We start from the raw sequence: 56,565 nt of genomic DNA, 5'->3' as shown, positions 1-56,565 counted from the left end.
AGCTCGAACGCGGCCTCGCCACGCCCAGCCTCAGCTCGATCTACCGGATCGCGGAAGCACTGGACGTCACCCCGGGCACCTTCCTGCGCCCGCCGGAGCGACCGGGCGCGGTCAGCCACGAGAGCGACCCGCAGGTGATCCGCGTGACCGAGGCCACGGGGCAGACCGCCCAGGTGCTCATCCCCGGCGGTCGCAGCGCGCTGATGGAGGCCTACGAGCACCACTTCGAGCCCGGCCAGGGCGAGCGCGGCTGGTTCGAGCACCCCGGCGAGGACTTCCTCTACGTACTGGAGGGCGAGATCCTCCTCGAGCTCCAGGGCGAGGAACCACTGACCCTGCGCGCCGGCCAGAGCGCCCACCACCGGGGCGAAGTCCCGCACCGCTGCCGCCTGACGGGTCCGGCCGCCGCCCGCACCCTGCTGGTCATCTCGAACGCGTAGCGCTGCTCACCGGTGGTCGGGCACGTACCGGTAGCCGACGCGGCGCACGGTGGAGATGCGGTCCCGATAGGCGGGGCCGAGCTTGCGGCGCAGCCGGGCCACGTGGACGTCGACGGTGCGGCCGTCGCCAATGCGCCCGTAGCCCCAGATGTCCGAGATGAGGGCATCGCGCGAGTGAACCGTGTACGGGTGGGACACGAGGTGGGCCAGGAGGTCGAACTCCATGTAGGTGAGCTCCAGTTCGCGCCCGTCGACCACGACCAGCCGTCGCGCCGGATCGACCCGGATGCCGTCGTCGGACCGGACGGGATCGGGGTGGGGGTGCGGGTCGGGCCGGGTGGCCGGTGCCGGCCCGGGAGCCGGAAGCGCCCCGGGCTCCGGGAGCACGCCGTGCGCCTTCATCAACGCCACCGGGTCCACGTCGGCCGGCAGGAACACCAGGTATCCGACGCGGCCGCCGCCGATCCCACCGACGGGGACGCCCTGCGGGTGGTCGCCGACGAGCTGCAGGCGGGGGCCGGGGTCGCGGCGGTTGGCGGCTGCGGGAACTGCGGTGGTCATGATGGGCCCCTTCGGCTTCTCGGAGTGAGGTGCGGATGCCGGGTGTTCGGCCACGACGGGGCGGGGGGCTCCGTGACGGACACGACCGCGAAGGCCGGTGCGCCGCACGCCGAACGGACCCGGGCGGCCCAGGGGCCGGGGGCACGAGGAGAGCGTGGGGTACGGAGGGGAACGGCGGCCGGAACACCGGCACGCGACGAGGAAATGCCCTGCCCGAGACCTAAAGGGGTCGGCAGACGGCGCTGGCAACGCGACGGAAGTCAACGTGCCTGCGGCGTACGAGCAACGGCTGCGACGGGGACATGGGCACATCGTGAGGTGCGCGGCGGGCACGCGTCAACAGTTCCCTACTAATTACATAGGAAAAGATTCTCGGGGAACTCGCCGAGCGCAAGGACCCCTTGACGGAGGATCCTGCCGCCGCGCGAGGTCTCGAGTCGGACCGGCAGGCCCCCTCAGGCCTGCACCGTCTCTCATTTTGAGACCGCCCGGTCCACGATGCGGTCACACTCTTGCCGGATGGGCACTTCCGGGCAAGTATTCCTATCAATCCGATGGGAAAGGTGGGGATTTGGTGAAGTGCGGCCCATCAAGACGCTGACGCCGCCCACCCCGGCCCCGCGCGGTGCCCGGCTCCCGATGCCCTCGCGGACACGACCCGCGCGCATCCCCTTCGCACCGGTCTCGCACCCCTCGTGCGCACCCACAGCCTTCAGCAATCGGCCGACGCCGCCCAACTACGTTCCGGAGTAGTCGACATGACCGCCGCCATCCCCCATGGCACCGCTGTCCCACCATCCCTCGCGCCGTTCACCGGCATCCGGGCCTGTCAGTGACGCCGATGACGACGACCCCGAGCACCGCGGTCCGCCGATCCGCCGACGCGCAGCGCCGCGCGCTCCTGCGTACCGCCCGCGACGTGGCGGACGACCTCGCCGCGGACGCCATCACCCGCGACCAGGCGGGCAGGCCGCCGGTCGACGAGACGGCCCGGCTGCGCGAGGCCGGCCTGCTGGCAGCCCTCACCCCGCCCTCGTCGGGACGCGGGGCGGACTGGCGCACCGGATGCGCCGTCATCCGGGAGATCGCCGCGGCCGACAGTTCCATCGGCGCCGTACTCGCCCGGCACTACGTACACACCTGGAGCGGACGCTTCTACGCGGCCCGCCATCAGGCGACCGCCCTCGAAGAGGAGTCGGTGCGCGAGCAGTGGCTGTGGACCGGCGTGGTCCGCGCTCCCGCACCCGGCGACGGCTCCGACGCCGGCTCCGACGGACCGGACCTCACACTGAGCCCGCGCGGTACCGGCTACTTGCTGAACGGGTACCGGGCCGTGGACACGGCAGTGGCCGTAGCCGACCAGATCGTGGTGGACGCCGTCTGCGCCGCGACCGGTGACGTCCTGGTCGTGCGGATCCCACCCGGTGCGCGGGGCGTGTCCGTCGAACCCGCCCTCGACCGCCTCGGGCAGCGCGTCGCCGGCGCGGGCGAGCTCGTCCTCGACGGGGTCGCCGTCACGCCCGACCAGGTGCTGGGCCGCGGACCGCACGACGAGGAGTCGACCGCGCCCTTCACCGCCCTCGCCGAGCCGGCGCTCCGGCTCGCCCTGTGCCACGTCGGCCTCGGCATCGCCGAGGGCGCCCTCACCGAAGCGCGCGACCTCAGCAGGGGCGGCCGCGCGTACCGACTGGCCGGTGCGGACCCGGATCTCTTCCTGACGTACGGGGAACTCGCCTCCGCCGCCCAGACGGCCACCGCCGTGGTCGACCGGGCGACCGAGGTGATGGCGCAGGCCCTCGACTCGGGTGCGCAGCTGGACGCCGAGGAACCCGCGGGCGTCGCCGCCCTGGTCGCCACGGCCGAGACCGTGACCTCGAAGGCCGCCCTGCACATCACCGCCCGGGTGCTGGAGCTGGCCGACGCCCCCGGCCTGGACCGGTTCTGGCGCAACGCCCGCGTACTGACGGCCCACCGCCCGCTGGCGCACCGCCTGCGCTCCATCGGCGAGCACTACCTCAACGGCTCCCACCGCGCGGTGGCGGCGGCCTTCCACTGACGCGAGGTGGCCCGGGGCCGCGGATCCGCGGCCCCGGGCCACCTCGGGCAGGGTCCGCCCCTCGGCCGCCGGGCAGCGGGAGGCCGGTCCGGCACCTGGCGGCGCACCCGCGGCGAACGCCGACCGGGGCCGTACGGGATAATGGTCATATGCGGATCTCAGCCAGGGCGGACTACGCGGTACGTGCCGCACTGCAGCTTGCCGCGTCACAGGATGACGGGCCACTGAAGGCCGAAGCCATCGCCGACGCCCAGGACATCCCGCACAAGTTCCTCGAGGGCATCCTCAACGACATGCGCCGGGGCGGTCTCGTACTCAGCCAGCGCGGCGGCAACGGCGGCTACCGGCTGGCCAAGCCGGCCCAGTCGATCAGCATCGCGGACGTCATCCGCATAGTGGACGGACCGCTCGTCTCGGTGCGCGGGGTCCGCCCGCCGGACCTCTCCTACACCGGCCCCGCCGAGTCGCTGCTCCCCCTGTGGATCGCACTGCGGGCCAATGTGCGCGAGATCCTCGACGGCGTATCGCTCGCCGACGTCGCGTCGTCCGCCCTGCCCGCCGAGGTGTCGGCGCTGGCGCATGCTCCGGGCGCCTGGACCAACCCCTGATCTTCTGGTCTCCGGACCTCCTCCCCCACCTGCACTTTCTCACATCGCGAGATCACGGCGTCCAAAATATGGTCAGCCCCTTGGGCCGGATATCGCTGTCTGCCAATATGCCTACCAACCAGGTGGGAAAACTAGGAATGGGGTGAGGCGGCCGTGCGAACACTGCAGCGTGCGGGCCGGATGCTGCCCCTGACCTCCCGCCGGCACATCGACCTGGTCCGTACGTCCAGCGCCATCTGTCAGCCGGCCTGACACCTTCAGAGGGCCTGGCTCCACGCACTGAGTACCACCGTGCGCGGCGCCGGCCCCTTTCCCCATCGGGCAGACCGGCCCCTCGGCCGACCTCGTCACCCAGGCGCCGTCGAATGCCGCCGTCCGATGTACGGGCTCGACTTCCACCACGGGTCATCGACCACCCATCCGCTTCCCAGCCTGCGACCGCGATCCGGCCGCCGACCTCCGGGAGCAGGCACCGGGTGTCCCGATGGCGCCGCAGCACCACCCATCTCCGCACGTCCCCGAAGACCATCTCGTGAAAGGACACCTCCGTGTCTGCCGCAAGACCGCTCACCATCCTTCGTGCCGTCGCCGTCACCGCCGCCCTTCCCCTGCTGCTCACCGCTTGCGGCTACGGCTCCGAGGCCAAGAAGGAAGACGCCGCGAAGCCGAGCGTCGCCAGCGACAAGGCACTGTCGGCTTCGGAGGTCCGTATCGGTTACTTCCCGAACCTGACCCACGCCACCGCGCTGGTGGGTCTGCAGGAGGGGCTGATCCAGAAGGAGCTGGGCGGCACCACGGTCAAGCCGCAGACCTTCAACGCCGGACCCTCCGAGATCGAAGCCCTCAACGGCGGTTCTCTCGACATCGGGTTCATCGGCCCCTCCCCGTCGATCAACGGCTACGTCAAGTCCAAGGGCTCCAACCTGCGGATCATCTCCGGATCCGCCTCCGGCGGCGTCAAGCTCGTCGTCAACCCGGACAGGATCAAGACCCTGGACGACCTCAAGGGCAAGAAGATCGCCACCCCCCAGAAGGGCAACACGCAGGACGTCGCGTTCCTCAACTGGATCGCGGAGAAGGGCTGGAACGTCGACCCGGAGTCCGGCAAGGGCGACGTCTCCGTCGTGCGCACCGACAACAAGGTCACCCCCGACGCGTTCAAGCAGGGCTCCATCGACGGCGCCTGGGTGCCGGAGCCCACGGCCTCCAAGCTCGTCTCCGACGGCGGTTCCGTCCTCCTCGACGAGACCTCGCTGTGGCCCGACAAGAAGTTCGTGATCACGAACATCATCGTGTCGCAGAAGTTCCTCAAGGAACACGCGGACGTCGTCGAGGCCGTGCTCAAGGGCACCGTGAAGACCAACGAGTGGATCAACGCCAACCCCGACAAGGCCAAGGCCTCCGCCAACGCCAAGCTCGCCGCCGACAGCGGCAAGGCCCTCGACGCGAAGGTCATCGACCCCGCCTGGACCTCCATCCTGGTCACCGACGACCCGCTCGCCTCGACCCTGAAGACCGAGTCGGACTGGGCGGTCAAGGCCAAGCTCATCGAGCAGCCCCAACTCGCCGGGATCTACGACCTCACGCTCCTGAACAAGGTCCTCAAGGCCGCAGGCAAGCCCGAAGTCTCCGACGCCGGCCTCGGCACCAAGTAACCCCGCAGCCCCGTAACCGTCTCGAATCCCAGGAGGTGACGACCATGGCCACCACATTCGCCAAGGCTGCCGAAAGCGCCGTCGCGGAGCAGCACCACCACGCCGCCCGCATCGAGCACGTCTCGAAGTCCTTCTCCGGCCCGGCCGGATCGCAGCTCGTCCTGGACGACATCAGCCTCGATGTCGCTCCCGGCGAGTTCGTCACCATCCTGGGCGCCTCCGGCTGCGGAAAGTCCACCCTCCTCAACCTCGTCGCCGGACTCGACAAACCCACCACCGGATCGATCGAGACCCCCGGCGGCCGCCCCGCCCTGATGTTCCAGGAACACGCCCTGTTCCCCTGGCTCACCGCCGGCAAGAACATCGAACTCGCCCTGCGCCTGCGCGGAGTCGCCAAAGCCGACCGCAAGCCCGAAGCCGAACGCCTCCTGGAACTCGTCCGCCTCACCGGCTCCCACGGCAAACGCGTCCACGAACTGTCCGGCGGCATGCGCCAGCGCGTCGCCCTCGCCCGCGCCCTCGCCCAGGACAGCCGACTCCTCCTCATGGACGAGCCGTTCGCGGCACTCGACGCCATCACCCGCGACGTCCTGCACGGCGAACTCACCCGCATCTGGGCCGAGACCGGTCTCTCCGTCCTCTTCGTCACCCACAACGTCCGCGAAGCCGTCCGCCTCGCCCAGCGCGTCGTCCTCCTCTCCTCCCGGCCCGGCCGGATCGCCAAGGAATGGACCGTCGGCATCCCCCAGCCCCGCCGCATCGAAGACGCCGACGTCGCGGAACTGTCCCTCGAGATCACTGAACACCTGCGTGGGGAGATCCGCCGCCATGGCCAGCACTGACACCACGCCCCAGACCAGGGCTGACACCAAGGGCAGGGGCAAGACGGACGATCTCGCCGGCCTGGAAGCCGGCCTCGACGCCCTCGACGCCGTCCAGACCCACCGCACCCCGGTCCGCGAAGTCCTCGTCAAGAAGGTCCTCCCGCCGGTCCTCTCCGTCGGACTCGTCCTGGTGGTCTGGCAGATCCTCGTCACCGCGAAGGTCGTCGAGGAGACCAAACTGCCCGCGCTGTCCGCGGTGTGGGACAGCCTGACCGCGATGTGGCTCAAGGGCACCCTGCTCGAGGTCGTCTGGACCAGCGTCTCGCGCGGTCTGCTCGGCTTCCTCCTGGCCCTGGCCATCGGCACGCCCCTCGGACTGCTCGTCTCCCGCGTCAAGTTCGTCCGCGCCGCGATCGGCCCCATCCTCCAGGGCCTGCAATCCCTGCCCTCGGTCGCCTGGGTCCCCCCGGCCGTCCTCTGGTTCGGCCTCAACGACACCATGATGTACACCGTCATCCTGCTCGGCGCCGTCCCCTCCATCGCCAACGGACTCGTCTCCGGCGTCGACCAGATCCCCCCGCTCCACCTCCGCGCCGGCCGCACCCTCGGCGCCACCGGACTCCGCGGCGCCTGGCACATCGTCCTGCCCGCCGCACTCCCCGGCTACGTCGCCGGCCTCAAACAGGGCTGGGCCTTCTCCTGGCGCTCACTCATGGCCGCGGAACTCATCGCGTCCTCCCCGGACCTGGGCCTCGGCCTGGGCCTGCTGCTGGAGAACGCCCGCAACAACATCGACCTGCCGGGCGTGTTCCTCGCCATCATCCTGATCCTCGTCGTCGGCATCGCCATCGACCTGCTGATCTTCAGCCCCGTCGAGCGGTGGGTGCTGCGCACCCGCGGCCTCCTCGTCAAGAGCTGAACGAACAACGCACGGCACCGGCTCCGCAGCGGCATCGCCCGCCGCGGAGCCGGTGCTGCCGTTTCAGGCCGTGACCGGCAGGTCGACGGCCGGGAAGTCGACTTCAGTGCGGGCCACCGAGTTGAAGTAGTTCGTGAAAATGTTCAGGGCCACGGCGCCGATGATCTCGCCTATCTCCCCGTCCCCGTAGCCCGCGGCACGCACCGCCTCGATGTCGGAGTCCTCGACGAAGCCCCTGGCGCGCAGCACGGTGGGCGAAGAGCAGGGCGGCCGCGGCCTTGGGGTCCGACGCGTGGGCGTGGCCGCCGGCGGTGAGGTCCTCGGAGGAGACTCCTGCGCGGGCACCGAGCACGTGGTGGGCCGCGTAGCAGTACTCGCAGGAGTTCTCGGCCGCCGAGACGAGTGCGATCTATTCCCGGAGGGAGCCGGGCAGCAGCCCCTTGGACAGCGCTCCACTTCGCCGACCCCGCCGCGGCCCAGGAGCACATACGGCAGTCGCAGTTCAGGCAACCGCTGCACATCGTGCCGGAAGGCCTGTCGATCCGTGAGTTCGAGGTGCCCGGACCCCAGGAGGCACCGCCCGTACCGGTACGCGTGTACGCGCCCGCCCACCGCGACCAGGCGCGGCGGGCACTGCCGGCGGTGCTCTACTTCCACGGCGGCGGGTTCGTCACGGGCGACCTCGAAACGGGTCACGACGAATGCATGTGGACCGCCTCGGCCCTCGGCTGCGTGGTCGTGAACGTCAACTACCGACTGTCCCCGCAGCATCCCTATCCGCACGCCGTCATGGATGCGCACGCCGCCCTGTACTGGGCCTCGACAGAGGCGGAGCTCCTCGGTATCGACGACCGGCTGGAGACCGTCTCCGCCCACACGTACGTGGACACGCCCGTGCGCAACCGCATGCAGACGGCCTACAGCTTTCCACTACACGGGCAGCGACGCGGGCGGCCCCGACGTCTCCGCCTACGCCGCTCCGGCCCGGGCCGCGAACCTGCGCGGGCTTCCCCCGACCCACCTGTCGGTGTGCGAGTTCGACCCGGCCAGGGACGAAGGCATCGCCTACGTCCAGCGGCTGCTCCAGTCCGGGGTCGGATGCGAACTGCACCACTACCCCGGCACGTTCCACGGCTGCACGGCCATCCCCGGCACGGGGGTGACGCAGCGGATGCGCGAGGACCGCGTCCGGGCCCTGGGGCGCGCCCTGTTCGCCCCGTCGGCGCCGGCTCCGGACCGGGCACCGGTGCCGGCGCACCACACCCCGCCGCCCCTCGACGGCCGCACCCCGCTGACGGGCGTCCCCGATCACCACACCGCACCGCCCTCGCCCACCCGGGCCGCCGGGCGGCGCGCCTGCTGAGTCCTCAGGCCGCGAGGCGCCGTTCGAGGGGCGTGCGCAGGCTGGGGCGGATCCGGATGTCGCCGAGGAAGGCGGCCGTGCGTGCGGCCTCGGCGGTGACGGCCGCCCGGGCTTCGCGGGTGAGTCCGGCGGGTGCCAGGACGTGGGTCGCGATGTCGCCGTCGGGGCGCTGGGCCCAGCCCCCGACGATGCGGCCGTCCCACCAGACGGTGGGGCCGATGTTGCCGTTGGTGTCGAAGAGCTCGGGTACGAAGGCGGGGTCGAGGTACCAGTCACGGTCCCGCCAGCCCATGGCGGTGGGATCGAGGGACGGCAGGAGGGCGGCCCCGGGTGCGCTTTCGGCGGGCGGCTCCAGGTGCTCGGGCAGGGCGTGGCCGGGGCCGTGCGAGAGGTCGACCTCGACGGCGCCGGTGCGGGCGACGGCCTTGCGGGTGTCGGTGAGGGTCCAGCCGGTCCACCATGTGACGTCGGCGGTGCTGGAGGGGCCGAAGACCCGTAGGTAGTGGGTGGCGAGCTCGGCCCTGGCGTCGTCGGCGGGGAGTTGCGGATGGGGCTCGGCCGCGGTCCAGCGGAACTGGGACGAGGCCCAGGTGCCCAGCGGGCGGCCGCGCCGGATCCGGCTCTCGGCGGCCATCACGCCGAGCACGCGGCTGGTGATGCGGGGTGTGGCCGCGTAGGGCTTGCCCGGGAAGACGGAGATCTTGGTCTTGAGGTCGGGTACGGCGTCCGCGAGCTGGGCGGCGGTGGCCTCGCCGAGGTCGGCCAGGGCCGCGAGCACGGCCTTCTCGGTGGCGGCCAGCCAGGGCTCGCCGTGCCCGTGCTGCTCGCCCAGGACCTTGAGGAGGTTCTTGCGTTCGCGGGCCGCGACGGTCCGGGCGGTGGAGGCGTCGACGACGGGGGCCAGGTCATGGGGGACGACGAACATGGTGCGGCGCATGCACAGCATCCGCACCAGGCTCCGTTCCTCGTACAGGGCCCGCTCCAGTCGCGCCGGGGTCGGGGCGGCCGTGCGGGCGGCCACCGCCAGGTAGACGGTGGCCGGGTCCGTGGCGTGCAGGGCGAGCAGCGCCTCGGCGACCTGCTCGGGGGTGTCCGCGCGGGCCGCCGGGGTCAGCAGGTGGCCGGAGGCGACTCGGGTGCGCCGCTGCTCGTCGGTGATCTTCTGTCGCATTGTGCTCATGATGGGGTCGGCGGCCGGCTCAGGCGTTCAGGGCGCCGAGCCATTCGAGGAGGACCTTGTTGACCTCGTCGGGGCGTTCCTGCTGGATCCAGTGGCCGGCGCCGTCGAGGATGTGGGTGCCGTGCAGGTTGGGCATGGTGTGGGGGTAGGCGTCGATGGCCCGGCCGAGCATCTGCACGACGGCGTCCAGGCCGCCGCCGATGAACAGTGAGGGCACGGTCAGCGGGGCGCCGTGGATCTCGGCGAGGTCTTCCCAGTCGCGGTCCATGTTGCGGTAGCGGTTGAGGGCGCCGGTCAGGCCGGTGCGCTCGAACTCGCCCGCGTAGCGGTCCAGTACCTCGTCGGTGAGGAACTCGGGCCGGGCCGCGGGGAAGCGGTCGCGCATCGCGGTGCCGGGGGCGACGAACTGGGGCGGTGCCTGGTCGGGGCCGGGCTGGGTGTCCGCTGCCAGGGCGGCGAAGAAGCCGGCCAGCCAGCCCCGTACGTCCGGCTCGATCTCGGCCTCGGCGCGGCCGGGCTGCTGGAAGTAGGACATGTAGTGTTCGCCGAGCTCCGGGGGCGCCATGTGCGCGAACATCTCGCTCGGCCGCGGACCTCCCGCCGGGACGAAGGGGATGGAGAGGATCGCGGCCGCGCGGAACACCTCCGGGTGCAGGATCGCGGAGTTCGCGGCGATGGCCGATCCCCAGTCGTGCCCGACCACGATCGCGGACTTCTCCCCGAGCGCCTCGACGACGGCGAGGTTGTCGGCGACGAGTTCGGTCATCCGGTACGCGTCGATCGCGGCGGGCCTGGAGGAGCGGCCGTAGCCGCGGATGTCAATGGCGACCGCACGGTAGCCCGCGTCGGCCAGGACCGGCAGCTGGTGGCGCCAGGAGTACCAGGACTCCGGGAAGCCGTGCAGGAGCAGCACCAGCGGGCCGGAACCCTGCTCGACCAGGTGGATCCGGCCGGCCGGGCTTTCGACGGTGCGGTGGGCGGGCTCGCGGCGGGTCGGCTCGTCGGTGGGGCTCTTCTTCGACATGGGGATCTCTCCTGCGGGTCGTACGTGGGGGTCCGGACATGCGGTCGACGTCACCCTCGGGCGCTTCGCGCCCCGGTGCCGTGCGGCGGCCCCCAAATGGGGAATCCGGCGTTCCGTCCGGCTTACGACTACGACGGTAGGCAGACTTGCGGACAGATCCGGTCCGCATTGGGCAGCCTCCCGGAAAGACGTGTGCACCACCGACACCCGGGGCGCCGGAATGCGCCCCGGGTGTCGGTGGGACTACATGGAGTGGCCCGCCTCGTGGGACTCGGCCGGGTCGTGCGGGGTGTGGGCGGTGCCTGATTCCAGGGTGCCGCCCAGGTGGTCGTGGAGGGGTGTCAGGGCTTCCGGGGTGGCGGCGGTGACGACCCAGAGGTCTCCGACCAGGTAGGTGCCCCCGTAGGCACGGGACTCGGCGAGCCAGGTCTCACGGCCGGCGCCGGTGCTGAAGGTGGCCATCCGGTAGGCCTGCGGGCCCACCTCGCAGGCGCCTTCGCGCAGCTCCTCCGCCTCGACCACGACCTCGGCCCGGCAGCCCAGGGCGTCGGCGATCAGGTCCAGCGGGGCGGGGGCCGGGCCCGCGACGCGGGCGGGGGCCGGGGCCGGGGCCGGGGAGGAGGGTCCCGATCCTCCGCACCCCGCGCAGAGCAGGGAGGCGAGCAGTACGACGGCGCAGGGCAGCACGTGGCGGGCGCCGATGTGGGGCGGGTCGGGCAGCACGGCGGCCCCCTCAGGAAGCCGCCGGGATCTTCTTGCCCGCGTCGTCGACCGCGAACCAGAGTCCCTGCTTGCCATGGCCGTTGGTCTGGCCGGGCGCGGTGTCGCCCGTGAACAGGTAGACGGGCCAGCAGTCGATGGTCAGTTGTTCCGTTCCGTCGGGGCGTTTGACCGATCCGACGAGTCCGGCGGGGATATCGGAAACCTTCGCCTTGTCCACGGGCGCGGCGGGTTTCCAGGTGTTCAGGCAGGCGTCCAGGCAGCCGAATTTCATCGGCCAGGCGCTGTCCTTGTTGAATCGGTAGAGGGTGCGGCCCTGGGAATCGACCAGTAGTTTTCCGAGTTTCGCGTCGGCGTTCACGGAGAGGTCGGATCCCTTCTTTTCCGGTGCTTTTCCGTCCGACGCTTTTCCGTCCGGCGCCTTTCCTTCGGTCGTCTTGTCGGCCGCCGCCTTGTTGTCGATGGATTTCTTGCCGTTCGGGGCCAGTGCGTGCCAGGTGCCGCCCACCCCTTCGCCCTTCGCGTCGCCCGCCTTGGCGTCCTTCGCGTACCGGTACACGGGCCAGCCGGCGATCGTGAGCTGCCGGATGCCGTCGGGGCGTTCGACCGCACCGAGCAGGTTCGCGTCGATGCCCGCGGCGGCCTTCGCGTCCTGCGCCGGGACGGGCGGCCAGGTCGTGGCGCAGGCTCCCTCGCAGGCCGAACGGGACGGCTCGGCCGTGTCCTTGTCGAAGCGGTAGAGGGTCGCTCCCGCCTCGTCGGTGACCACGGATCCGATGTCCGCGACCTCCCGGACCGCCAGCTCGCCGGCCTGGGCCGAGGCCGCGGGGGCCGAGGCGGCCGCCGGGTCGGCGCCGGAGCCGTATCCGCTTCCGTAGCCGTCGCCGGCGGCCTTGTCCGCCGCGGCAGGCCGTACGGAATCCACGGTACGCAGGGTGCCGGAGCTCCCGCCGCTGCCGCATCCCGCCGTCAGCAGAAGCACCGCCACCATTGATCCCGTCGCGGTGGCCACATGAAGCCTGTTGCCCATGATCTCTCCTCAGGATTCGTCCGGCTTGTTTTCCCATGGCCATTCATAGGGCCACAAGGACCGCCCTCATTCGAAATCCGGGGAATTTATCAGATCGCGCCAAAGCGTGAACTCGGGCCGCAGGAAACCGTGCACAGCCCGTTCATTCCTGAATGCGCAGGGCGAGCGCCGGGCAACGGCGCACCGCGCGCAGCGCTTTGGGCCGCAGGCGTCCCGGGACCGGCATGACCCCCTGTGCGGGGTAGCCGTCCGCGTCCAGCCGGACCACATCGGGCAGCAGGTCCACGCACAGCCCGTGGCCCTTGCACAACGTCCAGTCCACGACGAGGCGTTCGGGGTTCTCGTCGGCCGGGAGCGGCAGCGCTCCCAGTACCCGGCGCCCGCAGCCGCTGCCCAGCGCGTGGTCGCGGAACTCGTCGGGGAAGACCGCCAGGGCCGAGGCCACGAAGGCGGACGTACCGTCCGGGTGGGAGCACGCGCCGCGTCCCAGCACGCCGCGCATCCGCGCCTGTACCGCTTCGAGGGCCGCTCCGCCCCCGCCGCGCACGAGCTCTTCCACCGCGTCGGCGAGCGACGGGAGCCCCCGGACGCACGGGCCGCACTGGCCCGCCGATTCGTCCGCCATCCAGCGGGTGACCCGGGCCACCTCGCCGGCCGGACAGGTGTCCTCGGGCAGCGGCAGCACCGCACCGGCTCCCAGCACCGCGTCGTACGCGGCCAGGGACCGCCGGGACAGGGCGGCCTCCCGCGCGGCCGCCGGGGCCAGCCATCGACCGTGGTAGCCGCCGACGAGCACGCCCTGCCCGGGAGCGGTCCCGCACAGGTCCAGGACGTACGCCAGGGAGGTCCCGAGCGGCACCTCTACGACGGTCGAGCCTGCGACGGTGAGCAGGGTCGTTCCGGGTTCCGCGGGCAGGCCGGCCGTCCGGTACTCCTGGGCGCCGATCCGTGCGGCGACGGCGAGGTGCGCGTAGGTCTCGGCGTTGGACAGCAGGGTGGGCAGGCCTCCGAGCCCCCGCTCCGCGGTGCGCACCTTCTGTCCCGACGGCAGGGCGGGCCCGCCGTCCAGACCCTTCACGAGGGCCGTCCCCTCGCCCGTGACGAAGCGTTCGGGCAGCCTGACGACGCGGACCCGGCGGCCGACCGGACCGCGTTCGGCCACGGCCGCTCCGAGGGACTGTTCCACGTCCTCCCGGGTCACGCCGACGACCACGTCCTCGGCTCCGAGGGCCGCGGCGGCCAGCAGGGCCCCGTCGAGCACCAGGTGCGGCACGTGCAGCAGCAGGGCGGCGTCCTTCAGACAACTCGGCTCCCCCTCCGAGGCGTTGACCACCACGGCGGCGCGCCCTTCGCGTCCGCGTGCGGACCGCATGACCGCCCGGAGCTTGCGGGCGAACGGGAAGCCCGCTCCCCCGCGCCCGGCCAGGCCGATGTCCTCGGCGAGCCCGACCAGGCCGTCCGGCGGGTACGGAGGCAGCGCGCCGTGCACGTCCAGGTGGCCGGCGCGGTCGATCCGGTCCGCGGCGTCGAGCCCCGCGAGCAGTCTGGGCTGCCCGACGCAGCCGAGGACCGGGCGCGTCACCGGGCTCATCGCCGCCCCCGCACGCCGTCGACCGGCTCACCGGGAAGGTCGGGGCCGGGGCCGGGGGCCTGTCGCTGTCCGGGCACGCCGGAGGCGAACACCTTGGGGCGCGACTGGCGGGTGAGGCGCGCGGTCAGCAGCTCCGCGGCCCATTCCGCGGGCCTGCGCACGAAAGGTGCCGGGTTGCGCGGCGGAGCCTGCCCCGGCACCCGGGGCGCCCCGGGTGCCGGGGCGGGCGGCCGGACGGGCGAGGCGCGAAGCTGCGTACGCGATTGTGTACGCAGCTTCGCGCGCAAGCGGATCACCAGCACCCCGGCGATGGCGACCAGGCACAGGGCGTACGCCACCGTCACCCAACCACTGGCGGGACGGCCGGACTTGAGACCGTGGACGAGCGAGGATCCCCAGGCCGGGTACGCACCCGCGTGCAGGGCCCGCCACCACAGCGAGCGGCCCCGGGTGGCGAAGGCGCTGCGGACGGCTCCGGAGACGGCCACCGCCACGAAGAGGTATCCGGCCAGGGTACCGAGCCCGATGAGCAGCGGCCGGTTCCCGTCCGCGAACGGCAGGACCACGGCCGCGGTGTCGACCCGGGACCGGGCGACCTTGATCCACACGTGCAGGCCCAGGAAGGCGAGTCCGGCGACGGCGAGGCCGCGGTGCGCCCCCTGGGCGGCCAGCCGGTGGGGGGAGCCGAGGAACTTGCGGTCGGTGGCCGCCAGGCCCCACAGGACGGTGCCGGTGAGCGAGACGAGCGAGAGGACGCCCGCCCCGTAGTCGAGGAAGTCCCACAGGTGGGTCAGGGCTCCCGCGCGCGCGGACACGACGAGTGCGGAGAGGGCTGCCAGGACCGCGGCGCCCATGGCGGCGGGGTGCGGCCCTCCGGCCGCGGACAGCAGGGGCGGGCGCCGGACCGCCCGGCGGCCTCCGGCCGGGGCCGCGCCCGGTTGGCGTCTGGCGCGGCGGGCCCGGTGGGAGCGTGGTGTTCGAGTCTGGAGCAAGGGCATGTGGTCTCCCAAACAGCCCGGGCCCGAGCACTTCCGCCGCACGCTCGGCGCCCGGGGTGGACGTCGCAACCGCTCCTCGGCGGGCGGGAGATGGGCCTTGCCCACCGGGCCGGCCGGGAGCGGGGGCCGGAGTGCAGAAGCATCCTGGAGCTTCGCAACCCCTCCACGGGATTTATCGAAACGTGATAATTTCTGGCCCTCGCACAGCCATCGCATCGAACATCCCCGGAAGATTCCCTTCCAGTGGTGCGGTTGCGACGGGGTTGACGCCTGGTTCGCCGCCGTACCTCCCCGACGGCGCTTGGGCCGAGGCCGCGGGACTGCAAGCGGTTGGCATGGTCCTGGAGGGAGTACGGGGCGCTCGGCTCCCCTGCCGACATGGCGTCGGCGGGGCGGGAGGAGACCCCGGCAGGTTTGCCACCCTCCCACGGGGCACGTCACACCCCGGCTTGAACGAGGTAACAATGTGCGAACTTCTGAACCGCATCTGGTCCCGACCACGGGGCGAATGGACCCGGGTCCTGCGCAAGGAACTGCCCACGCTGGCCGCGGGGATGGTGGAGGAGCTGCGGGAAACCCTCCCGGGATTCTCGGCGCTCGTCGAGGACGCCGACGCCGAACTGGTCAGACAGCGGCTGGAGGCGGCCCTGCTCACCGCCCTCGGTTACCGCGAGGCCGCCAGGGAGGAGCCGGGCGACCGGCACCCGGCGGACGACGAGCATCCGGACCACGAGCATCCTGAGCGGGAACAGGCGGAGCCGGTACGGGAGCGGTCCGCGCGCAAGCGCGGCCACGGCCCCGACGCCGGAGCCGCCCGCGCTCCCGCAACCGCTCCGCCCCACGAGCCCTACCCCGCAGTGCCGTTGCCACCCCTGAAGGCCGTGCCCTCGCAGCGGACGGGCTCGGTCCGCGAGCATGCCCGGCGCGAGCTCTTCGCCGTGCTCACGGGTGACATGCCCCTGTCGGATCTGGCGCTCGCCGACCTGGCGAGCGCGGCCGGCTGGCCGCTGCCCGCGGCCGTACGGGCCATCGTGCCCGCCTCCCCCGGCGAGACCCAGCAACTCGCCGCCCTCCTCGACGACTGCCTCGGCGGCATGGCCGGCGGGCAGCCGTGCCTGCTCGTACCGACCGAGGACCCGGAGGCGCGCACCGCGCTGGACTGCGCGCTGCGCGGCCGGTTCGCCGCCGTGGGCCACCCCGTCGCGCCGCGCGACAGCGCCTCCTCCCTGCGCTGGGCGGTACGGCTGCTGTCGCTGACCCCGACGCGGGCCGGTCTGGACGTCCGGGCCGTCTACGTGGACGACCACCTCTCCACCCTGCTGCTGCTCCAGGACGAGCCGCTGGCACACGCGCTCGCCGCACGCTGGCTGCGGCCTCTGGCGGACCTGACCCCGCGCCAGAGCGAGCGGCTCGAAGTGACCCTGCTGGCCTGGCTGGAGGGCGGCGGCGCGCCCGAGGCGGCCAAGGCCTTGAGCGTTCACCCCCAGACGGTCCGCTACCGCATGCGCCAGCTGGAGAAGCTCTTCGGTCCCGGCCTGCGGGACCCGCGCACCCGTTTCGAACTGGAGCTGGCCCTGCGCAGCCGCCGGCTGATGGCCCAGGTGCGGCTGCGGCCCTCCCGCGGCAGCCGCCGGGCCCGGGTGGTCGCCGCCGACTTCCGCCCGCCGCTGGGCGCCGGGCGCATCGCCCGCGTCAACGGCCTCTGATACCGACGCCGGCCCCGCACGAGGCGGTGCCGGTCCGAAGCGGGCTTCGGACCGGCACCGTTTCCCGGGCGGCGGGGGGCCAAGGGGGAGGCGGGCCGCCGCCCCGGGGGCCTTCTACTGGCAGGCACGCCCGCCGTTGATGCAGCGCACCGCGTTCGCCATCAGTGCGTCCGACATCACGTTGATGAAGTCCCCGTGGTCGGTCACCGGCTTGTGCAGCTGCTCGGGGAAGCTGTCCACCGCGAAGCGCGCGCCCGGGGGCACCGCGTAGACGATGCGCTGCACCAGCTGCGGGACCGCCTTGAAGCCGGATCCGCAGGAGCCGTCGGCGGCCGCGAAGGCCACGTGGGTGCGGTGGTTGGCGCTGTCGATGTTCTTGCCGTCCCAGCAGCTCTGGAAGGTGAACGTGCGCACCACGTCGGTGCCCTTGGGACAGATCGGGTACTTGTCCTTCAGCTGCCGGTCCTCGAAGCCGGTGCAGCTCCACGAGGCGTTGGCGTTGGCCGGCCCGTTGGTGAACGCCTTCGCGTCACCCGTGATGATCCGCAGGAAGCGCGGCATGGCCGTGACGCGGGAGGCAGGGCTCCCCTTGAAGGCGATCGTCACCTGCTTGGGCTGCAGGATCGTGCCCACATTGGCGTCCTTTCCGCCGCCGGGGGCGCCCGCGTCCTTCTCCGCCTTGCCGTCGCGCAGCCGCAGCACGGGCCAGTAGTACGTGGACTGGTCGCCGTTGGTGCAAGTGGTCCCCGACGCGGCCAGGCTGTTGTTCGTGGAGAAGGCGTCCGTGGTCTTGTTTCCCACGTAGTCGTGCATGTGGTGGGCGCCGTTGCCGACTCCGGGGGCGACGATAACGTTGTCGGGGTTGAGGTGCCGGTTCTCGTTGCGCCCGCACTGGACGGCGAACGACCCGGTGGAAGCGGTGGACTTGGGCTTGGGGGTGCGCACGTTCGGCTTCACGGAGCGGATGGCGACGAAGTCGCCGCGCGCCGGGCCGCCCTTCGCGGGCGAGCCGGAGCCCGAGCGGGCCGCCGGGCCCGCGAGCGCGTTCGTACCGTCCAGGCCCTCGTCGTCGTTCCCGGTCGGAGCCTCCCGCATCGTGCAGGCGCTCAGTTCCGCCAGCCCGTCGGGGCGGGCGGCGGTGCGTCCGATGGCATCGGACATCCGGCCGATCGTCGCGTCCCGCTGTCCCTTCAGCTCCCCGAGCAGCGCCCCGCCCTGCGCCTTGCCGGTGGCGAGCCGCTGGTAGGCGTCGGCGATCTGGGTGTCGAGCCCCGCGAGCTCCTTGTCGACCTCGGGCCGGGCCTGCTCGGGCACCTCGTTCAGCTGCTCGCCCACGTCGGGGCAGTCGATGGTGGCCATGACCGGCGCCGTACGCGCCTTGCCCTGGCCGGCGGAGGCGGCTTGAGCGGCGATCACCACTCCGCCCCCGCCCAGGGTGAGGGCGCAGACGAGGGCGAGGGCCTTGTACGAGGGCTTCAGGCGGCGTTTGTGCCCGGCGCGGCCCGCTGGGCCCGCATCGCCCGCACCGCCTTCACCACCGGTGCGGCTCGCTCGGTTCATTCGGTTCATTCGGTTCATTCGACTCATGCGATCACTTCACTTCCTCGAACGGGAGTCGGCGGAGGAGGCCGGAGCGGGAGCGGAGGTCGGGGCGGCGGGCACGGCGTCCGCGAGGCCGTCGAAGTCGACCAGCCCACTGGCCTCCAGGATCGAGATGTGGTCCAGGACCGTGGCGTTGGCGTCCGTGGCCAGCTCACGGACCATGGAGTTCCGTGTCTGCGCCCGCACTTGGGCGACGAGCGTGAACACCTTGCCGTGCGCCCGGCGCAGCAGCTGGATGAACAGCCGCTCGTACGCGGACCCCTGGGCGCGGTCCAACTGGTCGAGCCAGGCCTGCTGCTGATCGGACGGGCGGTCCGGCAGCGGCAGGCCGAGCGCCTGGCCGACCTCCCGGACCCGGCGGTCCAGCTCGGTGTGCCCCTCCACCAGGTGGTCCCCCGCCATGCGAACCGCCGGGCTGGTGCCGCGCTGTTCGGCCTGCCGCCCCGCGGGCAGCTCCCACAGCCCTGCGAGCCGGACCTTGCGGACGAAGTCGCGGTCCTGGGGGGTGAGCGGCCCGAAGGCCGTGCTCGTGATCCCGGCGCCGTCGTCGTCGGGGGCGGCGACGGGAGCCGCGGCCGCCTCGGCGACCCTGCCGCCGAAGCTCCGCACCGGAATCAACAGCGCGATCAGGGTGAGGGCCAGGGCTCCGATGACGATGCCCGTACCCATCACGTGTCGCGAAGCGACCGACATGCTGCCGACGGCCGACCGACGGATAGACGGCACTGTGCCTCCTTGCTGCGCGGACCGGGAGCGGTCCCGGTCCCTGGTCTCCCGGGACGCTAGCGCCCGTTGCGGCGCCCCTTCCCAAGCCCCATCACGAATGGACAAACATCCGGGCAACGCCCCGAAGGGCTGCTATGGGACCGGCCGTGCCACCGCAGTGCGCGTGTCGGCCAGTTGTCCGGATTACGGCTCGTTCGTGAGGCCCATGGCGGCTGGCACCACGGGATGATTCGGACGGGCGGCGGGTGCAGGAGGGTGGATCGCGGGACCAACCCCCTTGGAAGGAAAGGCTCTTCGTGCGAAAGAAACGACTGGCATCCTTACTGGCCACCGCCGCGCTCCTGGCGAGTTCCGTGCCCCTGATGGCCGCCGCTCAGGCAATCGCCGCTCCCGTTGCCGACGAGCCTTCGACCTCCGACGCGTACCAGCGCCAGCAGCCCGCGTGGCACCGCTGCAGCCCCGATCAGACGGCCTCGTACGAGTGCGCCACGATCAAGGTGCCGCTCGACTACCGGCGGCCCCGGGGGAAGCTGATCGACCTCGCCATATCCCGGGTCAGGAGCGAGAACCCCGCGAAGCGGCACGGGATCATGCTGCTCAACCCGGGCGGGCCCGGTGGCAGCGGGCTCGATCTCCCCCTGTACATCGGGGAGTCGATGCCCAAGGAGGTCCGCGAGCAGTACGACATGATCGGCTTCGATCCGCGCGGGGTCGGGGCCAGCACCCCGGTGACCTGCGGACTGACCGACGCGGAGCAGGAGTTCGACCGGGCCTACCGGCCCGAGACCTTCCCCTCCGATGTCGCGTGGGCCCGTACGGTCGCCGACAAGTGCCGGGAAAAGGCCGGATCGGTACTCCCGTACATCACCACTCGCAACACCGCGCGCGACATGGACACCATCCGTGCGGTGCTGGGCGAGCGGAAGATCTCGTACCTGGGGTACTCGTACGGGACCTACCTCGGCGCGGTGTACACGCAGATGTTCCCGAACCGCACCGACCGCTTCGTCCTCGACAGCGGGGTCGACCCCGACCGGATCTGGCGCGGAATGATCCAGGTCTGGGCCACGGAGGCCGAGCCCGCCTTCGCGCGCTGGACGCGCTGGGCGGCGGAGCGCTCGGGCGAGTACCACCTCGGCGACAGCCCGGCCAAGGTGTCCGAGACATTCTGGCAGCTGGTGGCGAGGGCCGACCGGGATCCGATCGTCTTCCAGGGGCAGAAGATCACCGGTGACGAGATCCGCCGCGCGCGCGGCCTGTTCTTCTACCCGGCGCAGGTCACTCCGCTGGTGGCGGCACTGAAGGACGCCGCCGACGGGAAGCCGGGCGGCCCCGCGGCCTTCGACATGAAGAAGGCCCTGGCGGGCGGATCCGCGACCGGTTCCGCGACCGCCGCCGGGGGCGCCGAGCCCGCTTCGGACAACGGGACCGCCGTGTTCTGGAGCGTGGTCTGCGGGGACACGGCCGACTGGCCGCGCGATCCCGAGCGGTACCGGCGCGACGCGGTCAAGGACAAGGCCGCGTACCCGCTCTACGGGGACTTCGCCTCGAACATCAAGCCCTGCGCCTTCTGGCAGCGGCCCCTGGAGGCGGCGACCCCGATGAGGACGAGGGCCTCGGTGGTGGCCGTGCAGAACGAGTGGGATTCGCAGACCCCGCTGGCCAGCGGCCTGGGCATGCACCGGGCGCTGAAGGGCTCGCGGATGATCCTGGCCCTGGGCGGGGAGGGCCACGGCGCCTACCTGGCCGATCCGACCTCGTGCGTCAATGCCCCGGTCAGCGAGTACCTCGTCACGGGCCGGCTCCCGGCCAAGGACCTGACCTGCCGGGCCGCGGGGAGCCCGGCAGAACTCGGACCGGGGTCGGGATCGGGTTCGGGCCCCGGTTCGGCGCCGGCCAAGCCGCTGCCGTTCCCGTCGGGCGGGCCCGGCCGCTTCTGAGCCCGGGCAGCCCCTCGGGCAGCGGCTCGGGCAGCCGCTGAGAGCCGCACCCGCGCACCACACCCGCCGACGGCACCTTCGTGCCGTCGGCGGGTTTTTTCGCGGGTTCCGTGGCCCAAGGACCGAAGAGCCGGTCCCTACGCGCGCGCCAGCAGCCCGGAGAGCAGGACTTCCAGCGTTTCGCGGAGCGTGACGCCGAAGTCGAGGCGCAGGACCGCGAGCGCGGGGTCGGCCTCGTAGGCGGCGAGCATGGCGGCCGAGGGGTGGGCGTGGGCCCACACGGCCCCGGTGACCATGATCGTGCCGGCGACGAACCGGAACGCGTCCGCGGTGCCCAGCTCCGGCAGGTGCGCGGCGACCCGTTCGGCCAGGGCTCCGGCGCTCGCGATGGCGGCCCGCTTGTACTGGGCGGCCACCTGCGGGGAGACGTTGCGCTCCAGCACGGCGGCCTGGGCGCTGATCAGGTCGCACAGGACCGGGCGGTCCACGAGCGCCTGGGCCAGACACGCCGCGAGGCGGTCGGGGCGCTCGGAGGGCGGGGCGGTGTCCACGGCCTCGGCAAGGGCGCCGTCGAGGTGGTCGACGAGTTCGCGCGACGCGCTGCCGAGGAGTTCGAGCAGGACGTCCTCGCGGGATTCGAAGTAGCGCAGCACGTTCGACTTGGCCAGGCCGACGCGGCGGCTGAGCTCGTTCAGGGTGACCTGGGCGACCGGCATTTCCGCGAGCATCGCGGCGGCCTCGTCGAGGATCGCCCGGCGGCGGGCGGCGCGCTGCTCCTCGCTGCGGGCGCGCTGGAAGTTCGTGGTCGTGGGCACACGGACAGCTTACAGAGTGCACAGACCGGCGGTCTGTTGTTATCAGACCGCCGGTCTGCTAGCTTCGGAAGAAGCGGACAGACCGCCGGTCTCTTATCCGCCGGCCGGTCGACCGGACAGCCGTCCGGACAGCCGTCCGACCAGTCACCACGCCAGTCACCACGTCTTCCTCCGAGGAGCACGCCATGTACGCCGTCCCCGACCAGTCCGGAAAGTTCGCCGTCGTCACCGGCGCCAACAGCGGCACCGGCAAGGAGGCCGCCCGCCGCCTCGCCGAGGCCGGCGCCCACGTCGTGCTCGCCGTCCGTACGCCCGCCAAGGGAGACCTGGCCCGCGCCGAGATCCTGGCCCGCCACCCCGGGGCCCGGGTGGAGGTGCGCCGGATCGACCTGGCCGACCTCGCCTCGGTCGAGGCGTTCGCCGACGGGATCATCGCCGACGGCACCCCGCTCGACCTCCTCGTCAACAACGCGGGAGTGATGGCCCCGCCGGCCCGGATGACCACCTCCGACGGGTTCGAGCTCCAGTTCGGCAGCAACTTCCTCGGCCCGCTGGCCCTGACCGTTCGGCTGCTGCCCGCGCTGCTCGCGGCCCCCGCCCCGCGCGTGACCACGATGAGCAGCGGCACGGCCAACTTCGGCCGGATCGACTTCGCCGACCTCCAGTGGGAGCGGCGGCGCTACAGCCCGATGCTCTCCTACGCGCAGTCGAAGCTGGCCGACCTGATGATGGCCCGCCACCTGGCCGCCCTGGCCGCCGAGCAGGACTGGCCGCTGCGCAGCACGGCCGCGCACCCCGGGTACACGAAGACCAACCTGCAGACCGCCGGAGCGAGCCTGCTCACCGGCCGGCCCTCCCGGACGCACCGGATGCTGGGCCGGGTCGACTTCCTACCGAAGCAGGAGGTCGGGCCGGGCACCGAGCCGCTGCTCGACGCCGCCACCAGCCCGGAGGCGACCGCCGGCGGCTACTACGGCCCGGGTGGCCGCTTCGGCCTGGTCGGCCCCAGCACGCAGGCCCGTATCACCCGTCGGGCCCTGGACCCGGCGGCCAACGCCCGCCTCTGGGCCGTGGCGGAGTCCCTCACGGGCGTCGGCCCGGCCGCGGCCGTCGGCGCGGCGCGCTGACGGAGGAGGCCCCCGACCCGGCGACCGGCCCCCTCGCGGCGCCGGGCCCGCTCCCCCGCAGCGGTGTCAGCAGCCCGGAGCCGGCGATCAGCAGGCACAGCGTCCCGGCGGCCAGGCTCACCGCCGGCACCCCGTGGCGGACGGCCAGCCACATGAGCAGCGCGGCCCCCACCGGCCCCGAGGCGTTGTGCACCGTCCAGAACGCGGAGGTGACCCGGCCCAGGAGGTGGCCGGGGGTCACTTCCTGGCGCAGGGTCATGGAGCAGACCGCGCCCACGGTCAGCCCGAACATGAAGAGGACGGCCGCCACCGCGATCACCGGCAGGCTGCGTCCGGTCCCGATCACCGCCAGGGCCACCCCGATCAGGGCGGTCGAGCCCAGCCAGCACGCTCCGAACCCGAGCGCCCGGCGCAGCGGCCCGGCGGCGAGGGCGGCCGCGACGACTCCGATGCCGCTCACGGCGATCACGTAGCCCACCGACTCCTCCCCGCGCCCCAGTTCCTCCGTGATCCGGAAGATCAGCAGGTCGGTGGAGCCCAGGGTGACGAAGGTCAGGAGGGTGAGCAGGACGGTCAGCGGACGCAGCAGGGCGTCGGCCCACAGGAAGCGGAAGCCGACGACGAACCCCTCGCGCAGCTTCGTGCCCTTCGGCTCCTCGACGGGCTCCGCCCCGCGTGCGGCGAACCGGACCCACCCCAGGCTCGCCGCCGAGACCAGGAAGGTGGCCCCGTCCAGGGCCAGCGCCCAGTCGGCGCCCACACCGGCGACCAGGGCTCCGGCGACCAGCGGCCCGGCCATGGTCCCGACGGCGAAGCTTCCCATCATCCGCCCGTTGGCGGCGGCCAGGTCGGCGGGGTCCACCAGGGCGGGCACGGCGGTCACGTACGCCACGTCGAAGAGCGCTTTGAGTACGGCGACCAGCGCGGTCAGCCCGTACAGCAGCCAGACCCCGGACCCGCCCAGCGCCCACAGCAGCGGTACGGAGCACAGCAGCACCCCCCGCGCGAGATCGCAGCCGATCATCAGCCGGCGGCGGTCCACCCGGTCCACCACATGGCCCGCGAAGGCGCCCGCCGCGATGGCGACGGCTCCGCCGAGCCCGGTCACCAGGCCCATCTGGAAGCCCGAGCCGGTGACATGGAGGACGAACAGCGGCAGCGCGACGTAGGAGACCGAACCGCCGAGCACCGACAGGCCCTGGCCGAGCCAGAAGACGGTGAAGTCCCTGTTCCCCCGCAGGGAGCTCATCCGAGCAGGGCGTAGACCGTGGAAGCCTTCGCGGCGGGCTCCGAAGCGCCCTCGGGGGTCATGGTGATGTCGGCGAAGGCCATCCGCTTGCCGAGTTTGGTGATCCGTACGTCGATCAGTACGTCGGCGCCGACCACCGGCCGCTGGAAGCTGGTGGACTGCTGGACGGTGGTCATCGGGCCGTACGCCCCGCGCGCGGCCGAGATCGCGATGACCGTGGCGGTGTCGGCGGCGGCCATCAGGGCCTGCCCGGAGAGGCCCCCGCCGTCCCGGGCCAGGGTGTCGGACCAGGGCAGCCGCAGCACGGCGTGCCGGTCCCCGGTCTCCTGGACGGTGAGGCCCAGAGCCAGTACCCAGGGGGCGAAATTGTCGGAGAGGATCTTGTCCGCGTCTGCCGGTGTCAACGTCACCGACTGATTGTGGCGGCCCGGTCCGGGCCGCCACAACACCCCGTCGGTCAGAGCGAGGCGGCCAGTTCCGTACCCTGGCGGATGGCCCGCTTGGCGTCGAGTTCGGCGGCCACGTCGGCGCCGCCGATCAGGTGCGCCTCGACCCCGGCCGCGCGCAGGGCCTCGTACAGGTCGCGGCGCGGCTCCTGGCCGGTGCACAGGACCACCGTGTCGGCGGGTACGAGGCGCTGCTCGCCGTCGACCGTGATGTGCAGGCCCTCGGCGTCGATGCGGTCGTACGTGGCCCCCGCGACCGAGACGACACCGCGGTGCTTGAGCTCCGCGCGGTGGATCCAGCCGGTGGTGGTGCCGAGGCCCGCCCCGACCTTGGTGGTCTTGCGCTGGAGCAGGTGCACCCGGCGCGGCGGGGCCGGGCGTTCGGGGGCGGCGAGACCGCCGGGGCCGGTGTACGCGGTGTCCACGCCCCAGTGGCGGAAGTAGACCTCGGGGTCCTGGGAGGCGCCTTCGCCGCTGTCGGTGAGGTACTCGGCCACGTCGAAGCCGATGCCGCCGGCGCCGAGGACGGCCACGCGCTCGCCGACGGGGGCTCCGTCGCGCAGGACGTCGAGGTAGCTGACGACGTTGGGTCCGTCGACGCCCTCGATGTCGGGGATGCGGGGGGTGACTCCGGTGGCGACGACGACCTCGTCGTAGCCGCGCAGGATCTCCACGTCGGCGCGGGTGTTGAGCTTGACCTCGACCGCGCGCTCGGCGAGCTGGGTGCCGAAGTAGCGGATGGTCTCCTCGAACTCCTCCTTGCCCGGGACGCGTCGGGCGATGTCGAGCTGGCCGCCGATGTGGGCGGAGGCCTCGTAGAGGGTGACGGCGTGGCCGCGCTCGGCGGCGGAGACCGCGCAGGCCAGACCGGCCGGACCGGCTCCGACGACGGCGACGCGCTTCTTCAACTGGGTCGCGGAGAGGGTCAGTTCGGTCTCGTGGCAGGCGCGCGGGTTGACCAGGCAGCTGGTGATCTTCCCGCTGAAGGTGTGGTCGAGGCAGGCCTGGTTGCAGCCGATGCAGGTATTGATGGTCTCGGAGCGGCCCGCGGCGGCCTTGGCGACGAAATCGGCGTCGGCGAGGAAGGGGCGGGCCAGCGAGACCAGGTCCGCGCGCCCGTCGGCGAGCAACTCCTCGGCGATCTCCGGGGTGTTGATGCGGTTGCTCGTGACGAGGGGGACGGACACCGCGCCCATCAAGCGCTTGGTGACCCAGGTGTAGGCGCCGCGCGGGACGGAGGTGGCGATGGTGGGGATGCGGGCCTCGTGCCAGCCGATGCCGGTGTTGATGATGGTGGCGCCCGCGGCCTCGACCTCCTTGGCGAGGTGGACCACCTCGTCGAGGGTGGAGCCGCCGGGGATCAGGTCCAGCATGGAGAGCCGGTAGATGAGGATGAAGTCCTCGCCCACGGCCGCGCGGGTGCGCCGGACGATCTCCAGCGGGAAGCGGACCCGGTTCTCGTACGCGCCGCCCCAGCGGTCGGTGCGCTTGTTGGTGGCGGCGGCGATGAACTCGTTGACCAGGTAGCCCTCGGAGCCCATGATCTCGACGCCGTCATATCCGGCGAGCTTGGCGAGGCGGGCGGCGCGGACGAAGTCCTCGACGGTGCGCTCGACGTCGGCGTCGGTCAGGGCGTTCGGGACGAAGGGGCTGATCGGGGCCTGGAGCGCGCTGGGTGCGACCAGGTCCTTGTGGTAGGCGTAGCGGCCGAAGTGGAGGATCTGCATCGCGATCTTCCCGCCCTCGGCGTGCACGGCCTCGGTGATCACCCGGTGCTCGGCGGCCTCCTCCTCGGTGGTGAGGCGGGCGCCGCCCTCGAAGGGGCGGCCGGCGTCGTTCGGGGCTATGCCGCCGGTGACGATCAGACCGGCTCCCCCGCGGGCGCGCTCGGCGTAGAAGGCGGCGAGGCGCTCGAAGCCGCGCTCGTGCTCTTCGAGGCCGGTGTGCATGGAGCCCATGATCACGCGGTTCGGCAGGGTGGTGAAGCCGAGGTCCAGGGGGCTCAGCAGGTGCGGGTACCGGCTCTGGGAACTCATGAGGGGGCGCCTCCTCGCGCGGGGGTGTTGAAGCTGTTCTAGCTGAGCGGGCGCTTATTTTGCAACTAGGTGCAAAACGGGTCGAGGGGCTCCGGCGGCCGTATCCGCCCGCATCCGCCCGCCACTCCCGGGACCAAAGGCCCTGCCCGCCGGGACTTGTGGCGGAGCTCACCACCCAAGAGATGGCAAAGGATTGGGGAATGCCCGCTTTTCCCGCCGCCGCGCTCCGTGCTGCCCTCGTCCTGACCGCCGTCACCACCACGGCCGCGCTGATCACCTCCTGCGGCGCCGCCGAGTCGGACACCGACCGCATCGGACGCAAGGGCGCCGCGCGCGCCGCCGGGGCCGCGGACGTGTCCGAGCCGCCTTCCCGGCCCCTCTCCAGCACCCCGACCCCGACCGCCGCCCCGGACCCGACCCGCTCCCCGGCTCCCGAGGCCCTGCTGCTCGAGAACCCGGCCAAGCGGGTCCGGCCGGTGGTGGCCCCGGCGGACGGTTCGACCGTGGGCATCGGCCAGCCCGTCTCGATCGTCTTCAAGAACCAGAAGGTGGACCCGGAGTTGCGGGCCGGCATCGAGGGCCGGGTGGAGATCAGGACCTCCTCCGGGGTCGTCGGCGCCTGGCACTGGGCGGAGAGCAACGGAGACACCCACCTCCACTTCCGCCCGAAGGAGTACTGGCCGGCGGGGACCGAGGTCTCCCTCGACGCCCGTCTCACGGGGGTGAAGCTGGACGCGCGCACCGCCGCGACCGGGGACCGGAAACTGACCTTCACGATCGGCTCCGCCCTGGTCAGCCGGGTGGACCTCGCCGCGCACACCCTCACGCTGGTCAAGGACGGCAAGCCGGTGCGGACGATCCCGGTCAGCGGCGGCGAGGACCGGTTCAAGACCCGCGAGGGCGTGAAGACGATCCTCAGCAAGGACGGCACGGTGCTGATGGACTCCCTCACCATCGGGATCCCGCGCACGAGCCCGGACGGGTTCTACGGCCGGTACGAATGGAGCATGCGCGAGACGATCAGCGGCGAGTACGTCCACGCGGCGCCCGACAACGCCGAGTCCTTCGGCAAGGCCAACGTCAGCCACGGCTGCATCGGCATGTCGGCCGCCGACGCGAAGTGGCTGTACGAGCAGAGCAGCGTCGGAGACGTCATCGAGGTGACGGGCACGACGGGCAAGCCGATGGACGAATTCGGCAACGGCTACGGCGACTGGAACCTGAGCTGGGACGACTGGCTGCGGGGCAGCGCCCTGGGCGCCTTCAAGGCCTGACCCCGCCGCCGGTACCGTCGCTCCGGTGACTGGACGGGACGCGGTGGCGGTGGGCGGCGACGGGGTGCGGATCGCGTACGAGGTCTCGGGGAGGGCCGACGGCATCCCGCCAGTGCTCCTGTTGCCCGCTCTGGGAGAGACCTCGGCGGACTGGTCCCGGGTCCGGGAGGAACTCAGCCGGGAGCGGCGGGTGTTCGCGCTCGATCTGCGCGGCCACGGCGCCAGTACGTGGCCGTCCGCGTACTCCCTCACTCTCATGCGGGACGACGTGCTGGGGTTCATGGACGCCCTCGGCCTGGACCGGGTGGACCTGGTCGGCCACTCGCTGGGCGGAATCGTCGCCCAGCTGGTCGCGCAGCACAGCCCGTGGCGGGTGGTACGCCTGGTGCTGGAGGACTCCCCTGCGCCGCTCCCCCGTGAGCCGGCCGCCCTGGTCCGTCCCGAGGGCGAGCTGCGCTTCGACTGGGCGATGGTGCTCGCCGTCAGACCCCAGCTCGACCGGCCCGACCCGCCCTGGGCGGCCGGCCTGGACCGGATCACGGCTCCGACCCTGGTAGTCGCGGGCGGCCCCACCAGCCACGTCCCCGAGGAGGCCGTCGCCGAGCTGGTCCGCCGCGTACCGGATGCCCGGCTGACCACAATCCCCGTGGGCCACTTGGTGCACGCCTGCTCCCCCGCCGAGTTCACGGCGGCCGTCTCGGCTTTCCTAGCGGAGCTCCCCGACGTCGAGGTCGCCCGGCGGTGGCTCGCCGAAGACGGAATCACCCAGACCGGCCCCGACACCTGGTACGACGCGGAGCCGCCCGCCGGGACCTTCACCCGGGACGAGCTGTGCGAAGGGCTCGGCTCGATGGCCTTCACCGACGAACGCCTCGACCTGGCGGGCCGGTTGCGGGTCGCACTGGGACTGCAGGACCTGCTCGGCTGGCACCCCCTGGTGACCGACCAGATCCACACGGCCCACCTGGGGCCGCACGGGCCGCTCCCGCGGGAACCGCTGTGGGACGGCTATCGGCACCGACTGGAGGCCGTGCGCGAGCACGACGCGATCACGTCCTCGCTCTGGTTCGACTGGTTCGAGACCCCGCGGACCGCCGACGAGGCCTTCGCTGAGGTCCTCGGCAACGACCGCGAACGGCTGCTCCCCGGCGCCCCGGAGCCGTTGCTGCGCAGGGCGCGACGGGTGCTCGAACATTCGGGTCCGGTGCCGTGGTCGAGCAAGGTCGCCACCTACCGAGCCGCCGCCCGCACCCCCGCCCTGCACCACGCGGTGTTCCGGGCCGTACTTCGCAGCCACCACGACTTCTTCGGGCGGATCGACCCGGTGGAGGCGCTCGACATCCTCGGCTCACTGGACGTACCGCCGCAGACCGAACGGCTGGCCGAGCTGCGCCGGGCGCTGGCCGCCGGACATCACGATCCGCGCCGCGGCCCGCGCGCCCCGCAGGCCGCCCCTGGCCCGGACGGACGGGCCGGGGGCGGCTGAGGCCGGGTCAGGCGCGGTGCAGGCGGAGCGTGAGGATCTGGAACGGGCGCAGGGTCAGGGCCACCGTGCCGTCCGGGGACGGGCCGCCGACGGCGGTTCCTTCCAAGGGGCGCTCCAGCAGGTCGCTCTCGACCGCCGCCGACAGCGGGAAGCCCGCCGCCAACGTGGCCTGCGCGCGGCCGCCGCGGGATTCGTAGAGGCGGACGACGACGTCGCCGCTGCGGTCCTCGGCCAGCTTGAGCGACTCGACGACTACGGCGTCGTTGTCCACCGCGACGAGCGGAGCGACCGGAGCGCCGCCGGTGACCACCCGCTCGGGCAGGTTCAGCCCGTGGCCCTCGCGGACCGCGTCGCCGATGGCCGCGCCCGGGGCGAGCGAGAAGCGCAGGGTGTGCGCGCCCTGGTCGGTCTCCGGGTCGGGGTAGCGCGGGGCCCGCAGCAGCGAGAGGCGGACGGTGGTGGTCTGGCCGCCGTCGGGGCGCATGTCGCGGGTCACGTCGTGGCCGTAGGTGGAGTCGTTGAGGACGGCGACGCCCCAGCCCGGTTCCTCCGCGTGGATCCAGCGGTGGGCGCAGATCTCGAACTTGGCCGCCTCCCAGGAGGTGTTGGTGTGGGTGGCACGGTAGACGTGCCCGAACTGCGTTTCGGAGGCGGAGCGTTCGGCCTTCACGTCCAGCGGGAAGGCCGCCTTGAGGAACTTCTCCGTCTCGCGCCAGTCCACGTCCGTGACGATGTCCACGGTCTTGGCGTCCGCCCTCAGGGTGACGGACTGGACGGCCGTGGAGGAGCCGAACGAGCGGGTGACCCGTACCGTCGCGCGGTCGGAGGCGGATTCGGCGACCTCCAGGGCGTCCAGGTCCACCAGGTCGGTGACCTTGTTGCGGTAGAACTCGTCGATGTCCCACGCGTCCCACATGTTCGGGAAATCGGGATGGATCTGGAGCAGGTTCGCCGCCCGGCCCGGCGCGACCGACTCCCGGTCGGCCTCCAGGTCGTACGCCGACACGATCAGGCCGCGGTCGTCGATCTCCACACGGAGGCGCCCGTTGGCGAGCACGTGTCCGCCGCCCCGCCGCTCCTCGATCGTGACGGGCCGGACGACCCGGGCCGGCAGGCCCGCCCCGCCGGCCGGGATCCCGCGCCGGGTGTGCGGGGCGCAGTTGAAGACCAGCCGCTCCTCGCCCCGTCCCGCCAGTGCGGTCTGCGCCGCGAGGGTGATCGCGAGCAGCTCCTCCCGTACCGCGGCGTACGTCTCGCGCGCCTCGCGGTGCACCCAGGCGATGGAGGAACCGGGGAGGATGTCGTGGAACTGGTGGAGCAGGACGACCTTCCAGATCCGCTCCAGGTCCTCGTACGGGTACGCGTACCCGGGAACCTTCACCGCGGCCGTGGACGCCCACAACTCGGCCTCGCGCAGCAGTGATTCGCTGTGCCGGTTGCCCTGCTTGGTCTTGGCCTGGGAGGTGTAGGTACCGCGGTGCAGTTCAAGGTAGAGCTCCCCGGCCCAGACGGGCGCGTCCTCGTACTCGGCGTGCGCCTTCTCGAAGAACGCGTCGGGCCGCTCGATCTCCACCCGCGGGGAGCCTTCGAGGTCCTTCTGCCGCTTGGCGCGGGCCAGTTGCTCGCGCGTGGGGCCGCCACCGCCGTCGCCCCAGCCGAAGGGGGCCAGCGACCGCGAACCCCGGCCCTTCTCCTGGTAGTTGCGGGCGGCGTGCGCCAGCTGGGTTCCGCCGAGGTCGGAGTTGTAGGTGTCGACGGGCGGGAAGTGCGTGAAGACGCGGGTGCCGTCGATGCCCTCCCACCAGAAGGTGTGGTGGGGGAACTTGTTGACCTGGGACCAGGAGATCTTCTGGGTGAGGAACCACTTGGAGCCGGAGAGCTTGACGATCTGCGGCATCGCGGCGGTGTAGCCGAAGGAGTCGGGCAGCCAGACGTTGTTGGTCTCGATGCCGAACTCGTCGATGAAGAACTTCTTGCCGTACAGGAACTGGCGAACCATGGCCTCGCCGCCGACCATGTTCGTGTCGGACTCCACCCACATGCCGCCGACCGGCACGAACTGCCCGTCCGCGATCTTCTTCTTGACCCGCTCGAAGAGCTCGGGCCGGTAGGTCTTGATCCAGTCGAGCTGCTGCGCCTGCGACATGGCGAAGACGAACTCGGGGTGCTCGTCCATCAGGCCCACCACGTTGGACGCGGTGCGCGAGACCTTGCGGACGGTCTCCCGCAGCGGCCACAGCCAGGCGGAGTCGATGTGGGCGTGGCCGATCGCGCTGATCCGGTGTGCGGAGGCGTTGGCGGGGGCGGCGAGCGCCCCGGCGAGCGCGGCGCGGGCGGTGGCGGCCGTGCCGGCGACGTCGCACAGGTCCACCGCGTCGAGGGCGGAGTCGATGGCGCGCAGGATCTCGTAGCGCCGGGCGCTGCCCTCGTCGAGCTGCATCATCAGGTCGTAGAGGACTTCGAGGTCCTGCACGAGTTCCCAGACCTCGGTCTCGAAGACGGTGAGGTCCATCCGGGCGAGCCGGTAGAGGGGCTGGTCGCCGCTGGTGCGCCTGTCGCCCTCGTAGGTGACGGAGTGGTCGACCAGGATCGGGTTGGACGCACCCTCGACGTACCACTCGATGTGCTCGCCGCCGGCCGCGGAGTCCGCGACGCGCACCCAGTCGTTGTACGGGTTGAGCGCCTTGATCTCCCCGCCGTCGGCGCGGTGGACCAGGCCCTCGCACTGGAAGCCGGGCATCATCCGGTCGAAGCCCAGGTCCAGGACGGCCTCGACGGTGCGTCCGGCCCAGTCGGCGGGCACGGCGCCGGTGATCTTGAACCAGGTGGTGCCCCAGGCCGGGCCCCACGGGTCGCCGACGGCGCAGGGCTCGTAGGCGGCCGCCAGGCCCTCGGCCACGGGGACCGGTTCGCCGGGGGCTTCCCAGCGCTCGACGGTCAGCGGGACCGAGCGGGAGTGGACGGCAGGCTTGATGCGCTCCTTGAGGACACGGCGGAGGCGGTGTTCGGTGATGCTGCGGTCGTCGTGCATGACGGCTCCTCCAGGAGAGGTGGTGGTGGGCGTGCACCGAGCGGAGGGCTGGGACCGGCTCGCTCAGGTCTTGACGGCTCCCTCGCCGACGCCCTTGAAGAAGAAACGCTGGAGGGCGAAGAAGAGGAGCATCATCGGGATCAGTGCCGCCATCGCCCCGGCGGCGATGATCCGCTGGTCGCTGACGGTGGTGGCGCCGGCCAGGGTCTTCAGGCCGAGCTGAAGGGTGTAGTTGTCGCTGTTGGTCAGGACCAGCAGGGGCCAGAGGAAGTCGTCCCAGGCGCCCATGAAGCTGGTGATGCAGACGACGGCAAGGGCGCCCTTCGCGGCGGGGAGGAAGACCCGGGTGAAGCGGGTCCACTCGTTCGCGCCGTCGAGGACCGCGGCCTCCTCGACCTCCTTGGGTACGGAGAGGAAGGCCGAACGCATGATCATGATGTTGAGGACCGAGACCGCGCCGGGCAGCCAGACGCCGATGAGGGAGTCGACCAGGCCCATCTCGCGGATCGTGAGGAACATCGAGATCATCACGGACTCGAAGGGGAACATCAGCGTCGCCACCAGCACGGTGAAGACGGTCTTGCGGCCCTTCCAGGCGGCCCGGGAGAGGGCGTAACCGCCCATGGCCGCGAACAGCATGTTCGAGGTGATGGCGAGGAGGGCCACCGTCAGGGTGTTGCCGACGTACTGGAAGAGCGGGAACGATTCCGCGACCCGGAAGTAGTTGTCGAGGGTGGGCTGCGAGGGCAGCACGCCGTCGTACACGTTCTCGGTGCGGCCTCGGATCGAGGTCAAGAACTGCCAGACGATCGGCCCGAGCATGATCACGAGCACCAGGAGGAGTGTGGCGTACCGGCCGGCGAGGCCGATCCAGTACCGCCGGGCGTCGGCTCCGACGCGCTTGCCCGCCCTGCTCCCGAAGGAGGAGAGGGTGCTCAACTTAGCTCTCCCTTCGACAGACGGCGGCCCAGCAGGCTGAAGACCAGCGTCAGGAGGAACAACAGGATGGAGATGGCGGCCGCGTAACCGGTCTCGCCGGAGAATCCGAGGCCGACCTGCCGGATGAGGAAGGGCAGCGTACGGGCGCCGCCGCCGGGACCGCCGCTCTCGCCGCCGAGGATGTAGATCTCGGTGAAGACGCGGAGCGCGGATATGGCCGACAGCGTGCCGACCAGCAGCATCATCGGCTTCACCTGGGGGACCGTGATGCTGAAGAAGCGCCGGACCGGGCCCGCGCCGTCGAGCGCCGCGGCCTCGTAGAGCGAGGTGGAGACGTTCCCGAGGGCCGCCAGGTAGAAGACCATGTAGTAGCCGAGGCCCTTCCACACGGTCACGATCATCGCGGAGACCAGCAGCATGGTGCTGTCGGTCAGGAACGGGATCGGCTCGGAGATGATGCTGAGCTTCTGGAACAGCGTGTTGACCAGGCCGTCACTGCGCAGCACCCACTGCCAGATGAGGCCGACGACCACGGCCGAGGCGATGACCGGGGTGTAGAACGCCGAGCGGAAGAGGCCGATCCCGGGGACCTCTCTCTGTACGAGGACGGCGAGGGCCAGCGGCAGGAAGACCAGACAGGGGACGACGACCAGGAGGTACAGCACGCTGTTGCCGGTGGCGACCCAGAAGTCGGAATCGGCGAACGCGCGGGTGTAGTTGTCGAAGCCTACGAACCCGCCGCCGCGCAGGATCTGGGCGTCGGTGAAGGACAGGATCACGGTGTTGACGAACGGCCAGAGGCTGAACATCGTCACCATCACCAGGCCCGGGGCGAGGAAGAGGTACGGGGTCCACCACTTGCGGTGGCGCAGTCCCGTCTCGGCCTCCATGGCCTCCATTGCCTTCTTGGCCAGCTTCGCCTGCTTGCTCGGCTTGCTCCGGTTGCTCGGCTCGGCCTGCTTGCCCTGCTCCGCCCCCTCGGCTCTGCTGCGACGGGGCTCATTCTCCGGTGCGCCCGTCACTTCTGCGCCGACTTCGCGAGCAGCTTGTTGGCCTCCTCCTGGGCCTTCTTCACCGCGGTCCCGGCGTCCTGCTCGCCCTTGATGGCCTTCTGCATCTCGCGCACGACCGCGTCTCCGACCTGGTTGGTCCACTGGACGGGGGTGTTGGCGTCGAGTGCGGCGCTCTTGAGCTGCTCGGCGCCGACCGCGCGGGCCAGCGTCTCGGCGTCCTTGCCGTCGCCCTTGTCGGAGAAGTACGGGTCGGCCAGGCCTACGGCGTTCGACGGGTAGATGGTGGCCTTCTTGGAGAACTCCACCTGGTTGGGCCCGTTGGTGATCCACTTGGCGAACTCGGTCGCCGCGTCCAGGTGCTTGCTGTCCTTCTTGATGCCGAGCGACTGGGCGTAGATGCCGATGTGGCCGAGCTGCCCGGTGACGGCGTTCGCGACCTGCGTGTTCCCGTAGATCTGCGGGGCGTTCTGCTTGATGTCCCTGACGAAGCCCGGGGAACCGGGACCGAAGACGATCTTGCCGCCGCCGTAGAGCTGGTTGATGTCGTCCGACTTGAGCAGGGACTCCTTGGGCATGGCGCCCTTGTCGTACAGGTCCTTCATCCGCTCGACCCATGCGACGGCCTTGTCGCTGTCGAAGGTGAACCGGTCCTGCTTCTCGTTCAGGATCGGCACGCCCATCTTCTGCCAGTCTCCGGGCAGCCGGCCCTTGGGGTCGGCCATGAAGGCGGAGAACTGCCCGCCGGACTTGGCGGCGATCTGCTCGGCACAGTCGAAGAACTCCTCGACGCTGGTCGGCGGTTTCGCCGGGTCGAGACCGACCTTCTCGAAGAGCTCCTTGTTGTACGTGAGGATCTCCGGGGTCACGTACCAGGGGTACGCGTACACGCCGTCGCCCTTGCCGGGCAGCTTGAACTGCTCCCAGGCGCCCGGGACGTAGTCCTTGGCGACCTCGGGATCGAGTTTGGCGACGTCGGCCAGCATGCCGCGGTCACCGAGGAGCTGGAAGGAGTCCGTGGAGAGGTTGACCACGTCGGGCAGGGCCCCGGCCTGCGCGTCGGCGACGATCTTCTCGTTGTAGCCGTCCCCCGGGACGTCCTCCCACTTGACCTTCGCGTCCGGGTACTGCTTCTCGAACGCGTCGATGACGCCCTGGACGTACGAGATGAACATGGGCTTCAACTGGAGGGTGCGGAACGTGATCTGACCAGCCACCTTGCCGGTCTTCTCCCCCTCCTTCACGTCCCCGGCGCCACCACTCATGCCGCATGCGGAGGTCGCGAAGAAAGTACAGGCCACGAGCGTGGCGATGGCAATACGGGTCACGTTCCTACGGGTCATCGTCGCCGCCTTCAGGGGGAGTTCCGGCCTCGCCGCCGGAACGCTGCGCCCAAACTCACCCGAAATGAAGATTCCGTCAATGTGACCAAAGTCCCTGGCGGCGGGTACCCGTACGTCCCGAATTACGACAGGCGCTCGACCAACAGCCCGAAAGTCACTCCGTCAAGAAGGCCTTGACCTGCACTGATGCGCTTTAGTCCCAAAGCCCTCACGCGTGATATCGATTCGGTAACGAACATGTCGGGCCGTCAGAGGTTGACTTCTTATCGCCGGTTCACGAAAACTTGAACTAATGCGCTTTATCCCGCCCGCAGCGAGCGAAATCGCATTAACCGTCCTGCCAACCCCGCCCACACGGATCGTCCGGCACGTACCGCCGGTGAAAGAGGGATTGACAGTCATGGCTGAGATCAGGTTCCGGCAGACGAGCCTCACCTACCCCGGCGCCGACCGACCCACGGTCGAATCGCTGGACCTCGACATCGCGAACGGGGAGTTCCTCGTCCTGGTCGGCCCGTCGGGCTGCGGAAAGTCCACCACCCTGCGGATGCTGGCCGGGCTCGAAGAGGTCACCTCCGGCTCCATCTCCATCGGCGGCCGCGACGTCACGCACCTGCCGCCCAAGGACCGCGACATCTCGATGGTGTTCCAGAACTACGCGCTCTACCCCCACATGTCGGTCGCTCAGAACATGGGCTTCGCCCTGAAGATCGCCAAGGTGGACAAGGAGACGATCCGCAAGAAGGTCGAGGAGGCGGCGAAGATCCTCGACCTCACCGACTACCTCGACCGCAAGCCCAAGGCCCTCTCCGGCGGTCAGCGCCAGCGCGTGGCCATGGGCCGCGCGATCGTCCGCGAGCCGCAGGCCTTCCTGATGGACGAGCCGCTCTCGAACCTGGACGCCAAGCTCCGCGTGCAGACCCGGGCCGAGATCGCCAACCTCCAGCGGCGGCTGGGCACCACCACGGTCTACGTCACCCACGACCAGGTGGAGGCCATGACGATGGGCGACCGCGTCGCGGTCCTCGCGGACGGCATCCTCCAGCAGTGCGACGCCCCGCGCACCATGTACGACCGCCCCGCGAACAAGTTCGTGGCCGGGTTCATCGGCTCCCCCGCGATGAACCTGCTGACCCTGCCGGTGTACGAGGACGGCATCCGCTTCGGCGGCTCCACCCTCAGGATCAGCCGCGCGGCCCGTGAGGCGGCCGGCGGCGACAGCGTCACCCTGGGCATCCGCCCCGAGCACCTGGACTTCCACGCCGCGCACAGCGACAAGGGACTGGCCGTCACCTTCTACTCGGTGGAGGAACTCGGCTCGGACGGCTTCGCGTACGGCAACCTCGACCTGGGCAACGGCGAGAGCCGACCGCTGACGGTACGGACGTACGGCCGCGAAGAAGGCCTGCGCGGCAAGACCATCCGTGTCATCCCGCGCCAGGACGACCTGCACCTCTTCCACGAGGCCACGGGCGAGCGCCTCCCCGACTGACGCCGGCGACCCGCCCTGCGGGCGGCCACCCCCGCGGGCCGCCACCGCCGCCCGGCTCGCGCCGATGGCGGCGCGGGCCCGGCGGGCCGTGCGGGGCTGGAGGGCGGGGGGCTGAGCGGTCGGTCAGGCCAGTGGGGCGGCGGCGAGCTCGATGACCTCGGCGGGGCCGGACCGGAACGCCGGGCTCGCGGCGTCGGCCTCGATCATGTGCGGGGTGGCATCGTGCGCGGCGAGCGCCTCCTTCGAGGACCACCGCTCGATGAGGACGAACCGGTCGGGGTCGCCGCTCACTTGGTGCATGTCGTAGCGCAGGCACCCCTCTTCGGCCCGCACGAGCGGCGCGATCCGCTCAAACATGGCGACCTGTTCCGGGCCCCGCCCCGGAAGGGTGCTGATCAGGATGACGAGTTGGATGGGCTGCGACATGCGACCGAGGTTATCCGGCGGCCTGATCCCGCTCGCTCCCGGGGGTGGGGCCGGCCGGGTCGTCGGCGCGTACGGGGACCACCGCCACCGGGCACAGGGCGTGCAGCAGGACCGCGTTGGACACCGACCCCATCAGGAGGGAGCCCGCCCTCAGGCGGCGCCGGTGGCGGCCCACCACGATCAGGTCCGCCTGCTGGGAGGCGGTGACCAGGCGGCCCGCCGGGTCCCCCGGGGCGACCACGGCGTCGACCGTGACGTCGGGGTAGTGCCGGGTGCGGAACGGCTGGAGCCGGGTGCTCTGGTCCTCGGCGAGTTGCCGGGCCGCCTCCGGCGCGTCGCCGGGGGTGGCCGGCGGGCAGCCGCCGCCGCGCTCGGCGACGAGGGAGCCGACCAGGGTTAGCGAGGAGAGCGGCACCAGGTGGGTGGAGACCACCTGGAGCACCGCGCCCCGGCGACGAGCCTCGGCGAAGGCGAAGTCGACCACGTCGTCGGTGGTTTCGTCGGGGGCGAGCCCCAGGACCACCCGGCGCTCGCCGGAGTCGGCGGAGCCCTCGTCCTGCTCCGCCGCGAGCCGCGCCGCGTGCGGGACGACCATCACCGGGCAGGGTGCCTGGGCCGCGCACACCCGGCTGTTGGAGCCGAGCAACAGGCTGGCGAAGCCGCCGAGTCCGCGTGATCCCATGACCAGCAGCTGGGCGCCCGCGGCGAGTTCGGTCAGGGTGACGGCCGGGTTCCCCTCGCGGGAGACGTAGTGGAGCGGCGGGAGGTCCTCCCGGCCGGCCAAGTGGGCCCGTACCAGGGCCAGCACCGGATCGGTGTCCCAGGCGGGAGGCCGCACCAGGGCTTCGCCCGGGGCCGCCACCCGGGGGTGGTCCGGCCGTACGTGCGCGATGTGGAGCTCCGCTCCGCGGGCGCGGGCCGCTTCCACGGCCCAGTCCAGGGTCCTCAGGCTGTGCTCCGAGCCGTCCACGGCGGCCAGGACGGGGCGGGCGGTGGCGGGATCGGCCGAGTGCGTCTGCATGCCTCCACCCTCCAGCGGCCGGGGGCCGCCGGGCAGGGACCGAAGGCCCTACTTGAGGCGGTAGTCGGCCTTCTCCGCGAGCTTGCCGTCCTTGAAGCAGAAGCGGAACACCGTGTCGCTGTCACCGGCGGTCGACAGGTACCAGGAGCACTCGGCTCCCGCGGGCACGGCGGGCCCGCCGTCCTTGAGGGCCTTCTTGACGAAGGTCTCGCCGGAGGGCAGCTTCGCCCGGACCTCGCTCTCGGTGTCGCCGGCCTTCACGGCCTCGTACACCTTGGGGTCGACCAGGGTCTTGTCCGCCACGTCGACGACCGTGCCGATGCCGAAGAACAGCAGGACGAGCAGGCCTGCTCCCAGGAGCACCGCCACCAGGCAGCCGATCAGGCATCCATTGCGTCGCGCCACGTCCTGGTCCTCCGTAATTCCACCGCACTGTTGCGAACTGTCCCCACGACTCTCGCAAGGCGGGGCAACGGACGCTGTTCTCCAAAGTCTCGGATGCGCGCAACGATCGTCGTTCGAGGTCAGTGGGGGTGAGGCGTGTATACAGGATAAGAACGATCATTCGGACGAATTGTGAGGAACCATCGTGAGCCAGAACATCGAGCCCCTGATCGTCGTCGGCGTGGACGGTTCGAACCATTCCAAGCAGGCCCTGCGCTGGGCGGTCGGCCAGGCCAAGGCCATCGGCGGCCGGGTGCACGCCGTCATGAGCTGGGAATGGAACACCAATCCCTTCGGCATCAGCGCCACCGAGCAGGACGAGCTGGTCCACGCCGAGGACGCCGCCCGGCAGAAGCTCGCCGACACCGTGGCCGAGGCGGTCGGCACGTCCCCGGGCGTTCCGGTCTTCCGCCGCGTGGAGCAGGGCTCGCCCGCGCAGGTGCTCGTCGAGGCCTCGAAGGAAGCGGCACTGACGGTAGTCGGCACCCGCGGCTACGGCGGCATCAAGGGCGCGCTGCTGGGTTCGGTGAGCCAGCAGGTGGTCCAGTACGCGGCGAGCACGGTCGTCGTGGTCCGCGAGGACGCCTCCGCCTGAGCAACGCGGGGCCCCTGAAGACCTCCGTTGACCTGCGCGGACCCGCGCGACCCGCGGTCCGGCCCCGGATCGGCCCCGGATCGGCCATGGCCGGGGCCAGGCCGCCCAGGCGCCTCAGGAAGCCGCGCGCCCCAGGTCCCCCGGATCGGTGTTCGCGCCGCACAGCACCACCGCGACGCGTTCCCCCGGCCGCCGCGGAGCCACTCGCACCGCCGCCAGCGCGGTGGCCGCTGCCGCCTCGACCACGATGCGGTGCTCCTCCCACAGCGCACGCCGGGCTTCGACGATCGCCGAGTCCGGGACCAGGACGGACTCCGCGTTCTTCTGCTGCACGGCGGCCAGCGCGTCGGCGGAGACCCGGGTCGCCCCCAGCGAGTCGGCGGCCACCGAGTCGACGGGGACGTCGACGAGCCGGCCCGCTTCGAGCGCCGCGTTCAGGGCCCGGCAGTTCTCCGGCTCGGCAGCGATCACCCGTACGCCGTGTTCCCGCGCGGCGGTGGCGATCCCGGCGAACAGCCCGCCGCCGCCGACCGCGACGACCACCGTGTCCAGGCCGGGCAGGGCGGCGCGGATCTCGTCGAGCAGGGTTCCGGCGCCCGCCGCGATGAGCGGGTGGTCGTACGCGTGGCTGCTCAGGGCCCCGCCCGCGGCGGCGAACTCCCGGCAGGCGTCGAGGGCTTCGGCGTACCGCTCGCCCACGAGCCGTACGTCGGCCCCGTAGGCCCGCAGCCGCTCCACCTTCACGCGCGGGGCGCCGACCGGCAGGAACACGGTGGCGGGCACGGACTCGGCGCGGGCCGCCCAGGCGCAGGCGAGTCCGGCGTTGCCGCCGGAGGCGATGGTGACCCCGGCGTCGGGGAGGGTCCCGGCGGCGCGGTGGGCGGCGAGGAAGTTGCGGGCGCCGCGGGCCTTGAAGGAGCCGGTGTGCTGGAGGTACTCCAGGGCGTACGAGATCCCGTCGCCCGCCGGTATCACCGTGACGGGCCGTACCGCCCCGGCGATCCGCTCGGCGGCCACGCGGACGGCGCCGTAGTCGAGGGACACCGCTTCGAGCTGCTGTTCCATGAACTCACTCCTCGTATCGGGCGGAACGGGCGGACCGGGGAAACCCGGGGCGGCCCCCTCAGCCGGTGGCGGGCCGGGCCGCCTCGATCAGCTGGCGCAGGGCGCCGTAGTACACCTCGTGGTCGGTCAGCGCGGGCAGTACGTCGGCCAGTCCGCCCGAGAGCACGGGGAACTCGGCGGGGTCCAGGGCGGCCAGCGCCCCGCGCGAGGCGGCGGTGGCCGCGGCCGGGTCCCGGTGGTCGACGAAGGCGGCGCTGCCGAGCGTCAGCAGGTACATCCGGCGGTAGACGGTCATCGCTTCGCCGGGACTCATCCCGGCGGCGACGCTGTCGGCGAGTGCGGGCTCGACGAGCCGTGCCAGCAGCTGCCGCCCGAGCCAGGGCCGGCCGCCGCGCAGGATCAGCAGCCCGGGGTGGGCCGCGAGCAGCCGGTAGAGGGCGCCGAACCGCTGCTCGGTGGCCTCCGCCCAGCCGGTGCCCGCGGGGATCTCGGGCAGCTGCGCGGCGAGGTGCTCGGTGCAGAGGTCGAGCAGCCCGGCGAGGTCGGTGCAGCGACGCTGGACGGTGGCGTGCGAGACCTCCAGCCGGTCGGCGAGGGCGCGGAAACTGAGCGCGGCGGGGCCCTGCTCGTCGAGGATCCGCAGGGCGGCGGCGGCGATTGCCCCAGGCGTCGCACGGTCCAGGGCGGCTGATCTTCTCGGCATGAGATACATCGTATCAGCCATCGACACATACAGTGTCACTGTCAGCGTCACGTACGACGTATCAACCCCATGGCGTGACGCCGACTACACCCATATTGCTGGTCATTGAGCGATAACCCTCGACTTATGTTGACAGCGGGTAGTCACACCGCTGCACTGAGCGCGCCACAGCCCCACGTCCCCCACGTCAAGGAGACTCCGTGCCGCCTCGTCTGCGTGCGTCGCTCCCCTGTCTGACCGCGGCCGCCCTGCTCGCCCTCGCGCTCTCCCCCGCGCCCGCGACGGCGGAGCCGACCGCGACCTCGGACGCCCCGCTCGCGCTCACCCCGCCCATGGGATGGAACAACTGGGCGCACTACATGTGCGACATCGACGAGGCCAAGGTCGTGGCGAACGCGAACGCGCTCGTCTCCACCGGCCTCGCCGCCAAGGGCTACGACACGGTCACCATCGACGACTGCTGGATGACCAGGAGCCGGAACGCGAACGGCGACCTCGTCGTCGACACGGAGAAGTTCCCGCACGGCATGGCCTGGCTGGGCGACTACCTGCACGCCAGGAAGCTGAAGTTCGGCATCTACCAGGACGTCGGCCACCTCACCTGCGAGCGCTACCCCGGCAGCGGCTCCCCGGAGGGCGGCGGGCCGGACCACTACGCCCGCGACGTCCGGCAGTTCGCCTCCTGGGAGGTCGATTACGTCAAGATGGACGGCTGCAATCTGTGGGTGCCCCCGGGCATGACCAAGGAGCAGGCCTACCGGGACGCCTACAACTCCGTCGCCGGGGCGATGCGCGACAGCGGCCGGAACATGGTGCTGTCCGCCTCCGCGCCCGCCTACTTCCAGCAGGGCGAATGGGGCGGCTCCGACTGGCACAAGGTCATCGACTGGGTCGGCGAGACCGGTCAGCTGTGGCGCGAGGGCCGCGACATCAAGGTCTACAAGCCCTCCGCACCGGACACCTCCCGGTGGAGCTCGGTCATGGGCAACTACGGGTACAACCGCTGGCTCGGCCGGTACGCGGGCCCCGGCAACTGGAACGACCCCGACTTCCTGATCGCCGGCGCCCCCGGGCTCACCGCCGCGGAGAGCCGCAGCCAGGTCGGCCTGTGGGCCATGATGGCCGCGCCGTTCATCCTGTCCTCGCAGGTCTCCGAGATCGGCGCGGACGGGCTCGCCGCCCTCGGCAACACCGACATGATCGCGCTGGACCAGGACCCGATGGGCCGTCAGGGCTCGGTGGTCTCCTCGAACGCCACCTTCGACATCCTGGTGCGCCCGCTCGCCGACGGGGACCGTGCCGTGGCCGTCCTCAACCGGTCCGCCGCGGCCCGCGACATCCGCGTCCCGCTCGACGAGATCGGGCTGGCGTCCTGCACCGTCACCGCGAAGAACCTGTGGAACGGGAAGCGCCAGGAGGTCTCGGACGCGCTGACCGGGAAGCTGGCCGCACACGACACCGCCGTCTGGAGGCTGACCCCGGGGGCCGACTGCGCCCCGGCCGTGCCCACCGGCCAGATCGCCGGCCAGGGTTCGGGCCAGGGAGCCGCCTGCGCCGACGGGGCGAACACCACCGGCGTCGGCGCCGTGGTGATGGGCGCCTGCACCGGCGCTCCCGACCAGCGCTGGACCGTGGGCCGGGACGGCAGCCTGGGCCTGGCCGGCACATGCCTGTCCGCGGGCGCCGACGGCCTCGTGGAGCTGGCCCGCTGCGCCTCCACCGACCGGCGGCGCGAGCCGGGGCAGAGCTGGACGCCGCGGCGCGACGGAGCCCTCGTCGAGGACGCGAGCGGGCTCTGCCTGACCGCGCCCGCCCCCGCGGCCACCCCGGCCGACCCCGGCGCCCCCGCCGAGCGGCTGCGGCTGGCCGCCTGCGGCGACCACAGGGTCGACCAGGCCTGGGCCCTGCCGGTCTGACGGCCGCGCACTTGAGCGAGCAGACCGCGCACCCCGAACCTCCCGCCACCACCACCCAGACGAGGACGACGCACATGTCCCGCCCGATCCCCCGGCCCCGCCCGGCCGGGCGGGCACGCCGCCGGGTCACCCTGGCCGCGCTGCCCGCAGCCCTGCTCACCCTCACGGTCGCCGGGGCCGCCCCCGGAGCGACGGCCCCGGTGGCCCCCGTACCGGCCGCGGCGCCGCATGCCGTACGGGACCACGCGCCGGGGACACCCCGGCCGCGGGCCTTCGACGCCGCCCCGGCACGGGCCGCCCTGGAGCGGCTGCTGCCGCACCACGCCCGGCAGTTCACGCTGGTGCCCGACCCCGCCGCGTCCCCCGGGAACGGCCGCGCCGGGGCCGGGGCCGACACCTTCACCGTCTCCGGAACCGCCGGCGCGATCACCGTCCGGGGGTCCACCGGCGCCACCCTGCTGACCGGTGTCGGCTGGTACCTCCAGCACATCGCCGGCGCGGACATCGGCTGGCCCGGCGACAGCATCGGCATGCTGCCCGACGAACTGCCCGCGGTGCCCGCCCCCGTCACCCGCAGCGCACAGGTACCGCACCGGTACGCGCTCAACGACACCGACGACGGCTACTCGGGCCCGTACCGCACCTTCGAGCAGCACCAGCGCCAGATCGACCTGCTCGCCCTGCACGGCATCAACGAGGTGTTCGTCCAGGCCGGCGCCGAATACCCCTACTACCGGGCGCTCCAGCGCTTCGGCTACACCGCCGAAGAGCTGCGGGAGTGGATCCCGGGTCCCGGCCACCAGAGCTGGTGGCTGCTGCAGAACCTCAGCGGCTTCGGCGGACCGGTCACCGAGCAGCTGATGCGCGGGCGGGCCGAGCTGGGCGGCAGGATCGCCGAGCAGCTGCGCGACCTGGGCATGACGCCGGTGCTGCCCGGCTACTTCGGCACCGTGCCGCCGGGCTTCGCCGAGCGCAACGCGGGCGCGGTGACGGTGCCGCAGGGCGTCTGGGCGGGCTTCGGCCGGCCGGACTGGCTGGACCCCTCCTCCCCGGCCTTCGCGAAGCTGGCCGCCGACTACTACGCCGAGCAGCGTGCGGTGTTCGGGGACAGCGCGATGTACCGGATGAGCCCGCTGCACGAGGGCGGGCAGACCGGCTCGGTCGATGTGAAGGCGGCCGCCGGGGCGGTCCAGCAGGCCCTGTGGGCGGCCCATCCGGGCGCTCTGTGGGCGGTGCTGGGCTGGCAGGACGATCCGACCAAGGAGCTCCTCGCCGGGGTGGACACCTCGAAGCTGCTCATCCTGGACGGGCTGTCCGACCGGTACAACCGCCTCGACCGGGAAGCCACTTGGGGCGGCGCCCCGTACGCGATGGGCACGATCTACAACTTCGGCGGGCACACGACGACCGGCGCGAACACCTCGGTCTGGACCGACCGGTTCAAGGCCTGGCGCGCGAAGAGCGACAGTGCGCTGACCGGCATCGCCTACCTCCCGGAGGCCACCGGAACCAACCCGGCGGCCTTCGACCTCTTCACGGACCTGGCGTGGGAGCAGAACCCCGTCGACCAGAAGAAGTGGTTCGCCGACTTCGCCGGGCGGCGCTACGGCCGCCCGGACGCGGCGGCCTCGGCGGCGTGGGAGGAGCTGCGCAAGGGCCCGTACAGCACCTCTTCGGGGCTGTGGTCGGAGTCCCAGGACAGCCTGTTCTCGGCCCGCCCGAGCCTGACGGTGACAGGGGCGGCCCACTGGAGTCCCAAGTCCATGCGCTATCCGGCGGGTTCGGTGCGCCGGGCGCTGGACCAGCTGCTCAAGGTGGATCCGCGACTGCGCGGCTCCAGCGCGTACCGGTTCGACCTGGTCGACACCGCCCGGCAGGCCCTCGCCAACCACTCGCGGGTGCTGCTGCCGCGCATCAAGGCGGCCTACGAGGCCCGAGACCTGACCCTGTTCCGCGAGCTGACCGCCGAATGGGCTCACCGTGAGCAGCAGTTGGACGAGCTCATCGGATCGGATCCGAACTTCCTGCTCGGCCCCTGGCTGTCGGCGGCACGCGCGCACGGGGCGGACCGGGCCGAGCAGGACCGGTACGAGTACGACGCCCGCTCGATCCTGAGCGTGTGGGGCCGGCAGAGCAGCAGCGAGGGCGGCTTCCTGCACGACTACGCGAACCGCGAATGGAGCGGCTTGGTATCGGAGTTGTACGCGCGCCGATGGTCCTCCTACTTCGCTTCGCTGGAGGAAGCCCTGGTGCGGCGGGCGGCGCCGAGGGCCATCGACTGGCACTCCTTCGAGGAGCGGTGGGCGCGGCTCACCACCCGCCATGCGGACCGGCCCAGCGGCGATCCGTACACCCTGGCCGCCCGGATCGCGGACACCCTGCCCGCCGTCAAATGACCTACCGGACGGTGCCCGGCGGTGAACCGCGGACATCGTGAACCTCACCCTCCCGTGGGAACCTTCCCACCCTCGCGAGGGAATGTTCCGCCGACGGCCCACCCGGTTGGCCGGGTACTGGGTTGACTCGCAGGGAAGTTGATCAGGGGCGGCCGCCGGAGGGATCCGGCGGCCGCCCCTTGCGATGCCGCCCCGCCGGAAGGACGCCAGCCTTGCCCGAAGCCGACCCGGACCGGCCCTCCGTAACCCTGGAGCTGCTGACGCTCCTCGCCGCCGGAGCCGCCGATCTCGCCACCGACCAGTTACGCCAGTCCGCGGACCGGGCCCAGGACACCCTGCGCCGCTCCGACCTGCGGGAGCTGATCACCGACGGGGTGGTGGAGCTGCGCAAGCGCGGGGAGATCGACACCCGCCGGGCGGGCGCACCGGGCCTGGAGAACTACCTCGAAACCATGGCCCGCCGGGCCGCCGAGAGGGCCGGCCATCCCCGCGCCTGACCACGCCGCCCCCGGCCGCACCCGATACCAGTGCCAATGCCGTATCCCACGACCGGCCCTGCCGCCGGGCTGGGTCGACTGGGACGTCATGGAGCAGGCCCGGCTGTTCTTCATGGACAACGCGGCCCACATCAACACCGGCCTGTCCTTCGCAGCGATGCCCGTGACCTACGCCGTACCGCGGATGGCCCGGCTGCTCTCCTCGACGCACTCGCTCGCGTACCCCTCGCGCCGGATGGCCAACACCGGCCAGTTCGTGGCGTACTTGATGCGCGGCGACGCCTTCGCGCAGGACAGCCGGTTCATCCCGGCCGCCCAGAAGGTGCGCCTGCTGCACGCGGCGGTCCGCCACCACCTGAGCGAGGGCGGCCACTGGGACGTGGAGCGGCACGGGCTGCCCATCTGCCAGGAGGACATGATCGCCGGATTCGGCATGTTCTCGCTCCTGGTGCTGGACGCGATGCACCGGCTCGGCTTGCACATGAGCGAGGAGGGCGCCGAGGCGTACTTCTACGCGTGGCGGGTCGTGGCCGCCGTCCTGGGCTGCGACATGTCCGCCGTCCCCGCGACCCTCACCGAATGCCGCGCCTACCTCGACCTCTACCTGACGCGCCACCTCGGCCCCTCCCCCGAAGGAGTCCACCTCAACGCCCAGCTGATGCAGCTGTACGAGGACGTGGTCCCCGGCACCCTCCTCGACCCACTGGTGCCCGCGACCATCCGCTACCTCGTCGGCGATACCCTCGCCGGCTGGCTGGAGGTCCCGCGCGGACCCTGGGACACCGCGGCGCGGGCGGTCCCGGTGTTCATCGGGCTGCTGGAGACCATCGAGGACGGCGGTCCGCTCGCCGAGTGGGCCCTGGACAAGGCGGGCTCGCTGCTCGCCGGGTTCGAACTGCCCGCGCTGACCCGGGGCCGGGTGATGCACCACGCGATCCCCGAGGACCTCAAGCCCCACTTCGGGGTGAAGGCGCCCCGGCCGGGCCGGTGGGTCCCGCCGACGCCCGTCCACTGAGCCGCGGCGCGGACTACGGCCAATCCGGTGGCCCGAGGGCTACGAATCGATGACAAGGCGTGCGGCTACGGAGGAATGCCGGTGGATCGCGGAGGATCGGTGCCGTGGACGAACTGACCCGGGCCGAGGAGAGCGAGCGCCTGTCCGTCCTGCTCGGCCGGGTCGCCGAGGGGGACGAGGCGGCGTTCGTCTCCGTGTACGAGGCGGTGAGCGGGTCCGTACTGGGGGTGGCGCACGCCGTACTGCGGGACCGCGCCCAGGCCGAGGAGGTGGCCCAGGAGGTGCTCGTCGAGGTGTGGCGCACCGCCGGACGCTACCGCGCCGACCGCGGCTCGGTGCGCACCTGGGTGCTGACGATGGCCCACCGCCGTGCGGTGGACCGGGTCCGGTCCGTCCAGGCCTCGACCGACCGGGAGCGCCGGGCGGCCCGGCTGGAGGCCGCGCTGCCGGAGTTCGACGAGGTCAGCGAGGCGGCGATCGACCAGGAGGAGCGCGAACGGGTCCGGCGCTGCCTGTCCTCGCTGACCGAGATCCAGCGCCAGTCGGTGAGCCTGGCCTACTACCGGGGCCTGACGTGCAGCGAGGTGGCGCAGACGTTGTCGGTGCCGCTCGGTACCGTGAAGACGAGGCTCCGGGACGGCCTGTTGCGGCTGCGCGCCTGTCTCGGCGTTTCGACATGATCAGGCAGAGGGGCTTGAGCTGGCAGAGCGGGGTGAGCGGCGGATGAGCGTGCACGAGGAGACCGGGGCGTACGTCCTGGACGCGCTGGCCCCGGCCGAGCGGGCCGCCTTCGAGGCCCATCTGGAGTCCTGTCCGGAGTGTGCCCGCGAGGTGCGGGACTTCGCGGCCACGGCGGCCCTCCTGGCCCGGGCCGTCGCCGTGGAGCCCCCGCCGGAGCTCCGCGAGGCGGTGCTGCGCCGCATCCGCGCGGAAGGCACCGCGGAGCCCGGGACGGCCCAGCACCCGACAGCGCAGCACCCGAGCACCCAGCACCCGACCACCGGGAGCCCGACCGCCCGGCACCGGGCCCCGGCAGCCGTACGGCCCCCCGCACGCCGCCCCTGGCTGCGCTGGGCCCTGGCGGCCTGCCTCGCGGCCGCGGCCGGGCTCGGCGGGGTCGCGGCCTGGCAGTACCAGCGGGCCGACGAAGCCCAGCAGTCCGCGCACCGGGCACAGGCCGGGGCCGAGGCGCTGGCCGCGGTGCTCACCGCCCCCGATGCCCGGCTGGTCAGCGGCCGGGCGGCCGACGGCGCGACGGGCACGGTGGTGGTCTCCCGGGACCGGGACCGGGCGGTGTTCGTGGCCTCCGGGATGCCGTCGCCGCCGGCCGGGCGGGTCTACCAGATGTGGTTCGCCGACCCGGCGGGTTCCATGCGCCCGGCGGGGCTGCTGGATCCGGCCCGGCCGGGCGCTCCGGCGCTGCTGGCCGGAGCCGTCGGCGCGGCCACCGGGGTCGGGGTCACCCTGGAACCGGCGGGCGGATCGGCGGCGCCGACGACGCGGCCGCTGATGCTGCTGGCGCTTCCGGCGCGCGGGGCCTCGTAGCGCGCCCGGATCCCACCCGGACCCCACCCTCACGCGAGGAATCAGACCAAACCGGTCAGGCGGTGATTCCGAATGGTTGATGTGAAGACCGACCCGGGGCGTCCGAGGCGGTACTGGCTCGGCGCCGTCAGTGGACTGCTCGCCGCGTTCGCCGGACTGGCTCTGGCGGAACTGGCCGCGGCGGTCGTCCGGCCCGAGGCGGCCCCGCTCACCGCGGTCGGCGGGGCCGTGGTGGACCGTACCCCCGCCGCCCTCAAGGAGTGGGCGGTCCGCCAGTTCGGGACCGACGACAAGCTGGTCCTGACCCTCGGGACCGTCGTCGTGCTTGCCGCGATCGCGGTGGCGGCCGGGCTGCTGGCCGTACGACACCTGCCCGCGGGCATCGCGCTCGCGGCCTCCTTCGGCGTGGTCGGGGCGGCCGCCGCGCTCGGTCGGCCGGAGTCGGCCTGGAAGGACGCGCTGCCCTCCCTGGCGGGCGGACTCGCCGCCGCCGGAGTGCTGTACCTGCTGGTCACCGCCTTGCGGAGGCCGGCTCCCGGTCCGGCTGCGGGCGGACTGGACCGGCGGGGCTTCGGCCGCCTCGTGGTGGCCACCGTGGTCCTCTCGGCCGGAGTCGGCTACGCCGGGCGCCGACTCGGTGCCTACGGCTCGGCGGGGGCCACGGCCTCCCGGGCCGACTTCGCCCTGCCCCCTCCCGCCGTCCCGGCGCCGCCGGTGCCGGCCGGGGCGGATCTGCGGATCCCCGGGATCTCCCGCTTCGTCACTCCGAACAAGGACTTCTACCGCGTGGACACCGCCCTGGTCGTCCCGCGTGTGGACGCAGACACCTGGCGGCTGCGCATCCATGGGGACGGAGTCGCCAGGCCCCTCACCCTCGGTCTTCGGGAGCTGCTCGCCCGTCCGCTGGTCGAGCACGACATCACCCTCACGTGCGTGTCCAACGAGGTCGGCGGCCCGTACGCGGGCAACGCCCGCTGGCTCGGCGTACGCCTCGCCGATCTGTTGCGCGAGGCCGCGGTCCGGCCGCCTTCTCAGGGCGGTCCGGCCGACCAGCTGGTGGCGCGTTCGGTGGACGGGATGACTCTCGGCACCCCTGTCGAGGCCGTGATGGACGGCCGGGACGCGCTGCTGGCCGTCGGGATGAACGGCGAGCCGCTCCCCTTCCAGCACGGTTTCCCCGTACGCATGGTCGTGCCGGGCCTGTACGGGTACGTCTCCGCGTGCAAGTGGCTGCGCGAGCTGCGGCTGACCACCTTCGCAGCGTACGACGCGTACTGGGTGCGCCGGTCGTGGGCCGCGCGGGCGCCGGTCAAGACCCAGTCGCGCATCGACACCCCGCGCGCCTTCGCCGAGCTCGCCGCGGGCCGCGTCGCGGTCGCCGGGGTGGCGTGGGCGCAGCACCGGGGCATCGCGCGGGTGGAGGTACGGGTGGACGCGGGCCCCTGGCACGAGGCCCGGCTCGGCGAAGCGGACGGGGACGACACGTGGCGCCAGTGGGTGTGGCCGTGGGAGGCGTCGCCCGGCCGGCACACCCTGGAGGTCCGGGCCACGGACCGCACGGGCGCCGTGCAGACCGGGGAACGCGCGGGATCCGTCCCCGACGGGGCGACCGGGTGGCACTCGGTGTCCGTGTCGGTGTCGGGGCGGTAGCGGTAGCGGTCAGTGCGCCGGGGCGTCCTGCGCGGGGCAGACCATGGCGGCCGGTCCCGCCAGTGCGCGGGCCGTGCGCAGCAGGTCCGCGGGCGTGGCGGCGCTGAGGGTCCAGACGACGGCGCCGCCTGCGGGCGGCTCCGGGACGGCCGCGAACCTGGCCCGCAGCTCGGCCTCGACGGTCGCGGGGTCCGGGCCCGGATCCGGGAGGTGCAGGGTCTCGTAGCGCACCGGGGCGGTGTCCACCTGCCGGATCCGGATCCCGGTGCGGCCGGTGCCGGCGGTGTCCCCGGCGCCGTCGGCGGCCCCGATCAGCAGCTCGGTGAATCCGCGGCCGCCCGGCTCGCCGGGGCCCCGGGAGTGGGAGTTGCCCGGGTAGACCGCGAGCGCGGCCGTGTTGTCCGGGACCACCCGGTGGTGGACGTGGCCGAGCGCCCAGTAGTCGTAGCCGGCCCGCTCCAGGGTCCGCGGGTCGGTCGGTGCGCAGATCCGGCGGCTCCAGGACCCGTCCAGGCTGGTGTGCAGCAGCCCTATGTTCACGGTGCCGGGGACCCGGCGCGGATATCCGGCGGCCAGGTCGCGCCGCTCGTCGGGGTCGGCCACGGACTGGCCGTGGACGGTGATGCCGAGGCCGGTCCAGGACACGGACTCGGGGGCGTCGGAGCCGAGCCAGCACACGGACGGCGGGAGGTGGAGCTTGTGCGGCAGCGGGGTCTCCGCGTCGTGGTTGCCCGAGACCACCACCGTGCGCAGGCCCGCCTCGTGGAAGGCGCCGAGCGCGTCCTGGCAGGCGGCCAGCGCCCGGGCGTCGGTGTGGCGCCGGTCGAAGACGTCCCCGGCGACGAGCACCCCGTGGTAGCCGCCCCCGGTGATCCGGAGCACGGCCGCGCGCAGGGCCTCGTACGGGGCCTCGTGCGGGTCTATCGCGGGCGCCCCCGGGTAGTGCACCAGCCCGCGCAGGGTGGACCCTATGTGCAGGTCGGCCAGGTGTGCCAGGCGTATCGGACCGGGCGCGGACACCTTCACCGGCCCAGGATGAGGTCGGTCTTGAAGGCGTCCCGCTCCAGGAGCCAGCCCTCGGCCCGGAGCTTGCCCATCAGGTCGGAGCGCAGCTGGACGGCTTCCTTCAGGGTGCGCGCCTTGGCCGTGATCTCGGTGAACCAGGTCAGTTCCCCGGACGCGGTCCGCAGTCGGCTGACTTGTGTCTCCATCGCATGATCGAGCATGCGACCAGGATAGTTGGCCTGCCTGACCGGACCGTGGAGACGGGATGAAGCGGTGACGGACTCCGCCCAACCGACCGGTTTCGCACCCCACTTGGCGAGCTTTCCGGGAAGCCGGTCCAGAACGAGGGCGCGGGATGCTTCGAGGCCGGGGAGCTCGCCGGGGGCCAGGCCCGGGACCGGTCGGCACTTCTTGTTGGTGAAGTCGACGGTGGCGCGGGTGTGGCTGAGATTCACCTGGACGCCGTAACTGCAGTCGCCGACACCGAGGTTGTGTCCGCCGGCCAGGTCCATCACCCGTCGCACGGCGGCCGGTTCGGCGCCGTCGCCTTCGATGTCGAAGCGGGCCTTGTAGGCGAGGCGGATCCGGTTCTCGTCGTCGTGGCGCCGGATGCGGACGATCCAGCCCTGGCCGTTGAGGCTCTGCCCGGCATCGTCCATGTACTGGGCCACCTCGACCCGGCCGGGCGCACCGAGACAGAGCCCGGCGGAGGCGGCCTCGGTGGGCAGGCCGTCGGCGTCGAGCACCTGGTCCGGGTCGAGCAGGAGCTTGACCTGGTAGACGGCGCGCGCCGAGGACAGGGAGGACACCCTGGCCCGCGGTCCGGAGTGGATCCGGCGATTCGTTGCTTTCGGCGTTTTCCGCATATCCCCGTCGATCATGCCTCATACGACACCAGCGCGTACGAAACCTCCGGAACCGCGGTGGTGAACAGGCGGTGAATCTACCGCAGGCCCAAGGTCCTGACCTGCAAGGTCGTCCGACCCGTGCAGTAGGGATCTTCGCCGCACGTTCACACCGAATGAAGATCATGGATTGTGAATGCATTCACAAGATCCCGGCAACGGACAAAGGCGCACGTCATGACCACTCTCCTCACCCCTCCCGACAAGATCACCACAGCCGGTGCGGGCAACAGCCCGACCAAGGGCGCGAACAACAGTGCGACCGACACCACACCCGCCCTGGCGGCCCGCACCGCCCTCTCCGCACTCCGCGTCCTGGTCGCCTGGACCTTCCCGTCTCGTGCGCGATGATGATGGGCTTCATGTGGCTCGTCACGATGCTGCCGGCGACCAACCCCCCTCACCGACGTCTGACTCCGGGCCCGGCCGCCGGGCCCCGCACCACCCGCTCGACACGGCACGCGCCGCCCCTTCCCGGGGCGGCGCGTACCCCGGATCTGACGTATTGTCTGGAATTCTCTGTCCCAGTCGTCCCGTACGTCAGGAGCCGGCGCAGTGGAGCTGACCAGTACGTCGTTCCTCGTCACGCTGATCGTCGTCACCGTGCTGGCCATGCTCGCCGCGCTGCTCCTGTGGAACCGGATCCCGGGGCCGGGCTTCGTGCGCTGGCCGGTCCGGCTGCTGATGATCGCCGTGTGCCAGCTCACCGCCATCTGCGTCGTGGCCACCTGGATCAACGGCAGCTACGGGCTCTACTCCTCCTGGGACGACCTGCTGGGCACCGACACCGGGCAGAACGATTCCGCCATGACCGGCCCGCCGCTGGGCCGGGCCAAGTTCACCCAGGGCGACGACGGCACGCGCACCACCTACTTCCGCGGCTCCCACTCCAAGCTCGCGGGCCAGGTCATCGTGTGGACTCCCCCGGAGTACGACGCACCGGGCGCCGCGAAGACCCGGTTCCCCGTACTGGTGCTGCTGCACGGCTACCCGGGCTCACCGCGCAGCTGGATGGACCTCGGCAACATGCCCGCAGCTCTGCAACAGCTCGTCCAGCTGGGCGCGGCGCACCCCTTCATCCTGGTGATCCCGGAGCTGTACCCCGGTGGGGTGAACACCGACTGCACCGACACCCCGCAGCGCAAGGTGGCCAGCTGGCTCGCGCAGGACGTGCCGGACCTCGTCTCCAAGAACTTCCGCACCCTCCCCGAGCCCAAGGGCTGGGGGCTGATGGGCATCTCGACCGGGGCCTTCTGCGCGGCCAAGCTGCCGCTGCAGTACCCGAAGGTGTTCCGGGCCGGCGCGGCCCTGGACCCGGATCCGCTGACCGGGGACCCCGACGTGCTGGCTGATCCGCTGCTGCGGGAGCGCAACAGTCCGATGTGGCTGGTCGAGCACGCGAAGAACTCGGACGTCGGCCTGTTCCTGGCCACCTCCGCGCAGGACAAGGACAGCCCCGTACGCCAGCTGAGCGCCTTCGCCAAGGCCGCCGAGGGCTCCGGGGTCCGGGTCAAGACCCTGATCCGGCCCCAGGGCGGGCACAACTTCCAGACCTGGATCGGGATGTACCCGGACGCACTGGGCTGGCTGAGCTCGGAGATCTCCCCGCCCGCGCCGCCCCCCGTATGACCGGGGCCCCGCACCGCTCGGTCCTCGGGCGGTCAGGCCCACGGGTCGAGCGGGACCGAAGCCGTACGGAAACCCCGCTGGTCCAGGAGCTGTCCGCCGAGTTTGACCGTCCAGAGGGTGATCGCGCGGTCGGTGATGGCGATGCCCGGGGCACGCTCGGCCACCCGGGCCTCGAAGCGGTGGGCGTCCTCGACCGAGCGGACCCAGCCGACGACCAGGAGGTTGTCCCGGCCGGTGACGGCCGCGCACAGCCTGACCTCGCGCATGCCGGTGACCGCGCGGGCGGCGCGGGCGAGTTCGAGGGGCGGGGCCTGGGCCCAGAGCAGGGCCGCGACGGGCCATTGCGAGAGCGGGCGGGCGACTTCGCAGCGGGCATGGAGGCGTCCGGTGGCGATCAGCCGGGTCGTGCGGCGGCGGATCGTGTCGGGGGCGGCGCCGAGCCGCTCGGCGAGCGCCGTGTAGGAGGCCCGGCCGTCCACCGACAGCGCCACGCAGATCCGGCGGTCCAGTTCGGTGACGGCGCCGGGGGCCGACGGGCGGGCCCGGGGCTCGGTGCGCGCGGTGAGCCGTCGGATCTGTTCGGGGTCCAGCGAGCGCAGCCGCCAGCGGCTGCCCTCGGTGTGGATGGCGCCGGCCAGGTGCGTGCGGCTCGCGGTGATGTCGGGCAGGGAACCGAGTACGTCGGTCACCCAGTGGGAGAGCGCCGCGAGGTCAGCCGCATGCACGGTCAGCAGCAGGTCGCGGGCTCCGGTGACGTGCTCTACCGTGAAAACCAGTGGCTCCGCCGAGAGCGCCTCGGCGGCGCGCAGGAGACCGCCGTTGACGCAGTCGACCTCGATGAAGGCGACGCAGCCGGACGTGCCTTCCAGCATGGGCGGGCCGGCGTAGCAGGCGACCCAGGCGGCGCCCGCGTCGTGGAGACGCTGCCAGCGGCGGGCGAGGGTGACCGCGTCCACCCCGAGGACGGGGGCCAGGACGCTCCAGCTCGCGCGCGGGGCGATCTGCAGAGCATGGACGAGGGCCTGGTCGAGGGCGTCGAGGGTGTTCACCGGGTCCGCTCGACCGGTCGTCCGCGACGGGCTGCCGTTTTCCTGCATCGCTGGTGATTCCTTGCGGTTTTCCTGCGATCCGGGCCGGATCACCTCACCGGCCACCAGTGTGGCAGCCGGATCGGCCGGTTCGGCGATCCGGTCCCCACCGTCTCTCGCGACGCACAGGAGGTGTCCGCCGTCATGACCACCGCGGAACGTGCCCTTGAACTCCAGGACGAGCTGGTCCGGCTGCGCCGGTCCCTGCACCAGGAGCCCGAGCTCGGACTGGATCTGCCCCGTACCCAGGAGAAGGTGCTGCAGGCCCTGGACGGGCTGCCGCTGGAGATCAGCCTCGGCAAGGGCCTGACCTCGGTCACCGCCGTCCTGCGGGGCGGCCGCCCCGGCGGGGCCGTCCTGCTGCGCGGGGACATGGACGCGCTGCCGGTCCAGGAGGCCAGCGGCGAGGAGTTCACCTCCCGGATCGACGGCCGGATGCACGGCTGCGGCCACGATCTGCACACGGCAGGGCTGGTCGGCGCGGCCCGGCTGCTGGCGGAGCGCCGCGAATCCCTCGACGGGGACGTCGTCTTCATGTTCCAGCCGGGCGAAGAGGGCTTCAACGGCGCCGGGTTGATGATCGACGAGGGCGTCCTCGGCGCGGCCGGCAAGCCCCTGGACGCGGCCTACGCCCTGCACGTCACCGCCAGCATGCTGCTCCCCGGCCAGTTCGCCGGCCGCCCGGGACCCACGCTCGCCGCCTCCGACACGTTCGTCGTCAAGGTCACCGGACTCGGCGGCCACGGTTCCGCCCCGCACTCGGCCAAGGACCCGGTCCCGGCTGTCTGCGAGATGGTGACCGCCCTGCAGACGTACGTCACCCGGCGCTTCGACATCTTCGACCCGGTCGTGGTGACCGTGGGCAGCCTGCACGCCGGCACCCAGGAGAACGTGATCCCGGAGAGCGCCGAATTCCGCGCGACCGTCCGCTCGTACTCCGCCGCCAGCCAGGACCGGCTCCGCACCGGGCTCCCGCGCCTGGTCGAGGGCATAGCGTTCGCGCACGGCCTGGAGGTGGAGGCCGACTACCAGGTGCACTACCCCGTCACCGTCAACGACCCGGAGGAGGCCGGCTTCGCCCTGCGCACCGCCACGGAGCTGTTCGGCGAGGAGGCTCTGATCCTGCCGCAGCCGCTGTCCGGTTCCGAGGACTTCTCCCTCGTACTGCAGAACGTGCCCGGGGCCATGCTGTTCCTCGGCGCGACTCCCGAGGGCGTGGACCCGCTGACGGCTCCGATGAACCACGCGCCGCAGTCCCGGTTCACCGACTCCGTGCTGCACCGGCAGGCGGCGTTGCTGACCGAACTGGCCGTCACCCGCCTCGCGGCCACGGCCGCCGTCCCCGCGACCTGACGGGAGGCCGGGGCGCCGGCCCTCATCGCCCCGCGGGGCCGGCGCCCGGGTCGTCCTACGCGCTCACTCCCGTACCAGGCGGACCGGCAGCTTCTCGACGCTGTTGCCGATGAAGCTGCGC

At 72.2% G+C, this 56,565-nt stretch carries 52 protein-coding genes and 2 pseudogenes (2 of these 54 cut by a window edge); 26 read left to right on the top strand and 28 right to left on the bottom strand.

All coding sequences use genetic code 11. From position 1 onward, the window contains the following. Positions 1-440 carry the 3' portion of a helix-turn-helix domain-containing protein gene (locus tag AC3IYJ_RS34305; RefSeq protein WP_489398393.1) on the top strand. It extends 130 nt beyond the left edge of the window, so 440 of the gene's 570 nt are visible here — the last part of the coding sequence; its start codon lies beyond the left edge, outside the window; the stop codon is at positions 438-440. Between the two features lie 6 nt (positions 441-446). On the opposite strand, the gene AC3IYJ_RS34300 is transcribed toward AC3IYJ_RS34305, so the two are convergent. Both AC3IYJ_RS34300 and AC3IYJ_RS34295 read right to left on the bottom strand, forming a co-directional pair. After that, entirely contained in the window at positions 447-1,001 is a 555-nt protein-coding gene (locus AC3IYJ_RS34300; RefSeq protein ID WP_489398392.1) for a winged helix-turn-helix domain-containing protein, read from the bottom strand. Between the two features lie 220 nt (positions 1,002-1,221). Continuing rightward, on the bottom strand, positions 1,222-1,305 hold the full coding sequence (locus AC3IYJ_RS34295; RefSeq protein WP_347878459.1) for a putative leader peptide: 84 nt from the start codon (positions 1,303-1,305) through the stop codon (positions 1,222-1,224). A 537-nt stretch (positions 1,306-1,842) separates the two neighbouring features. Between AC3IYJ_RS34295 and AC3IYJ_RS34290 the strand changes: the two genes are divergently transcribed. From AC3IYJ_RS34290 to AC3IYJ_RS34265, 6 genes are all read left to right on the top strand, one after another. Further along, positions 1,843-3,057: an acyl-CoA dehydrogenase family protein gene (locus AC3IYJ_RS34290; RefSeq protein ID WP_489398391.1), complete on the top strand. Its 1,215-nt coding sequence runs from the start codon at positions 1,843-1,845 to the stop codon at positions 3,055-3,057. A 149-nt stretch (positions 3,058-3,206) separates the two neighbouring features. After that, a complete protein-coding gene (locus tag AC3IYJ_RS34285) occupies positions 3,207-3,665 on the top strand; it encodes an RrF2 family transcriptional regulator (protein ID WP_489398390.1) in 459 nt (152 codons plus the stop codon). Between the two features lie 153 nt (positions 3,666-3,818). Then, entirely contained in the window at positions 3,819-3,917 is a 99-nt protein-coding gene (locus AC3IYJ_RS34280; RefSeq protein WP_489398389.1) for a putative leader peptide, read from the top strand. A gap of 296 nt (positions 3,918-4,213) precedes the next feature. Then, a complete protein-coding gene (locus tag AC3IYJ_RS34275; RefSeq protein WP_489398388.1) occupies positions 4,214-5,320 on the top strand; it encodes an aliphatic sulfonate ABC transporter substrate-binding protein in 1,107 nt (368 codons plus the stop codon). Positions 5,321-5,355: 35 nt separating this feature from the next. Next, entirely contained in the window at positions 5,356-6,162 is an 807-nt protein-coding gene (locus AC3IYJ_RS34270) for an ABC transporter ATP-binding protein (RefSeq protein ID WP_489397886.1), read from the top strand. Then, the gene (locus tag AC3IYJ_RS34265; protein WP_489398387.1) at positions 6,149-7,063 is read left to right on the top strand and encodes an ABC transporter permease; all 915 of its coding nucleotides are present in this window, start codon (positions 6,149-6,151) and stop codon (positions 7,061-7,063) included. Before AC3IYJ_RS34270 ends, AC3IYJ_RS34265 begins: the two co-directional genes overlap by 14 nt. Positions 7,064-7,126: 63 nt before the next feature. Here AC3IYJ_RS34265 and AC3IYJ_RS34260 read toward each other — a convergent pair whose 3' ends face one another. Next, complete coding sequence (locus AC3IYJ_RS34260) at positions 7,127-7,312, bottom strand: carboxymuconolactone decarboxylase family protein (protein ID WP_489398386.1); 186 nt, start codon at positions 7,310-7,312, stop codon at positions 7,127-7,129. A gap of 153 nt (positions 7,313-7,465) precedes the next feature. On the opposite strand from AC3IYJ_RS34260, the pseudogene AC3IYJ_RS34255 reads away from it, so the two are divergent. Next, positions 7,466-7,903, top strand: a pseudogene (locus AC3IYJ_RS34255) (alpha/beta hydrolase); the annotation flags it as partial. Next, complete coding sequence (locus AC3IYJ_RS34250; protein ID WP_489398385.1) at positions 7,857-8,426, top strand: alpha/beta hydrolase; 570 nt, start codon at positions 7,857-7,859, stop codon at positions 8,424-8,426. The pseudogene AC3IYJ_RS34255 and the gene AC3IYJ_RS34250, both read left to right, overlap by 47 nt. A gap of 4 nt (positions 8,427-8,430) precedes the next feature. Here the strand turns inward: AC3IYJ_RS34250 and AC3IYJ_RS34245 are convergent, their stop codons facing one another. From AC3IYJ_RS34245 to AC3IYJ_RS34220, 6 genes are all read right to left on the bottom strand, one after another. Next, positions 8,431-9,606, bottom strand: a complete 1,176-nt coding sequence (locus AC3IYJ_RS34245; RefSeq protein ID WP_489398384.1) for a winged helix DNA-binding domain-containing protein — start codon at positions 9,604-9,606, stop codon at positions 8,431-8,433. A gap of 19 nt (positions 9,607-9,625) precedes the next feature. Continuing rightward, on the bottom strand, positions 9,626-10,630 hold the full coding sequence (locus AC3IYJ_RS34240) for an alpha/beta fold hydrolase (RefSeq protein WP_489398383.1): 1,005 nt from the start codon (positions 10,628-10,630) through the stop codon (positions 9,626-9,628). Positions 10,631-10,873: 243 nt separating this feature from the next. Further along, positions 10,874-11,353: a hypothetical protein gene (locus AC3IYJ_RS34235; protein ID WP_489398382.1), complete on the bottom strand. Its 480-nt coding sequence runs from the start codon at positions 11,351-11,353 to the stop codon at positions 10,874-10,876. A gap of 10 nt (positions 11,354-11,363) precedes the next feature. Beyond that, positions 11,364-12,380, bottom strand: a complete 1,017-nt coding sequence (locus AC3IYJ_RS34230) for an SCO0930 family lipoprotein (RefSeq protein ID WP_489398381.1) — start codon at positions 12,378-12,380, stop codon at positions 11,364-11,366. 142 nt (positions 12,381-12,522) lie between these two features. Then, positions 12,523-13,971, bottom strand: a complete 1,449-nt coding sequence (locus tag AC3IYJ_RS34225; RefSeq protein WP_489398380.1) for an NADH-ubiquinone oxidoreductase-F iron-sulfur binding region domain-containing protein — start codon at positions 13,969-13,971, stop codon at positions 12,523-12,525. Continuing rightward, positions 13,968-14,969, bottom strand: coding sequence for a hypothetical protein (locus AC3IYJ_RS34220; RefSeq protein ID WP_489398379.1), 1,002 nt, complete (start codon positions 14,967-14,969; stop codon positions 13,968-13,970). Before AC3IYJ_RS34220 ends, AC3IYJ_RS34225 begins: the two co-directional genes overlap by 4 nt. 464 nt (positions 14,970-15,433) lie before the next feature. On the opposite strand from AC3IYJ_RS34220, the gene AC3IYJ_RS34215 reads away from it, so the two are divergent. Beyond that, a complete protein-coding gene (locus AC3IYJ_RS34215) occupies positions 15,434-16,675 on the top strand; it encodes a PucR family transcriptional regulator (RefSeq protein ID WP_489398378.1) in 1,242 nt (413 codons plus the stop codon). A gap of 114 nt (positions 16,676-16,789) precedes the next feature. On the opposite strand, the gene AC3IYJ_RS34210 is transcribed toward AC3IYJ_RS34215, so the two are convergent. Then, positions 16,790-18,235, bottom strand: a complete 1,446-nt coding sequence (locus AC3IYJ_RS34210; RefSeq protein ID WP_489398377.1) for a DUF1996 domain-containing protein — start codon at positions 18,233-18,235, stop codon at positions 16,790-16,792. Positions 18,236-18,271: 36 nt separating this feature from the next. Beyond that, on the bottom strand, positions 18,272-19,003 hold the full coding sequence (locus tag AC3IYJ_RS34205; protein ID WP_489398376.1) for a DUF4142 domain-containing protein: 732 nt from the start codon (positions 19,001-19,003) through the stop codon (positions 18,272-18,274). Between the two features lie 296 nt (positions 19,004-19,299). On the opposite strand from AC3IYJ_RS34205, the gene AC3IYJ_RS34200 reads away from it, so the two are divergent. Beyond that, a complete protein-coding gene (locus AC3IYJ_RS34200) occupies positions 19,300-20,943 on the top strand; it encodes an alpha/beta hydrolase (protein ID WP_489398375.1) in 1,644 nt (547 codons plus the stop codon). Between the two features lie 137 nt (positions 20,944-21,080). On the opposite strand, the gene AC3IYJ_RS34195 is transcribed toward AC3IYJ_RS34200, so the two are convergent. Further along, the gene (locus tag AC3IYJ_RS34195) at positions 21,081-21,758 is read right to left on the bottom strand and encodes a TetR/AcrR family transcriptional regulator (protein WP_489398374.1); all 678 of its coding nucleotides are present in this window, start codon (positions 21,756-21,758) and stop codon (positions 21,081-21,083) included. Positions 21,759-21,943: 185 nt separating this feature from the next. Between AC3IYJ_RS34195 and AC3IYJ_RS34190 the strand changes: the two genes are divergently transcribed. Then, positions 21,944-22,885, top strand: a complete 942-nt coding sequence (locus AC3IYJ_RS34190; protein WP_489398373.1) for an SDR family oxidoreductase — start codon at positions 21,944-21,946, stop codon at positions 22,883-22,885. On the opposite strand, the gene AC3IYJ_RS34185 is transcribed toward AC3IYJ_RS34190, so the two are convergent. Genes AC3IYJ_RS34185 through AC3IYJ_RS34175 form a run of 3 tightly spaced genes read right to left on the bottom strand, consistent with a single transcriptional unit; the run spans position 22,842 to position 26,616 of the window. Next, the gene (locus tag AC3IYJ_RS34185; RefSeq protein WP_489398372.1) at positions 22,842-24,134 is read right to left on the bottom strand and encodes an MFS transporter; all 1,293 of its coding nucleotides are present in this window, start codon (positions 24,132-24,134) and stop codon (positions 22,842-22,844) included. The two genes, AC3IYJ_RS34190 and AC3IYJ_RS34185, sit on opposite strands and share 44 nt — an antisense overlap. Next, the gene (locus tag AC3IYJ_RS34180) at positions 24,131-24,544 is read right to left on the bottom strand and encodes a PaaI family thioesterase (RefSeq protein WP_489398371.1); all 414 of its coding nucleotides are present in this window, start codon (positions 24,542-24,544) and stop codon (positions 24,131-24,133) included. The genes AC3IYJ_RS34185 and AC3IYJ_RS34180 overlap by 4 nt, the downstream gene beginning before the upstream one ends. A 47-nt stretch (positions 24,545-24,591) precedes the next feature. Beyond that, complete coding sequence (locus AC3IYJ_RS34175) at positions 24,592-26,616, bottom strand: oxidoreductase (protein WP_489398370.1); 2,025 nt, start codon at positions 26,614-26,616, stop codon at positions 24,592-24,594. Between the two features lie 200 nt (positions 26,617-26,816). On the opposite strand from AC3IYJ_RS34175, the gene AC3IYJ_RS34170 reads away from it, so the two are divergent. Together AC3IYJ_RS34170 and AC3IYJ_RS34165 are read left to right on the top strand one after the other, a co-directional pair. Beyond that, positions 26,817-27,890 carry a L,D-transpeptidase gene (locus AC3IYJ_RS34170; RefSeq protein WP_489398369.1) on the top strand — a complete coding sequence of 358 codons (1,074 nt, stop codon included), beginning with the start codon at positions 26,817-26,819 and terminating at the stop codon, positions 27,888-27,890. Between the two features lie 25 nt (positions 27,891-27,915). Then, positions 27,916-29,376 (top strand): alpha/beta fold hydrolase, encoded by a 1,461-nt coding sequence (locus AC3IYJ_RS34165; protein ID WP_489398368.1) that lies wholly within the window; start codon positions 27,916-27,918, stop codon positions 29,374-29,376. A 7-nt stretch (positions 29,377-29,383) separates the two neighbouring features. On the opposite strand, the gene AC3IYJ_RS34160 is transcribed toward AC3IYJ_RS34165, so the two are convergent. The 4 genes from AC3IYJ_RS34160 to AC3IYJ_RS34145 form a co-directional block, all read right to left on the bottom strand. Beyond that, the gene (locus tag AC3IYJ_RS34160; protein WP_489398367.1) at positions 29,384-32,407 is read right to left on the bottom strand and encodes an alpha-mannosidase; all 3,024 of its coding nucleotides are present in this window, start codon (positions 32,405-32,407) and stop codon (positions 29,384-29,386) included. 63 nt (positions 32,408-32,470) lie between these two features. Continuing rightward, positions 32,471-33,346, bottom strand: coding sequence for a carbohydrate ABC transporter permease (locus tag AC3IYJ_RS34155; RefSeq protein WP_489398366.1), 876 nt, complete (start codon positions 33,344-33,346; stop codon positions 32,471-32,473). Next, positions 33,343-34,245 carry a carbohydrate ABC transporter permease gene (locus AC3IYJ_RS34150; RefSeq protein ID WP_489403021.1) on the bottom strand — a complete coding sequence of 301 codons (903 nt, stop codon included), beginning with the start codon at positions 34,243-34,245 and terminating at the stop codon, positions 33,343-33,345. The genes AC3IYJ_RS34155 and AC3IYJ_RS34150 overlap by 4 nt, the downstream gene beginning before the upstream one ends. 119 nt (positions 34,246-34,364) lie before the next feature. After that, positions 34,365-35,699 (bottom strand): ABC transporter substrate-binding protein, encoded by a 1,335-nt coding sequence (locus AC3IYJ_RS34145; protein ID WP_489398365.1) that lies wholly within the window; start codon positions 35,697-35,699, stop codon positions 34,365-34,367. Positions 35,700-36,099: 400 nt separating this feature from the next. Between AC3IYJ_RS34145 and AC3IYJ_RS34140 the strand changes: the two genes are divergently transcribed. After that, positions 36,100-37,191, top strand: a complete 1,092-nt coding sequence (locus AC3IYJ_RS34140) for an ABC transporter ATP-binding protein (RefSeq protein WP_489398364.1) — start codon at positions 36,100-36,102, stop codon at positions 37,189-37,191. Positions 37,192-37,314: 123 nt separating this feature from the next. Here the strand turns inward: AC3IYJ_RS34140 and AC3IYJ_RS34135 are convergent, their stop codons facing one another. Genes AC3IYJ_RS34135 through AC3IYJ_RS34125 form a run of 3 tightly spaced genes read right to left on the bottom strand, consistent with a single transcriptional unit; the run spans position 37,315 to position 39,043 of the window. Then, a complete protein-coding gene (locus AC3IYJ_RS34135; protein ID WP_489398363.1) occupies positions 37,315-37,617 on the bottom strand; it encodes a putative quinol monooxygenase in 303 nt (100 codons plus the stop codon). Between the two features lie 10 nt (positions 37,618-37,627). Next, positions 37,628-38,638, bottom strand: a complete 1,011-nt coding sequence (locus tag AC3IYJ_RS34130; RefSeq protein ID WP_489398362.1) for a universal stress protein — start codon at positions 38,636-38,638, stop codon at positions 37,628-37,630. 48 nt (positions 38,639-38,686) lie between these two features. Continuing rightward, complete coding sequence (locus AC3IYJ_RS34125; protein WP_489398361.1) at positions 38,687-39,043, bottom strand: hypothetical protein; 357 nt, start codon at positions 39,041-39,043, stop codon at positions 38,687-38,689. A gap of 184 nt (positions 39,044-39,227) precedes the next feature. Here AC3IYJ_RS34125 and AC3IYJ_RS34120 point away from each other — a divergent pair, with 184 nt between their 5' ends. After that, positions 39,228-39,677 carry a universal stress protein gene (locus AC3IYJ_RS34120; RefSeq protein ID WP_489398360.1) on the top strand — a complete coding sequence of 150 codons (450 nt, stop codon included), beginning with the start codon at positions 39,228-39,230 and terminating at the stop codon, positions 39,675-39,677. A 114-nt stretch (positions 39,678-39,791) separates the two neighbouring features. Here the strand turns inward: AC3IYJ_RS34120 and AC3IYJ_RS34115 are convergent, their stop codons facing one another. Together AC3IYJ_RS34115 and AC3IYJ_RS34110 are read right to left on the bottom strand one after the other, a co-directional pair. Next, complete coding sequence (locus AC3IYJ_RS34115; RefSeq protein WP_489398359.1) at positions 39,792-40,742, bottom strand: serine/threonine dehydratase; 951 nt, start codon at positions 40,740-40,742, stop codon at positions 39,792-39,794. 58 nt (positions 40,743-40,800) lie between these two features. Continuing rightward, on the bottom strand, positions 40,801-41,445 hold the full coding sequence (locus tag AC3IYJ_RS34110; RefSeq protein ID WP_489398358.1) for a TetR/AcrR family transcriptional regulator: 645 nt from the start codon (positions 41,443-41,445) through the stop codon (positions 40,801-40,803). A 200-nt stretch (positions 41,446-41,645) separates the two neighbouring features. Between AC3IYJ_RS34110 and AC3IYJ_RS34105 the strand changes: the two genes are divergently transcribed. The 7 genes and pseudogenes from AC3IYJ_RS34105 to AC3IYJ_RS34075 all read left to right on the top strand — a co-directional run bounded on the left by AC3IYJ_RS34105 (position 41,646) and on the right by AC3IYJ_RS34075 (position 50,464). Beyond that, complete coding sequence (locus AC3IYJ_RS34105; RefSeq protein ID WP_489398357.1) at positions 41,646-43,361, top strand: ricin-type beta-trefoil lectin domain protein; 1,716 nt, start codon at positions 41,646-41,648, stop codon at positions 43,359-43,361. An 11-nt stretch (positions 43,362-43,372) separates the two neighbouring features. Beyond that, positions 43,373-45,757 carry an alpha-N-acetylglucosaminidase gene (locus tag AC3IYJ_RS34100; protein ID WP_489398356.1) on the top strand — a complete coding sequence of 795 codons (2,385 nt, stop codon included), beginning with the start codon at positions 43,373-43,375 and terminating at the stop codon, positions 45,755-45,757. 212 nt (positions 45,758-45,969) lie between these two features. After that, complete coding sequence (locus AC3IYJ_RS34095; RefSeq protein ID WP_489398355.1) at positions 45,970-46,254, top strand: hypothetical protein; 285 nt, start codon at positions 45,970-45,972, stop codon at positions 46,252-46,254. A gap of 58 nt (positions 46,255-46,312) precedes the next feature. Further along, positions 46,313-47,269 (top strand): annotated as a pseudogene (locus tag AC3IYJ_RS34090) (oxygenase MpaB family protein); the annotation flags it as partial. Between the two features lie 104 nt (positions 47,270-47,373). Then, the gene (gene sigK / locus AC3IYJ_RS34085; RefSeq protein WP_489398354.1) at positions 47,374-47,949 is read left to right on the top strand and encodes an ECF RNA polymerase sigma factor SigK; all 576 of its coding nucleotides are present in this window, start codon (positions 47,374-47,376) and stop codon (positions 47,947-47,949) included. 43 nt (positions 47,950-47,992) lie between these two features. After that, a complete protein-coding gene (locus AC3IYJ_RS34080) occupies positions 47,993-48,814 on the top strand; it encodes an anti-sigma factor (RefSeq protein WP_489398353.1) in 822 nt (273 codons plus the stop codon). A gap of 72 nt (positions 48,815-48,886) precedes the next feature. After that, positions 48,887-50,464, top strand: coding sequence for a molybdopterin-dependent oxidoreductase (locus AC3IYJ_RS34075; protein WP_489398352.1), 1,578 nt, complete (start codon positions 48,887-48,889; stop codon positions 50,462-50,464). A gap of 9 nt (positions 50,465-50,473) precedes the next feature. Here the strand turns inward: AC3IYJ_RS34075 and AC3IYJ_RS34070 are convergent, their stop codons facing one another. Continuing rightward, positions 50,474-51,490, bottom strand: coding sequence for a metallophosphoesterase family protein (locus tag AC3IYJ_RS34070; protein ID WP_489398351.1), 1,017 nt, complete (start codon positions 51,488-51,490; stop codon positions 50,474-50,476). Beyond that, a complete protein-coding gene (locus AC3IYJ_RS34065) occupies positions 51,487-52,278 on the bottom strand; it encodes a hypothetical protein (protein ID WP_489398350.1) in 792 nt (263 codons plus the stop codon). Before AC3IYJ_RS34065 ends, AC3IYJ_RS34070 begins: the two co-directional genes overlap by 4 nt. 273 nt (positions 52,279-52,551) lie before the next feature. Between AC3IYJ_RS34065 and AC3IYJ_RS34060 the strand changes: the two genes are divergently transcribed. Further along, positions 52,552-52,725, top strand: a complete 174-nt coding sequence (locus tag AC3IYJ_RS34060; protein ID WP_489398349.1) for a hypothetical protein — start codon at positions 52,552-52,554, stop codon at positions 52,723-52,725. A 204-nt stretch (positions 52,726-52,929) separates the two neighbouring features. Then, positions 52,930-54,003 carry an alpha/beta hydrolase gene (locus AC3IYJ_RS34055; protein WP_489398348.1) on the top strand — a complete coding sequence of 358 codons (1,074 nt, stop codon included), beginning with the start codon at positions 52,930-52,932 and terminating at the stop codon, positions 54,001-54,003. 32 nt (positions 54,004-54,035) lie between these two features. On the opposite strand, the gene AC3IYJ_RS34050 is transcribed toward AC3IYJ_RS34055, so the two are convergent. Beyond that, positions 54,036-55,100: an Lrp/AsnC family transcriptional regulator gene (locus tag AC3IYJ_RS34050; RefSeq protein ID WP_489398347.1), complete on the bottom strand. Its 1,065-nt coding sequence runs from the start codon at positions 55,098-55,100 to the stop codon at positions 54,036-54,038. Between the two features lie 135 nt (positions 55,101-55,235). Between AC3IYJ_RS34050 and AC3IYJ_RS34045 the strand changes: the two genes are divergently transcribed. Next, positions 55,236-56,444 (top strand): M20 metallopeptidase family protein, encoded by a 1,209-nt coding sequence (locus tag AC3IYJ_RS34045; RefSeq protein ID WP_489398346.1) that lies wholly within the window; start codon positions 55,236-55,238, stop codon positions 56,442-56,444. 63 nt (positions 56,445-56,507) lie between these two features. Here AC3IYJ_RS34045 and AC3IYJ_RS34040 read toward each other — a convergent pair whose 3' ends face one another. Continuing rightward, positions 56,508-56,565, bottom strand: the 3' end of a protein-coding gene (locus AC3IYJ_RS34040) for a cytochrome P450 family protein (protein ID WP_489398345.1). The gene runs 1,187 nt beyond the window's last position; 58 of the gene's 1,245 nt are visible here — the last part of the coding sequence; its start codon lies beyond the right edge, outside the window — the gene reads right to left on this strand; its stop codon occupies positions 56,508-56,510.

The organism is Streptomyces sp. GL_140 (assembly GCF_057834465.1).
This window is presented reverse-complemented; position numbering and strand designations above follow the sequence as displayed.

Coding starts and splice junctions, on each gene's coding strand:
- AC3IYJ_RS34175 (WP_489398370.1), bottom strand. CDS start 26,616: ATGAGTTCCCAGAGCCGGTACCCGCACCTGCTGAGCCCCCTGGACCTC.
- AC3IYJ_RS34215 (WP_489398378.1), top strand. CDS start 15,434: ATGTGCGAACTTCTGAACCGCATCTGGTCCCGACCACGGGGCGAATGG.
- AC3IYJ_RS34230 (WP_489398381.1), bottom strand. CDS start 12,380: ATGGGCAACAGGCTTCATGTGGCCACCGCGACGGGATCAATGGTGGCG.
- AC3IYJ_RS34225 (WP_489398380.1), bottom strand. CDS start 13,971: ATGAGCCCGGTGACGCGCCCGGTCCTCGGCTGCGTCGGGCAGCCCAGA.
- AC3IYJ_RS34170 (WP_489398369.1), top strand. CDS start 26,817: ATGCCCGCTTTTCCCGCCGCCGCGCTCCGTGCTGCCCTCGTCCTGACC.
- AC3IYJ_RS34220 (WP_489398379.1), bottom strand. CDS start 14,969: ATGCCCTTGCTCCAGACTCGAACACCACGCTCCCACCGGGCCCGCCGC.
- AC3IYJ_RS34285 (WP_489398390.1), top strand. CDS start 3,207: ATGCGGATCTCAGCCAGGGCGGACTACGCGGTACGTGCCGCACTGCAG.
- AC3IYJ_RS34240 (WP_489398383.1), bottom strand. CDS start 10,630: ATGTCGAAGAAGAGCCCCACCGACGAGCCGACCCGCCGCGAGCCCGCC.
- AC3IYJ_RS34290 (WP_489398391.1), top strand. CDS start 1,843: ATGACGACGACCCCGAGCACCGCGGTCCGCCGATCCGCCGACGCGCAG.
- AC3IYJ_RS34300 (WP_489398392.1), bottom strand. CDS start 1,001: ATGACCACCGCAGTTCCCGCAGCCGCCAACCGCCGCGACCCCGGCCCC.
- AC3IYJ_RS34130 (WP_489398362.1), bottom strand. CDS start 38,638: ATGCAGACGCACTCGGCCGATCCCGCCACCGCCCGCCCCGTCCTGGCC.
- AC3IYJ_RS34150 (WP_489403021.1), bottom strand. CDS start 34,245: ATGGAGGCCATGGAGGCCGAGACGGGACTGCGCCACCGCAAGTGGTGG.
- AC3IYJ_RS34160 (WP_489398367.1), bottom strand. CDS start 32,407: ATGCACGACGACCGCAGCATCACCGAACACCGCCTCCGCCGTGTCCTC.
- AC3IYJ_RS34135 (WP_489398363.1), bottom strand. CDS start 37,617: ATGTCGCAGCCCATCCAACTCGTCATCCTGATCAGCACCCTTCCGGGG.
- AC3IYJ_RS34250 (WP_489398385.1), top strand. CDS start 7,857: ATGCGCACGCCGCCCTGTACTGGGCCTCGACAGAGGCGGAGCTCCTCG.
- AC3IYJ_RS34190 (WP_489398373.1), top strand. CDS start 21,944: ATGTACGCCGTCCCCGACCAGTCCGGAAAGTTCGCCGTCGTCACCGGC.
- AC3IYJ_RS34295 (WP_347878459.1), bottom strand. CDS start 1,305: ATGTCCCCGTCGCAGCCGTTGCTCGTACGCCGCAGGCACGTTGACTTC.
- AC3IYJ_RS34045 (WP_489398346.1), top strand. CDS start 55,236: ATGACCACCGCGGAACGTGCCCTTGAACTCCAGGACGAGCTGGTCCGG.
- AC3IYJ_RS34075 (WP_489398352.1), top strand. CDS start 48,887: ATGGTTGATGTGAAGACCGACCCGGGGCGTCCGAGGCGGTACTGGCTC.
- AC3IYJ_RS34145 (WP_489398365.1), bottom strand. CDS start 35,699: ATGACCCGTAGGAACGTGACCCGTATTGCCATCGCCACGCTCGTGGCC.
- AC3IYJ_RS34140 (WP_489398364.1), top strand. CDS start 36,100: ATGGCTGAGATCAGGTTCCGGCAGACGAGCCTCACCTACCCCGGCGCC.
- AC3IYJ_RS34110 (WP_489398358.1), bottom strand. CDS start 41,445: ATGCCGAGAAGATCAGCCGCCCTGGACCGTGCGACGCCTGGGGCAATC.
- AC3IYJ_RS34115 (WP_489398359.1), bottom strand. CDS start 40,742: ATGGAACAGCAGCTCGAAGCGGTGTCCCTCGACTACGGCGCCGTCCGC.
- AC3IYJ_RS34050 (WP_489398347.1), bottom strand. CDS start 55,100: ATGCAGGAAAACGGCAGCCCGTCGCGGACGACCGGTCGAGCGGACCCG.
- AC3IYJ_RS34060 (WP_489398349.1), top strand. CDS start 52,552: ATGACCACTCTCCTCACCCCTCCCGACAAGATCACCACAGCCGGTGCG.
- AC3IYJ_RS34185 (WP_489398372.1), bottom strand. CDS start 24,134: ATGAGCTCCCTGCGGGGGAACAGGGACTTCACCGTCTTCTGGCTCGGC.
- AC3IYJ_RS34245 (WP_489398384.1), bottom strand. CDS start 9,606: ATGAGCACAATGCGACAGAAGATCACCGACGAGCAGCGGCGCACCCGA.
- AC3IYJ_RS34210 (WP_489398377.1), bottom strand. CDS start 18,235: ATGAACCGAGCGAGCCGCACCGGTGGTGAAGGCGGTGCGGGCGATGCG.
- AC3IYJ_RS34265 (WP_489398387.1), top strand. CDS start 6,149: ATGGCCAGCACTGACACCACGCCCCAGACCAGGGCTGACACCAAGGGC.
- AC3IYJ_RS34080 (WP_489398353.1), top strand. CDS start 47,993: ATGAGCGTGCACGAGGAGACCGGGGCGTACGTCCTGGACGCGCTGGCC.